The organism is Paracoccus sp. J55 (genome assembly GCF_000513975.1).
Taxonomy (GTDB): domain Bacteria; phylum Pseudomonadota; class Alphaproteobacteria; order Rhodobacterales; family Rhodobacteraceae; genus Paracoccus.
Genome location: NZ_AZVA01000022.1, coordinates 1 through 57,671, shown reverse-complemented (window position 1 = coordinate 57,671; position 57,671 = coordinate 1). Strand labels below are relative to the sequence as shown.

The following is a 57,671-nucleotide window of genomic DNA, read 5'->3' as shown; positions in this document are numbered from 1 at the left end:
TGATCAGGATGAACAGAGTCGCCCCGCTTTTCCTGAGCGCCAGCGTGATCGCCATGACGGCGCCCTGTGCCTTGGCGCAGGAGGAGGAAAAGGAAACCCGCCGCGACACCTTCGTCGGCGCGATCGTTCTGGACGCCGTGACGATCGAAGGCTTCCAGAATCCGAACGCGCCGCTGGAGGGCAGGGTGGCGCGGTCCTCGGCCACCACCAAGACCGGCCGGCCGCTGCTGGAGACGCAATCCTCCGTCTCGGTCGTGCCGCGCGCGCAGATCGAAGAGCAGGGCGCGACCAACCTGTCCGAGGCGCTGAGCTATTCGGCCGGGATCGTCACCGAGAACTATGGCGGCGATCCGCGCTTCGACAGCCTGTTCCTGCGTGGCTTCAACCTCGAGAACGACAAGTTCCTGGACGGGCTGCGGCTGATGCGCTCGACCCAGTTCCCGACCAGCGCGCCCGCCTTCGAGCTTTACGGGCTGGAGCGGGTCGAGGTGCTGCGCGGACCGGCCTCGGTGCTTTACGGCGCGGGGACGCCCGCGGGGCTGGTCAACATGATCCAGAAGCGGGCGCAGGCGGACGGCGATTTCACCGAGCTGGGCTTCAGCGCCGACAGCAAGGGCTCGGCCTCGGTCTATGGCGATGCGAACCGGGTCGTGGACGACCGCTTCGCCTATCGCGTCACCGCCAAGGGCGGCAACAGCCGGACCGATGTCGAGGAAATCGACAGCAAGCGCGGCTATCTGGGCCTGTCGGCCAGCTATGCGCTGAGCGACGCGACCGAGCTGGAATTCATGGCCAGCTATCACGGCGATGCGCCGATCTCGCCCACGGGGGTGCCGAGCGGGCTGATCGGGCAGGTCGATGCCAAGGATCTGCGCGAGTTCTATTTCGGCGACAAGTCGGTCAATGACAGCGACCGCAAGATGGGCACGCTGAGCTTCGGCCTGACGCATGATTTCGGCAATGGCTGGCGGCTGAACAACACGCTGCGCTATACCGATTTCGACTGGGATTATGACAGCGTGTATATCGGCGGGCTGACCGGCACCTCGGTCGGGCGGGGCGTCATCACCCAGCGGGAAAACTTCCGCGCCATCGCCACCGACCTGCGGCTGGCGGGCAGCGCCGAGACCGGGGCGGTGACGCATGCGCTGACTTTCGGCATCGACGCGCAGAAGCTGCGCGAGCGCGCCTATACCGGCTTTTCCACCATCGCCCCCATCGACTATGCCGCGCCCTCCTATGGCGGCATCACCGTGCCCGCCCCGTGGTATACGGCGGACAAGTCGGTCGATGCGACGCAGGTCGGCCTTTATGCGCTGGACGAGATCGAATTCGGCAATTGGCGCGCCACGGCGGGGCTGCGATACGAATGGACCCGGCAAGAGGGTCAGAGCGTGACGAATTTCGGCACCACCGATTACGCCCGCGAAGACCGGCAGCTGACCGGCCATCTGGGCTTGGGCTATCTGTGGGACAATGGGGTTTCGGTCTATGCCGCCTATTCGACCTCGTATCTGCCGCAGCCGGGTTTCGACATCGACAACAACCCGCTGGAGCCCACCCACGGCAAGCAGTGGGAGCTTGGGGCCAAATACGAGCCCACCGCCTTCGAGGGGCTGTTCACCGCCGCGCTCTATGACCTGCGCGAGACCGACCGCAATACGTCCGTCACCGAAGAGGTCGAAGGCGGCACCATCACCGGCGTCCGTCAGATCGGCGAGGCGCGCATCCGCGGGCTGGAACTGGAAGGCGTCGCGGAATTCGGGCAGGGCTGGTCGGTCAAGGGCGCCTATACCTATGCCTCGACCGACATCTCGGGCGAGAACGACGGCAACGAGCTGGCCAACACGCCGCGCCACGCCGCAAGCCTCTGGCTGTCGCATGAATTCCAGTCCGGCCCGATGCAGGGGCTGCAACTGGGCGGCGGCCTGCGCTATATCGGCTCTCGCTGGGCCTCGGATGCGAATACCGAGCGGCTGGAGGCGGTGACGCTGGTGGATCTGGGCGCCAGCTACGAATGGGAGAACGGCGTGATCGGCCGGCTGAACGTCAACAACCTGACGGACGAGGCCTATATCTCGGCCGTGGGGCTGAATTCCAGCTATTACGGCGACGGACGCACCGTGCAGGCCAGCCTGAGCCGTCGATGGTGACAGCCGCCTGCGGGTTCAGCCGACGCGCCTTTCTGGCCGCTGCCTGCGGGCTGGCCGGAGGGGCGCTGCCGGCTTTTGCGGCTGGCGGATTGCGGCTGGCGGCCGTGGACTGGGCGATGGCCGAGACCGCGATGGCGCTTGGCCACCCGCCCGCGGCGCTGGCCGAGCTGATCGGCTTTCGCGACGCCGCCGCGGCGCAGCCGCCGCAGAGCACCGTCGACCTCGGCCTGCGCGGGGCGCCCAATCTCGAGGCGCTCAGCCTCGTCGCGCCCGACCTGATCCTGTCCTCCAGCTATTACAGCGCGATCCAGCCGCGCCTGGAACGCATCGCGCCGGTCTTTACCCGCGCGCTTTATGTCGCCGGCGAGCCCGCCTTTCCCAAGGTGATGGCCGTGCTGGGGGAACTGGCGGAGCGGCTGGGCGATCCCGCCGCCGGGCCGCGCGCACAGGCCGCCGCGCAGGCCGAATTCGCCATGCTCGCGGGCCGCGCGGCGCCCTTTGCCGACCGTGCCTGCCTGATGTTCCAGCTGGGCGATTCCCGCCATATCCGCGTCTTCGGCACCGACAGCCTGTTCAGCGGCGCGCTCGAGGCCATCGGGCTGCGCAACGCCTGGGCGGCGCGCACCAGCTTCGCCTTCGCCGCCCCGGTGCCGCTGGAAAAGCTTGCCGAATACCCCGAGGCCCGGCTGGTCATCGTGGGCCGGATCCCGCCCCAGGCCGAACGCGGGCTGGGTTCGGCGGCCCTGTGGAACAGCCTGCCGCCGGTCAAGGCCGGGCGGGTCCACCGCCTGCCGGAACTGCGGCCCTTCGCCGGCATCCCCTCGGCGCTGCGCTTCGCGCACGAGCTTGTCGCCGCGCTGGAGGCCCGGGCGTGAATCGAGCCATCCTGGCCGCGGGGGGCGTCACGGCGCTGGCGCTGTGGAGCATTGCCGCGCTGTCGGCCCTGCCGCCGGCCGACTGGCCCGCCCTGCCTTGGCGGGCCTCCGACATGACGGTCCAGCAGATCCTGCTGGCCTATGGGCTGATGCCGCGCGGGGTCCTGGCCTTGCTGGCGGGCGCGGCGCTGGGACTGGCCGGGGCGCTGATGCAGGCGGTGCTGCGCAATCCGCTGGCCGATCCGACGACGCTGGGCACGGCCTCGGGCGCGCAGCTGGCGATCGTGGCGGCGACGATCTTCGCGCCGGATTGGCTGGTGGCGGGCAACCTGCCCATCGCGCTGGCGGGGGCAGGGGCGGCCACCGTTCTGGTCATGGCGCTGGGGGCGCGGCGAGGGTTCGCGCCGGTCACCGTGACCATCGCCGGCATGCTGGTCGGGCTGCTGGCCTCGGCCGTGGCGACCGCGCTGACACTGGCGCAGGGGCATTACCTGCTGTCGCTGGTGATGTGGAACGGCGGCTCCATGGCGCAGGTGGACTGGTCGGGCAGCCGGCACATGGCGCTGGCGCTGGTCCCGGCGCTGCTGCTGGCGGCGGGGCTGGCGCGGCCGCTGATGGTCATGTCTCTGGGCCCCGAGGGGGCGCATGGGCTTGGCCTGCGGCTGGCGCCCCTGCGCTTCGCGACCCTGCTGCTGGCGGTTGCCCTTTCGGCCCTGGTCTCGGCCGAGATCGGGCTGGTCGGCTTCGTCGGGCTTGCCGCACCGGCCATCGCCCGCAGCCTGGGCGCGCGGACGCTGCTTCAGCGCCTGATGCTGGCGCCGGTGGCGGGGGCGCTGGTGCTGTCGCTGGCCGACGGCCTGCTGCTGGCCGTGTCGGCCGCGGGCGGCCCGAGCCTGCCCACCGGCGCGCTGACCGGGCTGATCGGCGGGCCGCTGCTGATCTGGCTGCTGCCCCGGATGAAGGCGCAGGTGCCGCAGCGGGCCGAAGAGGGCGACCGCCGCAGCCATCGCGCCGCCCGTCCCGGGCGGCTGCTGGCGGGGCTGGCCGCCGCCTGCCTGATGCTGGCGGTGCTGACGTTGTTCGGCGGCCGCGGGCCGGAGGGCTGGGGCTTCATGCCCGCGGAACTGCGCGAGACCTTCCTGCCCCTGCGCGCCGCCGCGATCCTGGCGGCCGCCTCGGCGGGCGCGTTGCTGGCCGGGGCGGGGGCGATCCTGCAACGGCTGACCGCAAACCCCATGGCGGCGCCCGAGGTGCTGGGCGTGACCGGGGGCGCCTCGCTGGGCTATGCGATCACGGTCATGGCCTTCGGCGGCGCCGGTCCGATGATGCTGGCGCTGGGAACTTCGGCGGGGGGTGCCCTGGCGCTGGCGGGGCTGGCGGGCTATGCGATGCGCGCCGATCTGGCGCCCGCGCGGCTGCTGCTGGCGGGGCTGGCCATCGGCGCGCTGGCCTCGGCGGTGCTGGGCGCGATCATGGCTTCGGACGACCGCTCGGCCTGGGTGATCCTGGGCTGGCTGGCGGGCAGCGCCTCGCAGGTCTCGCCCCCGGGCGCCGCCGCCTTGGCCGGGCTGGCGCTGGCGCTGCTGGCCGCGCTGGTCGCTGCCGCCCGCTGGCTCGAGATCCTGCCGCTCGGCGGCGAGGTCGGCCGCGCGCTCGGCCTGCCGCTGGCGCAGGTGCGGCTGGGGCTGATCCTGCTGGCGGGGCTGGCCACCGGGGCGGCGACGATGCTGGTCGGCCCGGTCAGCTTCGTCGGCCTGATGGCGCCGCATCTGGCGCGCAGCATGGGCCTTGCCCGCGCCGCGCCCTTCTGCGCCGGAAGCTGGCTGCTGGGCGCGGTGCTGATGCTGCTCGCTGCCTTCGGGGCACGCACCGCCAGCTATCCCTATGACCTGCCGCTGGGGCTGTTCGCCACGCTGATCGGCGCGCCCTGGCTGTTCATCATGCTGATGAAAAGGACCTCCGCATGACGCTTTTCACCCTGTCGGGCGTCACCTATGACGTGCCGGGCCGCCGGCTGATCGAGGGGCTGGACCTGCAGATCCGCCCCGGCATGGTCACGGCCCTGATCGGGCGCAACGGTTCGGGAAAATCGACGCTGCTGAAGCTGATCTCGGGGCAGAACCGGCCCTCGGCCGGACGCATCGCCTATGCCGGCCGCGATCTGGCGGACTGGTCGCCGCGCGACCTGGCCCGCGACCTGGCCTATCTCCCGCAGGTCACGCCGCCGGCCGAAGGGATGCTGGTCGAGGAACTGGTGGCGCTTGGCCGCTTTCCCTGGCGCGGCGCGCTTGGCCGCTTCCGCGCGCAGGATCACGCCGCCGTCGATGCCGCCATCGCCCGCTGCCATGTCGGCCATCTGCGCGGCCGCCTGGTCGATACCCTGTCGGGGGGCGAACGCCAGCGCAGCTGGATCGCGATGATGCTGGCGCAGGGCGCGCGGACGCTGCTGCTGGACGAGCCGATCTCGGCGCTCGACGTCGCGCATCAGGTCGAGGTGCTGGACCTGGTGCATAGCATGTGTCGGGACGAGGGGTTGTCGGCCATCGTCGTGCTGCACGACCTGAACATGGCGGCGCGCTATTGCGACCATGTGGTCGCGCTTGGTTCCGGCAGGCTGCTGCTGGACGGCCCCATCGGCGCGCTGATGACGCCCGAGGCGCTGCTGGAGATCTATGGCCTGCCCATGCATGTCGCAACGCATAACGGCCATGCCTTCGCCTTGCCGCGCTAGGTCGCCGGTCCTTCCTTCGGATCCCCGCACCGCCCGGGGCTGTGATTCCGGCGCATGCCACCTCCAGCGAACCGCCTGGCGCCCGACGCAGGTCTCGCGGCTGCTGCAGGCCATGGAGGAGGGGCTAATGCCCTTCGTCGATCCGGGGCAGGAACCAGGCGAGCAGCCCGGCCAGCGGCAGGAAGGAGCATAGCCTATAGACCGCCTCGACGCCGTAGCTGTCGGCCAGACCGCCGAGGATCGCCGCCGCGATGCCGCCAAGGCCGAAGTTCAACCCATAGAACAGCCCGCCGATCAGCCCGATGCGGCCCGGCAGCAGCTCCATCGCATAGATCAGGATCGAGGCGAAGGCGCTGGCCATGATCAGGTTGATCGCCACCGTCAGCACCCCGGTCCAGAACAGGTCGGCATAGGGCAGCACCAGCGTCAGCGGCAACGGCCCCAGCACCGAGATCCAGATGATGCGATAGCGGCCGATGCGGTCGCCGACAATGCCGCCGATCAGCGCCCCCGCTGCCGAAGCCAGAAGGAAGACGAACAGCATCATCTGCGCCGAGGGGATCGACAGACCGAAGCGGTCCATCAGATAGAAGGTGTAGAATGAACGGAAGCTCTCGCCGTAAGCGTTCTTGGAGAACATCAGCAGCGTCAGCACCACCAGCCCGATGCCGATGGTCAGGGGCGCGTGCGAGACGTGGCCGCGCCCGTCCTTGCGGGCAGCCGAACGCATCGCCACGAATTCGGCGCTGATCTGCCGCTGGCGGCTGCCGATCCAGACCAGCAGCATCATGGCCATCAGCGCGGCGACGGCGAACCATGCCAGGCTGGGCTGGCCCCAGGGCACGATGATCAGCGCCGCGAAGACCGGTCCCAGCGCCCCGCCCGCCTGCCCGCCGACCTGGAAGATGCCCTGCGCAAGGCCCTGCCGGCCGCCCGCCGCATAGCGCGCCATCCGCGTCGCCTCGGGGTGGAAGATCGACGAGCCGATGCCGATCAGCGCCACCGAGACCAGGATGACCGCATAGCTGTGGGCAAAGGCCAGGCTGACCAGGCCCGAGAGGGTGAACATCATGCCCGCCACCGGAGAGTAGGGCGCCGGGTGGCGGTCCGTCACCATGCCGATCACCGGCTGCAGCAGCGACCCGGCGATCTGGAAGGTCAGGGTGATCATGCCGATCTGCACGAAATCCAGCGCATAGGCTTCCTTGAGGATCGGATAGGCGGCGGGGATCAGCGACTGCATCATGTCGTTCAGCAGATGCGTCAGGCCCAGCATGACCAGCACGGTCACATGGGTTCTGGCGCGGGCGGCGGTCATGGTGGCGGTGGTCATGTCGGCAAGCTTTCCGTGCAGTGGCCGGGAGGATGTCCGGCGCCTCGGGCCATATCTGTGGCCCGAAAGCGCGGCATGGGCAAGGGCGGCCGAGTTCTGTAACGCCACGCCGCTGTCCCGCGCCATCCGCCGGGTCGAAGACGGGGAACTGGACCGTGGGCAGATTCGGGCAGCCGGCCTACCGCGAAGATCCCTGCGGGGCAGGCCGCCGGCAGGCCGCTTGACAGGTCCGCCGCAGAATTATAAACGAACGGTCGTATTGAAATTCTGGAGCCGGCCATGGGACGCAAGCGCAGCATCGATCGCGACGAGCTGATGGCCGCCATCGAGCGGGTGGCGCGCCGTTCGGGCATTGCCGGGCTCAGCATCGATGCCGTCGCCAAGGAAGCGGGGATCAGCAAGTCCAGCGTGGTCTATGACTGCGACAGCAAGGCCGGGCTGCTCGCCGCCTTCATCCGTCACAAGATGGCCCAGCACCAGGCGCGTTTCGTCGATATCCGCGCCCGGCACGAGGGCCGGCCCAATGCCCGGCTGCGCGCGCTGATCGATGAGTGCCGGCGCGTGCCGACCGACGAAGAGCTGGACATGGCGATGCTGATCAGCACCAGCATGGGCGAGCACGCGGAATGCCGCGAGATCATGCGCGAGATGCTGGCCGGCGATGCCGAGACGGTCGCGGCCCAGGCCGGCGACCGGCGGCGGATGCTGATGGCGCTTCTGACCCTGCACGGTATGGAATTCCTCGAATATTTCGGCTTTCACCGTTTCGACCAGGAAACCCGCAATGACATCCTCGACGAATTGATGGCGGTCGTGGAAAGCGACCCCGGCGCAGCCGGAGACTGATCCCTCCCCCATATTCAGCTTCCCAGGAAAGACCGATCCATGACGATGAGATTTTCCCCCGGCGTTTCCGCCGGGCTTGTGCTTTGCTGCCTGATGGCGGCCTCGCCGCTGGCCGCGCAGCAGCTTCCGCCGCCGCAGGTCAGCGTGCAGGAGATGACGCCCGAGGCGCTGCCGGTGGTGAACGAATTGCCCGGCCGCGTGGCCGCGACCCGCGTCGCCGAGGTGCGGCCGCGCGTCGGCGGCATCGTGATCGAGCGCGTTTTCGAACAGGGCGGCAAGGTCGAGGCGGGCGACGTGCTGTATCGCATCGACCCCGCCCCCTATGACGTGCGCGTCGCCAGCGCCGAGGGTGCGCTGGCCCGGGCCGAGGCCACGGCGCTGAACGCCGCAGACCAGGAAAAGCGTGCCCGCGCCCTGCGCGAGCGCAAGGTGACGGCGGGGGTCGATCTGGACAATGCCGCCACCGCGCTGGCCCAGGCCCAGGCGGATGTGGCCATCGCCCGCGCCTCGCTGCAGGAGGCGCAGCTGAACCGCTCCTATACCGAGGTCACGGCGCCCATCGCCGGCGTGGTCGGCCGGGCGCTGGTGACCGAGGGCGCGCTGGTCAATGCCCAGACCGATATCATGGCGACCATCCAGCAACTCGATCCGGTCTATGTGGACTTCACCCAGTCCTCGTCCGAACTGTTCGCGCTGCGCCGCGCGCTGGCGGCGGGGCAGCTGGCCATGACCTCGGCCGATGCGGCCGAGGTGCGGCTGATCTTCGACGACGGCAGCGAATATGCCCATCCCGGCAAGCTGCTGTTTTCGGAAGCCAGCGTGGACAGCTCGACCGGGCAGATCACCCTGCGCGCCGAGTTCCCGAACCCCGAGGGCGAGTTGCTGCCCGGGCTTTACGTGCGGGTGCGGATCGAGCAGGCGGTGCGCGACAACGCCCTGACCGTGCCGCAGATGGCGGTGCAGCGCGACGAGTCGGGCCAGGCCTATATCTATGCGCTGAAGGACGACGAAACGGTCGAGCGCCGCGACGTGACCCTGGGCCAGACCACCGACAACCGCTGGCTGGTGGAAAGCGGGCTGAAACCGGGCGACCGGGTCGTGGTCATGGGGGCGCAGAAGCTTTACCCCGACGCCAAGGTGGTGCCGCAGCCCGTGGACGCGGCCCAGCCGCCGGTGCCGACCGGCGCCGCCGCGGCCGCCGAAGCGCCCGCCCCGGCCCCGGCGCAGGAGTAGGCCGATGGCACGGTTCTTCATTCACCGGCCGGTGCTGGCCTGGGTGATCTCGATCTTCATCGTCATCGCCGGGGTGATCGCGCTGCCGATGATGCCCATCGCGCAATATCCGCAGGTGGCCTGGCCGCAGATCACCATCTCGACCGCCTATACCGGCGCCGCGCCGGGCGAGATCAACCGCGCCGTCGCCCAGCCCATCGAGGACGAGCTGAACGGCGTCGAGGGCCTGGCCTATTACGAATCGGTCTCGGATTCCTCGGGGGCCATGTCGATCACCGCGACCTTCGAGCCGGGCACCGACATCGCCCGCGCCCAGGTCGACGTGCAGAATGCCGTGGCGCGGGTCGAGCCGCTTTTGCCGCAAAGCGTGGTCGATCAGGGCGTGCTGATCGAAGAGGCGGGCACCGGCTTCCTGATGATGGTGGCGCTGACCTCGGATGACGGGGCGATGGGCGACATCGCGCTCGGCGACTACCTGAACCGCAACGTGGTGGGCGAGATCCGCCGCATCGAGGGCGTGGGCCGGGCGCAGGTCTTTGCCCCGGAACGGGCGCTGCGCATCTGGGTCGATCCGGCCAAGATGACCGGGCTGAACCTCAGCTCGGCCGAGATCGTCGCGGCGGTGCGGGCGCAGAACGCGCAGGTCGCGGCCGGCAAGGTCGGGGCGGACCCGAACCCCATCGGCCAGCAGCTGACTGCGACCGTGCTGATCAAGGGGCAGCTGGACGATGTGGACGAATTCGGCAAGATCGTGCTGCGCGCCAATCCCGACGGCTCGACCGTGCTCTTGCGCGACGTGGCCCGGCTGGAGGTCGGTGCCGAGACCTATAGTTTCGCCTCGCGCATCGACGGCAAGCCGGCGGCGGCGCTGGGGATCCAGCTTTCGGCCACCGGCAACGCGCTGAACACCTCGGAAGCGGTGCATCAGAAGATGGAGGAGCTGTCGCGGTTCTTCCCCGACGGCGTCAGCTATACCATCCCCTATGACACCACCCCCTTCGTCGAGGCATCCATCGAGAAGGTGCTGCACACGCTGGTCGAGGCGATGGCGCTGGTCTTCGTGGTGATGTTCCTGTTCCTGCAGAATTTCCGTTATACCATCATCCCGACCATCGTCGTGCCCATCGCGCTGATGGGGACAGTGGCGGTCATGCTGGCGGCGGGATTCTCGATCAACGTGCTGACCATGTTCGCCATGGTGCTGGCCATCGGCATCCTGGTCGATGACGCCATCGTGGTGATCGAGAACGTCGAGCGCATCATGGCGACCGAAGGGCTGCCGCCGCGCGAGGCGACGAAAAAGGCCATGGGGCAGATCTCGGGCGCCATCATCGGCATCACGCTGGTTCTCGCGGCGGTCTTCGTGCCGATGGCGTTCTTTCCCGGCTCGTCGGGCATCATCTATCGGCAATTCGCGCTGACCATGGTGGTGTCGATCCTGTTCTCGGCCTTCTTGGCGCTGACGCTGACCCCGGCGCTTTGCGCGACCTTCCTGAAGCCGATCAGCGGCCATCACGAAAGGAAGGGCTTCTTCGGCTGGTTCAACCGCAATTTCGACCGGCTGACCGAGCGTTATACCCGCGCGGTCGGGCTGGTCACGCGGCGGCGGCTGGTAATGATGGGGTTCTATCTGGTGCTGGTCGCGGCCACCGGCATGGGCTTCCTGCGCCTGCCGACCAGCTTCCTGCCGAACGAGGACCAGGGCTTCATCATCGCCGACATCCAGACCCCGGCCACGGCCAGTTCGAACCGCACCGACGAGGTGCTGGCCCAGGCCACGCAGATGTTCCAGCAGAACGAGGCCGTCGAGAACACGGTGGCGATCCGCGGTTTCAGCTTTTCGGGGCAGGGGCCCAATGCCGGGCTGATGTTCGTCACCTTCAAGGACTGGGCCGAGCGCGAGCAATCGGCGCAGGACATCGCCAACGCCGCGAACATGCAGATGTTCGGCTATCAGGACGCGCAGGCCTTCGCGCTGTCGCCGCCGCCGATCCCCGGCTTCGGCGCCACCGGCGGCTTCAGCTTCCGGCTGCAGGACCGCGGCGGGCAGGGGCAGGAGGCGCTGCTGGCCGCCGCCCAGCAGATCATCGCCAAGGCGCAGGAAAACGGCATCGCCACCGGGCTGCGCATCGAGGGGCTGCCCTCGGCCGCGCAGGTCTTCGTCACCATCGACCGCGAAAAGGCCAATGCCTTCGGCGTGACCTTCGCCGACATCTCGGCGACGATCTCGCAATACCTGGGCTCGGCCTATATCAACGACTTCCCCAATGCCGGGAAGATGCAGCGCGTGGTCATGCAGGCCGAGGACGACTCGCGCATGCAGGCCGAAGACATCCTGAAGCTGACCGTGCGCAACGCGGGTGGCGGCATGGTGCCCTTCTCCTCCTTCGCCAGCGTGACATGGGAGCAGGGGCCGTCGCAGGTCGTCAGCTATAACGGCTATCCGGCGGTCCGCATCGCCGGCGCGGCCGGGCCGGGCTACAGTTCCGGCGCCGCCATGGCCGAGATGGAGCGGCTGGCGGCCGAACTGCCGCAGGGCTTCGGCTATGAATGGACCGGGCAGTCGCTGGAGGAGATTCAGGCCGGGTCGCAGGCGACGCTGCTTTACGCGATGAGCATCCTGTTCGTCTTCCTGCTGCTTTCGGGGCTTTACGAAAGCTGGTCGATCCCGCTTTCCGTGATGCTGGTGGTGCCGCTGGGCGTTCTGGGCTGCGTCGTCGCGGTCATGCTGCGCGACATGCCCAACGACATCTATTTCAAGGTCGGGCTGATCGCCATCATCGGGCTTTCGGCCAAGAACGCCATCCTGATCGTGGAATTCGCCAAGGACCTGCGCGCACAGGGGCAAAGCCTGATCGACGCGGCGGTGACGGCGGCGAAGCTGCGCTTCCGGCCGATCCTGATGACCTCGCTCGCGTTCACGCTGGGCGTGGTGCCCTTGGCCATCGCCACCGGCCCCTCGGCGGCAAGCCAGAACGCCATCGGAACCGGGGTGATCGGCGGCATGGTCGCGGCCACGGTGCTGGCGGTGTTCTTCGTGCCGGTGTTCTTCGTCTTCGTGCTGGGCGCGGTCAGCCGGCTGACCGGCGGCAGGACGGTGGCCGGGCCGCAGGCCGATACGGCGGGCTAGGCTCCGGCGCCGCCGCAGGCACGGGCGGGACCAAGCCCGCCCGTGCCGCCATTCCCCTTTCCGCGACCCCGTCCCGGGCCGCGTCAACCAGAGAGTTTCGGATGATCCAGACCATGCCACTTTCCCGCCGCGGCCTGCTGGGCGGGCTGGCCTCGACCCTTGCGCTCGCCGCCTGCAACCCGGTCAGCTATACCGCGCCCCGGGCCGAGGTGGCCGGCGCTTTCGCCGCCAATTCCCCGGCCCGCCGCGCCGGCTCCAATGCCTGGTGGGCGGCCTTTCGCGACAGGCAGCTGGACGCGCTGATCGCTGCCGGGCTCAAGCGCAATCTGGACGTGCAGACCGCCGTCGCCACCATCCGCGAGGCGCAGGCCAATGCCCGCCTGGTCGGCGCCAGCGACCTGCCGCAGGTCGATGCGCAGGGCTCGGCCGGGCGCAACCGCAACGAGACGGGCATCGTCGAAAGCAGCTCGGCCACGCTGGGCGTGTCCTGGCTGGTCGATCTGTTCGGCCAGAACCGCGCGGCGCGGCAGGGCGCCTCGGCCCGGCTGGACGCGGCCTATCTTTCGGCCGAGGTGGCGCGGTTGACCGTGGCCAGCGCCATCGCCTCGGCCTATGTCGATGCGCGCTATTACCAGGAGGCGCTGGCCCTGACCCGGCAGAGTCTGGAAAGCCGCCGCCGTACGCTGGAGATGACCCGCACCCAGGACGCCTTCGGCAGCGTCTCGCGGCTGGAGGTGTTGCAGGCCGAGCAGTTGGTGGCGCAGGCCGAGGCGGCCCTGCCCGGGCTGGAGGTCGGCTTCGACCAGTCGGTGAACCGGCTGGCCACGCTGACCGCCGGGCGCAGCGCCGATATCGCCGCGCAGCTGCGCAAGGGCGGCGGCCAGCCGCGCGCCCGCTACAGCGCCAGCGTCGGCGTGCCGGCCGACGTGGTCCGGGTGCGCCCGGACGTGCGCATGGCCGAGCGCAATCTCGCCGCCGCCGCCGCCGATGTGGGCGAGGCGCAGGCGGCCTTCTATCCCAAGCTCACGCTGTCCGGTTCGGTCACGCCGACGAATATCGCCGGCGGCGGCAGCAGCAAAAGCTGGGGCTTCGGCCCGCAGATCTCGGTGCCGCTCTTCTCGGGCGGCGCCAACCAGGCGCAGCTTTCTGCCGCGCAGGCGCGGGCGGAACAGGCGCGGCTGGCCTGGCAGGCTTCGGTGCTGGGCGCGGTCGAGGAGGTCGAGAACGCGCTGGCCGGCTACAACCGCGACGCCCGTGCCGTCGCCGCGCAGGCGCGGCTGGTCGAGAACGCGCGCGAGACGGTCGGGCTGACCCGCAGCTCTTACGAGCTGGGCGAGGCGGATTTCTTCCCGGTTCTGGATGCCGAGCGCAGCCTGCTGTCGGCCCGGCAGGAACTGGCCGCCGCCGTGCGCCAGCAGGCGTTGAATTTCGTCGCGCTCAGCGCGGCTTCGGCGGGCGGGGTGGGCCTGCCGGTTTCCTGACGGCGCCGGCCGGTCTGGCCGGCTTACGGCCCGCTTGAAAACGCGGGGGCCGAAGGGCCCCCTGCCGACTTATCGGCCGCGGCCGGTCAGGGGCCCGGAACCGGCCGCCCGTCGCACGGCACGGCGAGGGCGTGTCTACAGCGGATCGACCGCGAAGGCGGGCATTCTTTCGCCCGCGTCCAGCGCCGCCAGATAGCGCCGGCCGCAGTCCAGCGCCTCGCGGATGGTCACGTCCATATCCAGATAGCGATAGGTGCCCAGCCGCCCCACGAAGGTGACGTTCGGCTCGGCCTCGGCCCGCGCGACGTAATCGGCCAGAATCGCCTTTTCCGCCACCAGCCGGATCGGGTAATAGGGGATGTCCTCGGGCCCGCATTCGCGCGAGAATTCGCGATAGAGCACCGAGCCGTCATGCTCTTCCCAGGGCGCGAAATGCTTGTGTTCGGTGATGCGCGTCCAGGGCACGTCCACGTCGCCGTAATTCATCACCGCGCAGCCCTGCCAGTCGCCCTGGTAATCGAACCGTTCGAAATCCAGCGTGCGATAGCCCAGCCGGCCCAGTTCATAGCCGAACCAGCCGTCGATGGGGCCGGAATAGAAGACGTGATCGTAATCGCCGGCCTCGGCGCGGCTGACCGCGGTGTTCAGCCGCACCGTGATGCCGGGATGGTCCAGGATGCGTTCGACCAGGGCGGTGTAGCCGTTTTCCGGCATGCCCTGGAACCTGTGGAAGAAATAATTGTCGTCATAGTTGAAGCGCACCGGCAGCCGCTTCAGGATCGAGGCCGGCAGCTCGGTCGGTGAACAGCCCCATTGCTTCAGCGTGTAGCCCTTGAAGAAGGCCTCGTAGAGCTCGGGGCCGACGAAGCGCAGCGCCTGTTCCTCGAAGGTCTGCGGATCGCTGATCGAGCGGTCGGCCTTGCCCTCGATGAAGGCGCGGGCCTCGTCCGGGCGCAGGGTCTTGCCGAAGAACTGGTTGATGGTGTGCAGGTTCACCGGCAATGAATAGACCGCGCCCTGCGAGGTGGTCTTGACCCGGTTCTTGTAGGGCAGGAAGGTCTCGAACCCATTGACATAGTCCCAGACCTCGGCGTCGTCGGTGTGGAAGATATGCGGCCCGTAGACATGCACCATGACGCCAGTCGCCGCGTCGCGGGTGGTGTGGCAATTGCCGGCGACATGCGGCCGCGCGTCCGCCACGGTGACCTGGTGCCCGGCCTCGGCCAGCACGCGCCCGATCACCGCGCCGGACAGGCCCGCGCCCACCATCAGACAATGTTTCGCCATGGGACTCTCCGAAACGGTTGGAAATGGGGCCGGCTTATTGCGCAGCCATGTGGGTGGTGCCGGGCGCGGCGGGCGGGGCCTCGATCCCCAGCCGGGCGGTCCAGAACCCGGTGTTGGCGAGTTCCGCATAGCCCTCGCGCCATTCCGCCTTGAGGCGGGGATAGTCCCGCATCAGCCGCAAGCCGTTCCTCAGCATCCGCCAGCCTTCGCGCAGCGCGGCGCGCTTGGAATGGCGCACGGTAAAGCTTTGGCTGCCGTCGGCGCTGAGATAGGTGATCCGGGCCGCCCCCCAGGTCTGGCGGATCTGGCCGCGCTGGCTCGACCGCAGCACCAGCTGGTTGCCGTAGAGCCGGAAGAAGGGCAGCAGATGCCCGTTCAACGTGGCCTTCATCAACAGCCGCGGCAGAAGCCGGTGCGGGTTGAAGCGGATGCGCGACCGCGGCGGCCTGCCCCGAAGCGGCGCCCAGGCCTCGTCCTTGCGCAGGGCGGCGAGGGTCGCGCGCCGTTCCGCCATGTCGGCATTGGCGGCAAAGAAGGCCGGCCCGCGCATCACGTCCTCGACCGCGAGGTTCAGCGCCGCGAGGGTTTCGTAATGGCATTGGAACAGGCTGCGCAGGAAGAACCAGGCGGGCATGGTCAAGGTCTTGAACAGGCCGATATCCATTTGCGGCAGGGCGAGGTGATGCACGATATGGCTGCGCAGGTCCAGATAGAGCGTCTGCAGCGATTCCTTGTCCGAGAAATCGGCGTCCTGGAAACAGACCACCCCCGGCAGGGTCACGATGTCGAAATCGTTGGCGATCGAGAAGCTGACATCGTCGCCGCGCACGAAGAACGGGAAGGGCCGGTATTTCGTCAGGGCGACGGGAAAGGCGAAATACCACCAGCCGCCATAGAAGTTCTGCGGCTTGTCCGCGGTGGACTCCATTTCCATGCGCGAGACCTGGTCGAAATTGCGCAGGTCGGTGCCCAGCCATTGCGGCTGGCAGTGCCGTTCGAAAAGGGCGCCGCTTTCCCACAGCGCCCAGCGGTGGTTGGCCATGGTCATGCCGCCCGCCACGGCGGTCCTGGGATCGGTCGCATGGGCGAGGAAGGTCCAGGTCCGCTCGACCGCGCCCATATGGACCGAGGCGTCGTCGTCCATGAACAGGCAATGCGTGGCGCCGCGGGCCTCGGCCTCGATCAGGCCGCGGGCGAAGCCGCCCGAACCGCCGAGATTTTCGTTGTCGATGGGCGTGACATGGTCCGAGGGGCGAATCCCCGCGCTACGCCCGTTATCGACCACGATCAGGTGCAGATGCGGTGCCAGCGGCGTCTCGGCCATGAAGGACTCGAACCGGGCGACGCTGGCGCGGACCGCCTCCTCGCGCCGGAAGGTGGTGATGGACAGCGCCAGTTGCGGCTGCCGCCTGGGCGCCTGCCGGCTTTCCCAGGCGGCGCCGGCCAGCCTGCCCTCGCCAAGCGCGCGCAGCGAGAAGCAGACCAGCCCCACGGGTTCGGGCAAGAGCAGCGGGGTCAGGTCCAGCCGGGAGGGCTGGTCTGGCGTAAGCTCGACGATCTCGTTCACCGGCCGCTCCCACGAGCGTTCCGCGAGGATCTGGAACACCACGAGTTCGAACCGCCCTTCGCCCTCGAGCCGCAGGCCGAGGTCGGAAAGCCCGCAATGCCGGCGCCATTTCCCCAGGTTGAACAGGTTGGCGGCGGTGTTGAACTCCGCCAGTCCGCCAGCGGAAAAGCAGATGCTGCGCGTCGCGCCGGAATAGGCCGCCGCGCCGCCGAGTCGCATATAGAGCAGATGCTCGGTCGAGATCCCGACCTCGGGCCAGAGCAGGGATTGCAGGGTGTGAAAGGGGACAGACTCGGGCTGGATCATAACAACAGATGTCCGGTGAACTGAGCGAATTCGGAGATGGTGATTTGCCCGAGGTTGCTGGTCGGGTCTTCCCTGCGTCGTGGGGGGAAAAGGGGTGCCGGCTTGTCCGGGAAATACGTTGTCCTGACCCATTCGTTGGCGCTGGAAAAATGGGCCATGATGCGCTCGGACTGTTCACGCGAAAGACGTGCGCGCGGCTCGACCGGCAGGGTTTCGATCCGTCCTTGCAGCCTTTGCCGCAGCGGGTTGGGCTTTCCGTTCCAATGATAAGAAATAAAGGGGTGCATCTGGCGCAGGAATTCGAGCGCGGGCGCAGACAGTCCGGTATTGTCATTGGCGCTACGCCGAAGCTGCGACATGTCGGGCGGGTTTCCGGAAAACACGACATCGAAGAAATCGGTCAGGATGTCTTGGCCTACCAACTCGTCGCGGTCGAAGATGCGCACCGTTACCCGATCCCGACCGAAGGATTCATTCCAGAATTCGAGAATCCTGCGGTGGAAAATGTAGGGGACCATCACGGTATTGCCGAGCGCCTCATCGACGAAGCTGTCGAAGGTCATGCCTCCAAAACCGCGCCTCATGTACTCCCCATACATGCTGAGCAAGGCATCGTCCTGCCGCCGCAGATAGACCAGGATCCGGACTTCGTCGAAAATCTCGGAGAGAAAGGCTGCGAGATTCTGGACACCCTGCGGGCCGCTGATATTGGCTGTCAGGTTCTCGGAGGAAAGCAGGACGGTATGGATTTCTCCGTTCGCCTCGTCGATTTGCCGTCGCAGATGCGCGCTCAGCTTCGTGCCAAACTCTCTTGCCTCCTCTAGCGATTCAATACCGTAGTCGCGCGCAAAGACCGAGATATAGTTCGCACATGCATATAGCAGGCTGATGTGATTGACGTCAGGCACCAGCATGTCCGGATAGAGTATGCCATGGCCGCGCAGCCATCCCGCATTCTGGGCGCAAGTATTTTGCAAGAATGTCGAGGCGGTCTTGGGGTGGCCGATATGGCAGATCACTTTCATGGTTCAGATGGCACGCTGATGGCTGACAGGATACTTTTTGGTCCAGACGAAATCCGGTCCTTGCATCTGACGATTCGAAGAACCGCCCTGCAAGCCGGAGCCGAACTTTTCATGATCGGGGAGAGAGGGGATGCGAAGGGCTTGGGTCACAGGGTCTGGTCTCGAGCAGGGGGTTCGGGATGCGGCAGCGCCATCTCGGCCCCGCAGTCCGGGGATTTAGCCCATTATGGCAGCGGAGGAAAGCACCAATGGCTTGCTGCTTGGCCCCGGAAAGCCGTCCGCGCCGGCTTTGATGCGTTTTGCCTGCCTTCTCGTCCCATGGCCTCGAAGGCCCCGCGCGGCGGATGCCTCTGTCGGCGGTTTCCCAGGCGGGTCGGCCAGGCCGCGGCGCCCGACTGCGCTTTCCGTCCTGACCACCGGCATCACGCAATCCGGCCCGTCATGCCTCCGCGCGGGAGTGATCGCGCAGGCGATCATCGCCTATCTGGGGCGAGGGGCCGGGACGGGCCCATGGGCCGGCTTTTGCGATACGGCTTCACCCCTGGCGGCTCTGGCCGCTTGCCCCGGCGACGGTCCGCCTGCGAAGCGAACCCGTTCCCGCCCTGCGACGAACCTGCGGGTCCCCGCAAGACGCCTGTCTCCGCTGACCGCCGGCACTCGCCCCAGTTGGAGGCAGCCGACCAAAAGCAGGGCGGGCGGCCCCGGGGGAGGCGCCTGCCCGGGGCCGAAGCTTTTCATTGCATATATTCGCAATATCGAATAGACAATCTGCGAACCGGCGTGAATGCCCATCGACACATGCAGCAGAAGCGAGGCGATTCCATGGCCAATGCCCCTGAAGTGACCGGCTTTTACGAGTCCCGCACCGGTTCGGTGCAATATGTCGTGGCCGATCCGGAAACCGGGAAATGCGCGATCGTCGATCCGGTGCTGGACTATGACGAGAAATCCGGCGCCACCGCGACCATCGAGGCGGACCGCATCCTCGGTTTCATCGCCGAGAAGGGCTATGAGGTGCAGTGGATCCTGGACACCCATCCCCATGCCGACCATTTCTCGGCCGCCGACTATCTCAGGCGCAAGACCGGCGCGCCCACCGCCATCGGCGAGAAGGTGGTGGAGGTGCAGAAACTGTGGAAAGGCTATTACAACTGGCCCGACTTCCCGACGGACGGTTCGCAATGGGACAGGCTTTTCGCCGAGGGCGAAAGCTTCGAGCTCGGCAATATCCCGGCGCGCGTGATGTTCTCGCCCGGCCATACGCTGGCCTCGATCACCTATGTGATCGGCGACGCGGCCTTCGTGCATGACACGCTGTTCATGCCCGACAGCGGCACCGCCCGCGCCGATTTCCCCGGCGGCGACGCGCATGGGCTGTGGCGCTCGATCCAGGCCATCCTGGCCCTGCCGGACGACACGCGGCTCTTCACCGGCCACGACTATTGCGAGGGCGGGCGCGAGCCGCGCTGGGAATCGACGGTGGCCGAGCAGAAGACCGCAAACATCCACATGGCGCGACATCGCAGCGAGGCGGAATTCGTCGCCGCGCGCGAGGCCCGCGACCGGACCCTGCCGATGCCCAAGCTGATCCTGCATGCCCTGCAGGTCAACATCAATGCCGGGCGCCTGCCCGAGCCCGAATCCAATGGAAGGCGCTATCTTAAGATCCCGCTCGGCCTGCTGCAGGCCCCCTGGGAGTGAGAAAGGAACAAGAGATGCAGATCAATATCGGAACCCCCGAACGCGTCCTGCGGCTGATCCTCGGCGTCCTGCTGGTGGTCCTGCCGTTCCTCGTCGGGCTGTCCAGCCTGTGGACCTGGGTATCGGTGGTCGCCGGCCTGGTGCTGCTGGTCACCGGCGCGATACGCTTTTGCCCGGTCTGGTCGCTGCTGGGCATCCGCCGGGGGGGCAAGGAATGACCGAGTTCACGCCCTGGCAATCCGCCCTGGGCGGGGCGCTGATCGGGCTGGCGGCGGTGCTGCTGATGGCGCTGCACGGGCGCATCGCCGGCATGACCGGGATCGTCTCGGGTCTGCTGGGACCGGCATCCGGCCCCGAGGCAGGCGGGCGCGGCTGGCGGCTGGCCTTTCTGGCGGGGGCGGCGGTCGCGCCGCTGCTGCTGGCGGCGGTGGCGGGCATGGCGATCCCCTTCGCCAGCCCGTCGCCGCCGATCTGGACGGCGATCGGCGGCTTCGCCGTCGGGCTGGGGGCGGGCATCGGCGGCGGCTGCACCTCGGGGCACGGCGTCTGCGGCATGGCGCGGCTTTCCCGGCGTTCGGTCGTGGCCACCCTGACCTTCATGCTGGCCACCGGCGTCACCGTCCATGTCATTCGCCATGTGATCGGGGGGTTCTGAGATGCCTGTGCTTTCCGCCCTGCTGATCGGCCTGATCTTCGGCGCCGGGATCGCCGTATCGGGCATGATAAACCCGGCCAAGGTGCTGAACTTCTTCGACCTCGCCGGCAGCTGGGACCCTTCGCTGGCCTTTGTCATGGGGGGCGCCCTGGCGGTGACCTTCATCGGCTACCGCATGGTGCTGAAACGGTCCGCGCCGCTCTGCGGCGACCGCTTCCACCTGCCGGCCCGTCGCGACATCGATGCGGCTCTGGTCGGGGGTTCGGCGCTGTTCGGGATCGGCTGGGGCATCGCCGGCTTTTGCCCGGGCGGCGCGATCCCGGCGCTTGGCCTGCTGCGCCCCGAGCCGGTGGTCTTCGTCGCGGCGATGCTGGCCGGCATCGCCTTGGCGCGGCTGCTGCGCGGGCGCGGTGCAGGCCGGTCCGCCACCGGCCCGGGCCAGGGGGCGCGGGTCAGCTGCGGGGCAGGGCGCGGCGCTAATCGGCCGGCCCCGGGGGCAACGCCTCGCGCACCAGCGCGCCGCGATAACGGATGACCCTGCGGCTCAGATCGTGGGCGGCGCGGATCGCGGCGGGGATGTCGGCGCCCCGAATCCGGGCCGCCAGATAGCCCGCGTTGAAGCTGTCCCCGGCCGAGGTCGTGTCCACCGGCACCTCGCGCGGCAGGTCCTCGACCAGCCCCGCGCCCTCGTTCCCGCCATAGAGCACCGGATCGCCGCCGGCCTTGACCACGACCTGCCCGGCCCCGCAAGCGAGGTAGCGTGCCACCGTCGCCTGCGGATCGGCATCGCCGAAGAAGCCGCGCTCGTCGTCGAAGCTGGGCAGGACCAGGTCGGCGATGGCGGCGGCCGCCTCGATCTCGCGGCGCATGGTGGGGATGTCCGGCCACAGCTTGGGCCGCAGGTTGGGGTCGAAGACCACCTGCGTGCCCGCCGCACGGGCGGCCTTCAGCGCCGCGATCAGTGCGGTCCGGCCGGCCTCGGGCAGGATGCCCAGGGTGATGCCCGAGACATAGGCGATGGCCACGCCTTGCAGCGCCGCGGCCAGCGCGGCCGGATCGTCGGCCAGCCCCTTGGCCGCCGAGGTGTCGCGCCAATAGCTGAAGCTGCGCTCGCCATCCTTCAGCGAGATGGCATAGAGCGCGATCTCGCGGCTTGGGTCGCGCCCGACATGGGCGGCGTCGATTCCCTCGGCGGTCAGGAAATCGACCATCTGCTGCGAGAACTCGCCGGTGCCGACGCGGCTGCAATAGGCGACGCGCCAATCCGCCGGCAGCAGGCGGCGCAGATACCAGGCCGTGTTCAGCGTGTCGCCGGCGATGCCCAGCCGCCACAGCCCGTCCCGGCCCGAGGGCGACAGCTCGACCATCGCCTCGCCGATGGAAAGGATCGCCTGGCCGGTCACGATGCCAGTTCCTTCGCCATGGCCGCGCGCAGCCCGTCGCGGCGGATATGGGTGACGGTCCGGCGCACCGCCTGTATGAAGCCGGCATCCCCGACCAGCGCAGGCGGCGCCAGTCCCGGCAGCGCCAGGACCGAACGGGTCAGGGTCTCGTCGTCCTCGCCCGCCTTGCGGGCCAAGTCCAGCAGCACCGGGCCGCGCGGATCGTCCGGGGCCTGCTGCTGCGCCGCCAGCCAGGCCAGCCAGATCGCGGTGGCGAAGGCGAAGGGGCGGGCGTCGCCGCCGGCCTGCAGCGCCCCGGCCGCGGGGGCGAACCAGCGTTGCGGCAGCTTTTCGGTGCCGTCCATGGCGATCTGGCGGGTCTGGTGGGCGATGGCCGGGTTGGCGAAGCGCGCCAGCAGCGCCGCGGCATAGGCTTCGGGGTCGAGCCCGGCGCCCTGCGGCAGGGTCGCGCCCGCCGCCCGCATGTGGCGACGGACCAGCGCCGTCAGCGCCGGATCGGCCATGACGTCGCGGACATGGGGCAGGTCCAGCAGCTGCCCGGCATAGGCGATCAGCGAATGGCTGCCGTTCAGCATGCGCAGCTTCATCGCCTCATGGGGGCGGACGTCCTGGACGAACAGCGCGCCGCCGGCCTCCCATGCCGGGCGGCCTTGCGGGAAATGGTCCTCGATCACCCATTGGCTGAAGGGCTCGGTCTCGACGCAGGCCAGGTCGCGATGGCCGGTCAGCGCCTCGACATCGGCCAGGGTGCGCTCGGTCGTGGCCGGGGTGATGCGGTCCACCATGGTCGCCGGAAAGGCGACATGATCGGCGATCCAGCCCGCCAGGCCGGGATCGCGGCGGCGGGCAAAGCCCAGCACGCCGGCGCGCAGCAAGGCGCCGTTGTCCGGCAGGTTGTCACAGCTGAGCACCGCGAAGGGCGCGGCCCCGGCCTCGCGCCGCGCCGCCAGGGCCGCGGTGATGATGCCCAGCACGCCCTGCGGCTCCTGCGGCTGCGCCAGGTCGGCGGCCACCGCCGGATGGGCCGGATCGGCATCCATGGCGGCGCGGTCGATCCCGTAAGCCTTTTCCGAGACGGTCAGCGACAGGATGCGGATCGCCGGATCGCAGGCGGCGCGCAGGATCGCCGATGCGTCGCCGCCGATGGCCGGGCCATGCGCGCCGATCACCCGCGCCCGGTCGCTTTCGGACCGCTCCAGCACGGTGAAAAGCCCGTCCTGCGCGTTCAGCGCATCCGGGACGTCGCGGCTGCGCAGGTTGGCGCCGAGGATGCGCCAGTCGCCGCCCCCGGCCGCCAGCGCGTCGTCGGTATGAACCGCCTGATGCGCGCGGTGAAAGGCGCCCAGTCCCAGATGCAGGATGCCCATGCCATGCGCCGCGCGGTCATAGCGCGGCCGCGCGACGCCGGGCGGCAGGTCGGCCAGTCCGGTCAGGCGCGGGCTCATGGCCGCGCCCCGTGGCTCAGCGCCAGTTCGACCCCGCGCAGTTCCGCCAGGCCCTTGAGCCGGCCGATGGCGGGATAGCCGGGCTGCCCGCCGCGGCCGATATCGTCCAGGATGTCCTGCCCGTGGTCGGGGCGCATCGGGATCACGGCATCGGCGCGGCCGGCGGCGCGGCGCTTGGCCTCCTCCCGCAGGACGGCGGCGACCAGCGCCACCATGTCGGTCTGGCCGCCCAGATGCTCGTCCTCGAAGAACGAGCCCCGGATCGCGTCCGTGTCGCGGCGCACGTTGCGCAGGTGCAGGAAATGCACCCGGTCGCCCAGCCGCTCCATCATGCCCGGCAGGTCGTTGTCCGGCCGCGCCCCCAGCGAGCCCGAGCAGAGCGTGATGCCGTTCGCCGGCATATCCACGGCGGCCATGCGCTCGGCGTAATCCGCCTCGGTGGACATGACGCGCGGCAGGCCCAGCAGACCGAAGGGCGGGTCGTCGGGATGGCAGCACAGCCGCACCCCGATTTCTTGCGCGACGGGGACGACCTGTTCCAGGAAGTCGTGGAAATGCCGGCGCAGCACCGCGTCGGTGACGGGGGCATAGCTGTCCAGCAGCGTCCGCACATCGTTCAGGGTGAAATGCTCGGCCGCGCCGGGCAGGCCGAAGACCACGTTGCCGGCCAGCTCTTCGCGCCGGGCCTCGTCCATCTGGGCGAAGCGGCGGGCGGCTTCCTCGCGGACCTCCTCGGGGAAATCCTCGGCCGCGCCCTTGCGCTGCAGGATATGAATGTCGAAGGCGGCGAAATCGGTGAAGTCGAAGCGCATGCAGCGCGCGCCGTTCGGGCGCCGCCAGGCCAGATCGGTGCGGGTCCAGTCCAGCACCGGCATGAAATTGTAGCAGATCACCTCGATCCCCGCCTCCTTCAGGTGCCGCATCGAGGTGATCCAGTTGGCGACATGCGTCCGCCAGTCGCCGGTCTGGGTCTTGATCGCCTCGCTGACCGGCAGGCTTTCGACCACCTCCCATTTCAGGCCCGAGGGCGCGCCGTCGGTCATCACCGCCAGCTCGGCCTGCCGGCGGGCGATTTCCTCGGGGGACCAGACGGTCCCGGTCGGGACGTGGTGCAGGGCGGTCACAACGCCCTGCACCCCCGCCTGCAGCATGTCGTCGATCGAGACCCGATCCTTGGGACCGAACCAGCGCCAGGTATGTCGCATTCACGTTTTCCTTGTTCTTCAGGCGGCATTGCCGCGGTCGTCGGGCCACAGGCAGCCGGGACCGAAATCCTTGATGTCGTTGACGCCGCAAAGCGCCATGGTGATGTCCATTTCGCGGCGCAGGATGGCCAGTGCCGCCTCGACGCCCCTTTGCCCCATGGCACCCAGCCCATAGGTGAAGGCGCGGCCGACAAAGACGCCGTTCGCACCGCTGGCGATGGCCTTCAGCGCCTCCTGTCCCGACTGGATGCCGCCGTCGAGATAAAGCGGAAAGTCCGTGCCGACCGCCCGGCGGATCGCGGGCAGCGTGCGGATGGTCGAGGGGGCGCCGTCCAGCTGCCGCCCGCCATGGTTCGAGACCAGGATCGCGTCGCAGCCGGTATCCAGCGCGCGCCGCGCGTCCTCGGGGTCGTTGATGCCCTTGAGGATCACCGGCCCGCCCCATTTGCGGATGATCTGCTCGACCCGATTCCAGTCCAGCCGCTGGTCGAACTGGCGCGCGGTCCAGTCCATCAGGTCGCCCAGGCTTTCGACGCCCCGGGCATGGCCGACGATATTGCCGAAGCTGCGCCGGCGCGTGCCCAGCATCCCCAACGCCCAGCGGGGATGCAGGGCGATGTCGATCAGGTTCGGCAGCGTCAGCCGGGGCGGCGCGGTCATGCGGTTCTTCAGATCCTTGTGGCGCTGGCCCTGGATGGTCAGGTCCAGCGTCAGCACCAGCGCCGTGACCCCGGCCCGGCGGGCGCGGTCGAGGATGTTGTCCAGGAACTCCTCGTCCCGCAGGGTGTAGAGCTGGAACCAGAACGGCGCCCCCGTCGCCTGCGCGATATCCTCCAGCGAGCACATCGACATGGTCGATAGCGTGAAGGGCACGCCGGCGGAATGCGCGGCGCGGGCGGCGTGGATCTCTCCGTCCGGGTGCTGCATGCCCAAAAGGCCCACCGGAGCCAGCGCCAGGGGCATCGAGACCGGCTGGCCCAGCATGGTGGTGGCAAGGCTGCGGGATTCGATGTTCCGGGCCACGCGCTGGCGCAGCAGGATGCGTTCGAAATCGGCGCGGTTGGCGCGATAGGTGCCGCCGGTCCAGGCGCCGACATCCACGTAATCGTAGAACATGCGCGGGACGCGCCGCCGGTGCAGGCGGCGCAGATCCTCGATCTCGGTGATGACCGGCATGAGTTCAGGCCTCGAAATCCAGCTGCACCTTGACAGCCTGCGCCCGGTCGCCGGCAAGATCGAAGGCGCGCTGCGCTTCGGCAGCGGGCAGGACTTGCGTGACCATGGGCGACAGGTCGATCTCGCCCGCGCCGATCATGCGCACGGCCTGCGCGAACTCGCGGTCGAAGCGGTGGGTGCCGACCAGGCGCAGCTCCTTGGCGACGATCAGGTTCAGCGGCAGGGGCAGGGTGCCGCCGACGCCGATCTGCACCACGGTGCCCTGCGGCCGCGTCACGCCGATGGCCTGCGCGATGGCATGGGGATTGGCCGAGCATTCCAGCACCACGTCGATGCGGCCCTTGCCCTCGGCCAGATCGGCCAGCGCGTCGGGCTGTTCGGCCACGTTCACCGCCCGGTCGGCGCCCATGCGGCGGGCGATGTCCAGCGTGAAGTCCTGCACATCCGTCACCACGATCTCGGCCGCGCCGCGCAGGCGGGCCAGCGCGGTGCAGATCGCGCCGATGGGCCCGGCGCCGGTGACCAGCACCCGCTGGCCGGCCAGGTCGGGCGCCATGGTCAGGGCGTGCAGGCAGACGGCCAGCGGCTCGGCCCCCGCCGCGGCTGCGGCGTCTGCCCCGTCGGGCAGCGGCAGGCACTGCCCGACGGGATGATAGAGCCGGCTGCGAAAGAAGCCGTTCTCATGCGGGAAGCGCATGGCCGAGCCGTTGAAGCGCATGGCCAGGCAATGCCGCTCGGCGCCCGCGCGGCAATATTCGCATTCGCCGCAGGGGCGCGAGGGCGACAGCGCGACCAGTTGACCGGCCCCGAGGCCCGAGCCTTCGGGCGCGGCCTCGACCACGCCCGCGGCTTCGTGGCCCAGCACGATGGGCTCGCGCACCCGGACCGGGCCGAAGCCGCCGTCATGGTAGTAATGCAGGTCCGAGCCGCAGATGCCGCCGCGCAGCACGCGGATCAGGGCAGCGCCCTCGGCGGGTTGCGGATCGGGCAGGGGCTCGATCCGCAGGTCGTGGGCCGCATGCAGGCGGCAGGCGATGTCCCGTGTCATGTCAGTTCCCCATCAGCGTCGTCGGCAGCCAGGTGGCGAAGGGCGGGTAATAGGAGACCAGCAGCAGCACGATGATGTTCGAGATCAGGAAGGGAATGACCGCGCTGATCACCTTGGCCAGCGGCTCGCGCGCGATGTTGCAGGCGACGAACAGGCAGACGCCCACCGGCGGCGTGGTCAGGCCGATCATCAGGTTCAGGACCGCGAAGGTCGCGAAATGCAGCGGCTCGATGCCGACGCTGGTCGCCAGCCCCAGCAGCGGCACGAACAGGATGATCAGCGCGGCGATGGTCTCCATGAACATGCCGATCGCCAGCAGCAGCACGTTGATCAGCAGGATGACCAGGATCGGGTTGTCGGTGATCGCCAGCACGGTGCTGACCAGCATCTGCGGGATGCGCTCGGATGCCAGGATCGAGCCGAAGACATTGGCGAAACCCACCAGCGCCAGGATGCCGGCCGAGGAGACGGCGCTGTTGACGACGATGCGCGGCACCGCACGGATCGGCAGCTCGCGATAGACGAAGGCGCCGACGACAAAGGCGTAGAGGCAGGCGACGATGGCGGTCTCGGTCGGGGTGGCGATGCCGGTCAGCAACCCGCCGATGATCAGCCCGGTCATGGCCAGCGCCCAGAAGGCGGCGAGGAAGGCCGCGACCAGCTCGCCGAAGCCCTGCCATTGCTGGCGCGGATAGTTGCGGCGCACGGCCAGGATATAGCAGGTGATCGCCATGCCGATGCCCATCAGCACGCCCGGCACCGCGCCGGCAAGGAACAGCTGGCCGACCGAGATGCCCGACAGGGCGCCGACGATGATCATCGGCACGCTGGGCGGCAGCATCGGGCCAACCGTGGCCGAGGCGGCGGTGATCGCGGCAGCGAAATCGCCGGGATAGCCGGATTTCTTCATGCCGGGGATCATCACGCCGCCGGTCGCCGCGACATCGGCGACCGCCGTGCCCGAGACGCCGCCGAACATCATCGAATCCGCGACGTTCGCCATGGCCAGCCCGCCGCGCATCCAGCCCACCATGGCATTGGCCAGGCGGATGATGCGTTCGGTGATGCCGCCGAAATTCATCAGGTTGCCGGCCAGGATGAAGCCGGGAATGCACAGCAGCACGAAGACGTCCATGCCGGCATACATGCGCTGCGGGATGATGACGACCGGCAGGCCCGCCGACAGGATATAGGCCAGCGAGGCCAGCCCCAGACAGACCGCGACTGGCACGCCAAGCGCCAGCGTCACGATGAAGGTGGTCAGAAGCAGGAAAAGGTCCATGGATCAGGCTTCCTCGGCAAGGTGGGGCCGCCCGTCATCGGTGCCGGCGATCATGCCGATCACGCGCAGCAGGGCGAACAGGCAAAGCAGGACGGACAGCACCAGCACCGAGGCGTGGATGATGTCCATCGGCCAGCGCAGGCTGGGCGCGCGCTGGAAGGCCCCGATCTGGGTGAATTTCCAGGCCGGCCAGACCATAACCGCGCCAAGCGCCGCCGTGCAGACCGCCGCGATCAGGCGCATCCACCAGGCCTTGCTTTCCGAGACCGTCTCTTGCAGCAGGTCCACGTTCACCAGCTCGCCCGTCATCAGCGACAGGCCGATGCCGAAGGCGGTCATGTAGAGCAGCAGGTAGCGCGACAGTTCCTCGGTCCAGACCGGCGAGGGCAGGCCGAAGGTCCGGGTGGTGATCTGCAGCGTGACCACCGCGATCAGCACGAAGAAGGCGATGCCCACCGCAAACCGGCAGACCGCCGCGAGAATGCGTTGCATTAGAGCCAGATTTTTCATCTGCTTCAAACCCTTGTCGGCAAGTCGCGGCATGCGCGGTGCGCGCCGCGACCGGGCCGGTTAATTGTTGAACAGGTCCTGGACGATGGGCCGGATGCTTTCGTCGACGCTGTTGATGACAGCCTCGCGCGAGCCCTCGGCAAAGGCCGCCTGATCGGTTTCGACGAAGGTCATGCCCTTGGCCTCCAGATCGGCGCGGATGGCGTCCTCGTCCTGCAGGAACTGCTGGCGCTCGAACTCCTGGGCGCGGCGGGCGGCTTCCAGCATGTGGCCCTGATCCTCTTCGGACAGGCGCTGCCAGACCTGCTCGGCCACGGTCAGATAGATCCAGCCCCGCACATGCTCGGTCAGGTTCACATGGCTCTGCACCTCGTTCAGCGAGGCGGCCTGGATCAGCGCCAGCGGGTTTTCCTGCCCGTCGATGGTGCCGTTCTGCAGCGAGGTGAACACCTCCGAGAAGGCCATCGGCGTCGGCTGCGCGCCGAGCGCGGTCCAGGTGTCGACAAACAGCGGCACGTTCGGCACCCGCATGCGCATGCGATTCAGCTCGGCCGGGCTGGTGATGGCGCGGTTGGCGGTCAGGTTGCGCGCGCCGCGGGCGAAATAGGCGATGGGGCGGACCTGGGCGCGTTCGATGATCTGCGCCTCGATCTCTTTGCCGATCTCGCCGCCGGCGACCTCGTCCATGTGTTCAAGCGACTGGTAGGCATAGGGAATGGCCAGCAGCGCCGCCATGGGCGCCCAGTTCTGCAGGCTTTCGCCGGTGATGGTCATCTCGACCGTGCCCAGCTGCATGCCGTTGATGAGATCCATCTCGCGGCCCAGCGAGTCGTTGGGAAAGACCTCGACGGCGATGCGGCCCTCGGTCAGTGTCGCCAGTTCCTCGGCGAATTTCAGCGAGGCCTTGTGCCAGGAGTTCTGTTCGTTGGCGAGGTGGCCGAGCTTCAGCGTCAGTTCGGCGGCAGAGGCGCCCATGGCGGAAGCGGCGGTCAGGCATGCCACGGCCAGCGCCGCAAAGCGGCGGCGGTTCAGGGTGATCATCGTTCTCCTCCGGGATGATGCGGGTCAGGGTATGAAAAGTTCGGGACGGCTGCGCGAGATCTCGGGCAGGTCGTTCAGCAACTCGCGCAGATGGCGGCGCATGGCCTGCTCGGCCAGGGCCGGGTCGTGATTGCGCAGGCCCTCGACGATCTCGGCATGCTGGCCGATCAGCTTCTGGATGTCGAAGGTGCGCGCGGTGATGTAGCGCAGACGGTTCATCTGCGACTTAAGCCCCTCCAGCACGACCCAGACCGCCTCTTGCCCGGCCGCCACCGCAAGCAGGCGGTGGAAGCGGTCGTCGAGCCGGACGAAGGTTTCGGCATCGTCGCGCGCCACGGCCTCGCGCTGCTCGTCGATCTCGGCATCCAGGCGGGTCAGCAGCCGCTCGTCGGCCTGTTCGGCCAGCATGCGGACCAGATCGCTTTCCACGGCCTCGCGGATCAGCCGCGCCGAAAGCACCGCCGAAAGCGAGATGCGGCTGATATAGGTGCCGCGCTGGGGCCGCACCTCGGCCAGCCCGTCCGAGGTCAGGCGGATGAAGGCCTCGCGCACCGGCTGGCGGCTGACGCCGATCTGGTTGGCGATCTCGGTCTCGCTCAGGCGAGTGCCGGGGGGCAGGGCGCCGCGCAGGATCGCATCGCGCAGCCATTCATGGACCTGCGGCGCGGTCGAAAGCGTGAAGTCGATATTCGGCTGCATGGACATGAATCACCTCCCGGGCAGCAAAGTATCGCATACTTGCATACTAGTAAATCAAAAATGCATCCCCCATCGGAACGCCGCCGGAAAAACCGGCAGGGCGACTTTCCATCCGCACGGATCTGTGGCACGAAAGCCGGCCATGACCGTCAGCCAGCCCTATGATTTCCTGGTCTATCGCGCCACGCCCGCCGGCATCGTCGCGGCGATCACCGCCGCGCGGCTGAAGCTGCGCACCCTGCTGGTCGAGCCCTCGGGGCGGGTGGGCGGCATGATGACCTCGGGGCTGAATGCCGCCGACACGCTCAACAGCGGCTTGATCACCGGGGTGCCGCTGGAGTTCTTCCGGGCGGTGCGCGACGAATATGCCATGCCGCACCTGCCGGTCCGCATCGAAAGCAGCATGGCGCTGAAGGTCTTTCGCGCCATGCTGGCGCGCAGCGGCGTCGAACTGGCGCTGCATTGCGACATCGGCGGCATCCGCCGCGAGGGACCGCGCCTGGCGGAATGCCGGCTGAGCGACGGCCGGCAGGTGTCGTCACGCTGGTGGGTCGATGCCTCTTACGAGGGCGACCTGATGCACCTTGCCGGCATCCGTCACCGGCTGGGCCGCGAATCCGCCAGCGAGTTCGGCGAAAGCCTGGCCGGACGGCAGCCGTTCGGCCCGCTTCTGCCCTGGCAGCCCAAGGCGGCGATCGACCCGCGGCAGGATGGCCGGCCGCTGCCCTATGTCCTGCCCTGGTCGCCCCCTGCCGAACCGGGAACGGGCGACGACCGGCTGCAAAGCTATTGCATCCGCCCCACGCTGACCAACCGGCCCGAAAACCGCCTGCCGGTCATCGCGCCCGAGGATTTCGATTTCCGCAACTTCGCGTTGTTCCGCCGCCTTGGGCTGCTGATCCGGGCCGGGCGGATCACCTCGAAGGCCATCCCGATGCAGGGCACGACCTTCCAATCGGCCTATTTCAAGCTGAACGAGCTGCCGAACGGCAAGTTCGACATGAATTCCGGCCCGGCCGCGCCGCTGAACAATCCGGCGCTGACGCAGGAATGGGTGAAAGCTTCGATGGAGCGCCGCAAGGCGCTGACCCAGGATTTCGCGCGTTATACCCAGGCGCTGCTGCACTTCATCCAGAACGACGACTCGGTGCCCGTCCGCCTGCGGCGGTTCTTCGGCCAGTTCGGCCTGCCCGCGGACGAATATGCCGATTCGGGCCATCTGCCTCCCGAGGTCTATGTGCGCGAGGGCCGCAGGCTTGTCGGCGCGCATGTCTTTCGCCAGCAGGACATCGAAGGCGGCGGCGTCGATCCGGCCGACGCCATCTGCATCGGCAAATACCATCTGGACTGCAAGCCAGTGCGCTGGCAGGTGAACCGCACCGGGACCAATGTCCTGCGCGAGGGGATGTTCTTTTCGCACAGCGCCCACCGCTATGCCCTGCCGGGCTGGATCATCCTGGCACATCACGATGATTGCCGGAACTTCTTCTCGGTCTGCGGCGTCTCGGCCAGCCATGTCGCCTTCAGCTCGATCCGCATGGAGCCGACCTGGATGGAACTGGGGGCCGCGGCCGCCATGATGGCCCATCTTGCCGACCGGCACGGTGTCCCCGCGCACCAGATCCGGGGCCGGTCGGTGGTGGAACTGCGTCAGGCGCGGTTCCGGCAATGGCCCTCGGCCACCTTCATCCGGGCACGGCTCCGCCGCAAGATCGCCGGATATCGTCGCAAGCTGCCGGGGCAGGGGAAGTCGGCCGGGTGATCCGCCGCCCGGGCAGTCAGCGGGATTCGACCTGCGACAGGATCTCGCGCTCGGTCGCGCGGATCATGCCGCTGTAGCGCTGGTTCTTGAAGCCGAAGATGGTGGAATGCACGTCCTCGCGATGGCCGGCGATGAAGGGCACGGCCGAGACCACCCGCAGCCCCGGCATGCTGTTGAGCCATTCGTCGATGGTATTCGTGCTCGCATCCCCGGCATCTGGGGACCAGTCTGCCATCCATTCCAGCGCGATGCGGTTATAGACGTTGAACACCATGCCCATCATGTGCGGCGTGTGGATGATGTGATTGTCGCCCAGCCGCCTGCGCAGGCTGATCTTGGGCTTGCCCTCGATCCGGGTCATCACGCCGTTGAAGACGTCCCAGTCGGCGCGGTCCAGATAACGGTGGATCGCCGCGCAATATTGCGGGAAATCCGGGCTGAAGAAGGCGTCGTCCTCGCAGATGGTCAGGCGCTCCGCCCCGGATTGCAGCGCCTTGGCGGCGACGGTCTTGTAGCTCCAGGCACAGCCCTTCCAGGCGGGCAGCAGGCGGATGCCGTCGAAGAAGCGGAAGCCGGCCGGATTGCCCTGCCGGAAACTGTCGCGCCTTTGCAGATATTCCGGCAGGCTGATGCAGATATGCGCGCGGTCGCCGATCGGCGGTGCAAAGGCCAGCACCTCCTCCAGATAGCGGGCGGGATCAAGGGCGCCGGCATAGGCGAGCCAGCGCCCGATGGCCAGCCTGGTCTGGTGTCCCGGAGCCCGGTCGGGGACCAGGGTGATGTCGGGCAGCGCCGCCCCCAGCGCCAGCGCGCGGCGCAGGCCTTCCTCCGAACCGACGATCATCGCGCAGCCCGATGCCAGCAGCGCCTGGATCGCGCCGTCCTGCGGTCCGGCCGCCGCAAGATAGTCGTCGTCCAGCACGGCCGCGGCCAGATCCCCCGCGCCAAGCTCGGCAGCGCCGGGGTTGAAGACGATCGAGCGGCAGCCGGCCGAGGCGGCGGCCAGAAGCCCGTGGCGCGCAAGCTCGGCCTGAAACCGCGCCTTCAGCGGCCCGTGGCCGACAAGCGCCATGGGCTGGTCGGAAGGGGCACTGATCTCGCGCATCAGCCGGTCGTCGCGACGGTATCGGACCCGGTTGATGGCACCGGTGACGCCTTCCTGTGCCACGACCCGGCAGAGCCTTCTGACTGCATCCAGCATCCTGAATTCCTGTCGGAACTGTTCCTGCGGATAACCTTCATGCTGGTGAACGACACAGTTCGATTACGCTTGCGACAATAACCAAGTTTCAGCCGCAATCAGAATGATATTTTAGAGAGGACCAAAAAGCGTCGAAACGCAGACAAATGGATCATATACATATTAATCAAAAGCGGCGCTTGCGGCGCTGGGAAATATCCATGCGACAGAGCAAGACGCCCGTTCGGGCTTTACCGAAGGCGATCCCGATAGGAGCTGCGCGCGTGATGGTCCGCGAGGGAAAGAATGCGGCCGTAAATCTGGACCCGGACCGTGCCAATTCCTTGCGGCGAAACCTGCGCGTAAAGATACGGCGCCTCCTGCCATTCTCCCAGCCGGATCGGGAAATCCTGGATGGCATTCTTTTCGGCCAGCCTGCCCAGATCCGCATTTTCCACCAGCAGCAGGCCGCCGCCTCTTTTCTGGTCGAGCGTTCGAAGGGTCAACAGCGCGTCGCCCGGCTCAATGCGCGCAGGGGCCCAGATGGTGATATTGTCGATGATATATTTTCCCTGTGCCTGCAGTTCGATGGCCTGCTCCTGGCCGCTGGCGATATCCACATCGCCGATTCCGAAGGGGAAATTCGGGCTTTCGACGATGAAATGCGCCGCACCGGAACGGCCATCCGGCGAAACGATCGTCAAGCCCGGGCCTCCAGTCGTGAAGGCTTGCGTTTCCCTGCGGCCCGCCTTTTTGACGTTATCCATGTTTCTTGCCATCCTGTTCTTGAACATCAGAAGCATCAGAAGCGAGTAATCGTCAGGCCGGCCTTCTTGAGGCGATTCTGAACCGGCGCGTAAGACAGTTTCGCCGGCGAAACCTCCATTTCCAGACTGGTCAGCGCGACATGGCCGCAGGCTTCGCCCACTGCGGACAGAAAAGGCTCCAGCCTGATGGCGGTAAAGGCAACCTCGCTGGCCGATATGCCCCAACTGACGATAAGGTTGTCGCATTCCCCGACCGGAGGAACCACCGCCCGCAGCGGAACGGTGATGTAGTTTGCATTTCCCGCATGCACCTCGGCCCCATTGGCGTCTTGAAAGGTCTTTACTGCCAAATGTCCTTCAAATTTCGTACCTCCGAATGGGCGCGCTGTCTGTGTTTTAGCCTTTGAATCAAGGATGTACTGTCCTACAGCAATACTATCCTCCCAATTCACCTCGTACACTGCGTGCCAAAAATTGATCGTTACCTGTCCAACAAGACGACGACCTTCCCGTTGATAAAGTTCGGAAGGCCAGCCAGGGGTGAGGATATAGTCGTCCTGCCACTCGTCAGCACAGAGCCCCCACATGGAAAAATTTCGTCTTACTACTTGTGGAACCTCGAATCGCTGCTGAAAGATATGCAGCCTTCCCAGTTCTCGATAGGCTAAAAACTCGCGAATCTCATGTCGGCGCTTATCAGTTGCTTCAGAGTATTCCGATGAGACTTCTCCGCGAATATCGCTGCCATTGGCCGAAAATTTGTCGCGATATTCCGTCATCTCTTTGATGCTGGAAAGTCTCAACCAAGTATTCTGCCGTTCTTGCTCACCGAGTTGCAAGAAGTTTGGAATGGCGAGCTTTGCCTTTTCAGCATCATAGGTTGCCCTGTATATAGGACGATAAGCATGCTCGCGAGTATTTATTCTGATGCTTCCTGCTTTCTGCGCTAATCTGACTTCGTCAGAGAAATCTCTTATATCAAACCCTGGAGGAGCAGGAAATCTCAGGTTGGAATCGCCGGGAATGTTGGTGATGCAATTCCTGAAGCCCATCGCCATGCTTCTGCGATCGGCGCTGCCCTTGGGTTCGAATGCGCGCCAGCCGCCGTATTTGGTGAGATTGCCTTTCTCATCGACGACATCGTAAGTGCGCTCGGTGACGCAGCCGGGATTGGCGCCCGCATAGTCTTCGCCAAATTGCGAGGCCGCCTCGCGGCCAATTCTCCAGGGCACGTTTGCGGCAGCCATGAGGCCGCCATTATAGCTGGCATCGATATAGACCTTTGCGGCATAGAGCCCGCCTTTTCCCGGCTTTCGCAGCCAGGAACATCCTTCCGTGGCTATCGCGGCGATGCGGGTTCCGCGTTCCGCAACGGCGCTGTCCGGTTGGCCGTCCTGGTCCACGATCTCATTGCGGATGACCTGCGTGATGGTTTCACCCAACGCCAGAACGATATTCGGTTCTGCACGGATCATCCGGGACAATACCCGGTGCGCCACGGAAGGCGGAAAGTTCCACTGCAGGAAGCTTGAAGCGTTATAGCCGGTGATCGAGGAAACCGCGTCGGTAAATTCCTCGACGACCCCGCCGGCCCAGTTCTTGAATCGATGCGGAGCATCCGTGATGCCGAGGCCGCCGGTGATCATGCCGCCGATTGACGATTCCGGTGCCTGAATCACGACGGATTTTCCCGCCCGCGCGCATACGATGGCGGAGAAAATCCCCGACGGAGTGGCGCCGTGGACAAAGACGTCGAATTTTCTCATCATGTCGCTCCTGAACTGCGCGCTCCGGGTCGTGCAGCGGTAAGTCGGATTTGGGGTCAGCCGCGCTTAAGAGTAAGGAAGACCTTCCGACATCTTGCCTGTCTTATAAGCAGATGACGTCAGCCTGGCTTCAAGGCTAGCCGGGTCGCTCACCAGGCCGAAAAGCTCTTCTGTCGGGTTTCCAGGATCTGAGATTCAAGATCGAAGGTCTGCCTTCCCACCATTTCTGGGCGATACGTTGTCCGTTGCTGTATCGCAATACGAGCCGGCCTCTAGCAGCGGCTCGGACAAGACTGTCGCATATTTCCCGCTCTTCCTTGGTCAAGGTGGGCAGTTCGGCGACTGTGTTATCTTTTCCCGAGGGACTGCAAGAAAGGAATTCCGAGGTCGCGAATCCGCGGTAGCGTACTGCAAGCCACTGATTGGTTTCCAGCGAGTCCTGATAGATTTTCCGCCGCAGTTCCGGCTTCATGAAGGTGAAATCATTGACCTCTCCGGGGTAGTGTCGAAAGAGATCTGAGATCATCACGATGTATCTGACAGGAAGTGCCATCTCTCCGGTTTCACGGGTGTATTTTTCCGAGCAATATCGGATAGCACTTAATGCTTTCAGACCAAACCTCTTGTTTACGATGTCGGAATCCGGCATCTCGACATCCAGCTTGAGAGCATATTTCAGCATGTGGCTGACGATGCCAATCGTCTTGGCTTCCTTGTCGAAAGGCAGGCAGATGATGTTTTCGTGACCTATCGCCTTTCCCCAAGCGGTGACGATGCCCTTGTATTCCGTAATCTTCGCCCCCTGCTCCTTGTAGAACTCATCTATGGTTCCGCTATGTCGGCCAAACCTGAGCAGCTGATTGTATCCGGATTCTATATAGTCCCATTGAGGACGAAGATAGAGGATCACCTTGCAATCATAATCGGCGAAATGCTTTCTGAACTTCGCAGCAACAGTATTGGCCAGAAATCTTCTAAAGGCTTCACTGGACAGCAATATGTTGTCTGCGCCCGTGGACCTGACCTCTTCCTCCAGATCCGCCCAGCTTCCACGAGCCGGTAGAAACGATTTCGGCGCATATAGTTCATAGGCCAGATTGTGATGTGCGACCAGCTTCCTGACATACCGGCCTTTACGAGGATAGTACACAGTGCGGTTTTCCGCGGAATCACTATGCTCTGCAAAAGCCCGCTGTATTGCGGTCGTCCCGCACTTCGGCTGGCCGATATGTAAAAAGATACGCTTCACAATCCTACCTTCCGGCTTTTATTTTTCTATCACTCGCAAGCTCTGGTTGCGTTTTTCCGACGCGCACCCGCCTATCCCTTGATCAGCACTCCGAACCGCCGATTCACGATGCAGACGAAATCATGGTGCTCCATGCGCATCATGCAGCGAAAGGCCTCGCGCGAGGATTCGGAATAGGACAGATCGTCCACGATGATCATGGATCGCCGCGCCATCCAACCGATCAGGGAACGAAAGCTGCGCAGCATGGCATCCTTTTCATGCACCGCATCGATGAAGGCCAGATCCACCTCGGCCGCACCGGCCAGATAGGAGGGAAAACAGGCGAAATCGCCTTGCACCACCCGCGAGCCGGGATCGATCAGGTTGACCGAGGCCTGGGCGATCGCCGCATAATCCGAGATCTCGAAGGAGAGCAGCGTGCCGCCTTCGGCCCGGCGGGCGGCCGCGGCCAGATACATCGACGAAATGCCGAAACCCGCGCCTGCCTCGAGGATCAGCCCTGCCTCGATGCTGCGCGCCAGATTGTAGAGCACGGCGCCATAGGCGGGCGAGATCGCCAGAATGTCCGAGGTGACCAGGCCCGGCCCCTCGCGCCCGGCATGGGACTTGCCGCCGTAAGAACGGTGCAGGGGGCTGGGCGCATAGTTGCGCAGCGCCGTCCGCCGCCGGCCGATCTCGGCCTGGGTCTCGGGCTCGATCTCGCCTCCCAGCACCGCCCGGAACCGTGCGCGGTCCCAGGTCGGCGAGTTCTCGCGCAGATAGGTGACGGCGAACCGGCTTTCCCCGGCCCCGGCGGGGGCGGCGACAGGGGTGGGGGCCGGTTCGCCCTCTTTGTGGGATTGATCCATGTATCGGGTTCTTTCAGGTCCTGGCCGGGACGGGTCCGGCCTGCCAGCTTGCCATCCATTCCCCGGCGGCGCGGGTCACCTCGGGCAGGGCCTCGAAGGGCGCCGCCGCCAGCAGGGCCGCGATGTCGATGGGCTTGCGGGCCAGCAGGAAACGCTCGGCCGGGATGGTGTCCGGGTCGAGGCCGGAGAATTGCGACAGGTCCACCGCCTCGGGCGCGCGCTCATGGCCGATCGACTGGTAATAGTCGTCGAACTTGATGCCGTCGCCGTGGATCTGGGTGCTGGACGAGGTAACCGTCGCCAGGCAGGCGGGAATGCCGTAGGCCTGCGCGATGATCACGCCGTGCAGCGAGGAGGAGACGATGCGCTCGCAATCGTGCATCTCGTCCAGGAAGGCCTCGATCTCGTCATAGCCGAGACGGCGGATGTCGATGCGCTTGACGGCCGGATCGACCGGGGTCGCCATCTCTTCATGGGTGAAATGCAGGATCAGCCCGGTCTTGTGGCGCGGCTTGGCCGTGCGCGGATAGAGGATCGGCAGCAGCCAGGCCGGATCGCCATAGACCTCGGGGCAGGTGCCGCCGTTGGCGATGACCAGGTCGCGGGTCAGCGGGCCGCGCACCGCGTGGTAATGCGCCCCTGCCGCCAGGGTGTCGCGGGAATTCGGCGTGCCGCTGCCCCAGACCCGGCTGCCCTCGCGGGCGTATTTGATGACCGACCCGATGGCGCAGAGCCCGATGCCGCGGCCCGCCCATTCCGGGGGAATGCCGGTGACCTTCTCGACGATATAGGGGTTCACGATGTCGCCCAGGTTGCCGGGATAAGGCTGTTCCCACCAGAACAGCTTGACCCGCCGCGAGGGCTCAATGCCGCGCTGTTCCGCCCGCCGGTCGAGCGAGGCGCGGAACAGCCGGCTGCGCGAGAAGCTGATGACCGCCTCGTTCCCGGTCAGCAGGATCTCGGAGAACAGCTCGTCCGCGCGGGCCCATGCCTTCTGGTCGATCGCCTGCAAGAGCTGGAAGCGCAGCGCATAGGGGTGAAGATGCTCGTTGTCGCGATAGCGCGCCAGATTGGCCTTCAGCACCGAAGGGTCCTTGAACTTGGCCGAGATCTCGAGCAGCCGGTGATAGCTGGCGTAATCCTCGGGATCGCGCGACAGCAGGGCGTGGAAATAGTCGCAGACCAGCGTCCGCCGCCCCGCCCGCGCCGCGTCGGAGATCAGGTCCAGAATGACCGCCTTCTGGCTTTCGGGACGCATGATGTCGGGGGTGTGCTGAAGCACCTTGCCCTTGAATTCCTTGACGTTTCCGCTGTCGCCATGCAGGAAGTAGGCGCCGGGATTTTCAGAATCCTGCGGGCGGACGACGTCATTGGGCGACAGCACAAGCAGCCGCGGCCGGGCGCTGGTGCGCCGGAAGGCCTCTTCGAGGATGTAGTCGTCGGTGAAATCGCCCTCGGTTTCGCGTTCGACCCGCTTGCATTCGTAAAGCAGTTCCAGCGTCTCGCGGGTGTAGTTCAGGATCAGATAGCCCGGATGGAAGCGGCGGGCGTAAAGCGAGAAATTTTCCTGCGGTAGGAAGCGGAATCCGCGCATGAAGGCCGCGATGTCATAGGCGCGGCTTGCCAGGTTATCGACATTGCGCAGCAGCTTGGTGTCCACGTCGACCCACATGATCGTGCTGCGATGCTTGAGCAGCATCTTGCGATAGAAGCGGACCTTGGCGCGGCAGATCTCGCTCCAGCTCGTGCCTTCGGGAAAGGTGATGGGCTGGATGTCGTGCAGCATGCCCAGCTCGTCGCAGCGGGCGCGCAGCTCGTTGGCCTTTTCTTCGTAATAGCCGCCCTCGGTATAGAAGCTGACGATGGTGATGCGCTGGCTGGCCACCTCGCCGCGGCGGCGGACATAGCGTAGCAGGGCTTCGGGCAACAGCTTCTTGGCCAGGCGCACCGAGACGGGGGTTGGGGAGGGCTGGAAGAGGTTGGTGTTGGCGCTTGTTTCGGTCATGGGAGCAGCTTTTCCTTGAGAGGTTTCACCTGCCGCAGACGCGACGGCAATAGGGAGGGGAGGAGGATTATGTATAAACAAAAAAATCAGTATCTTACCTTTCCGGATCAATCCGGAAACCAAGCCCGGCGGTCCCGCTTTCGCTGCGGGGGTGACGGGCTGGCCAAGACCCTGGCACGGCACGGGGATGCCGTCGCTGGGGCGGGTATTTCGGTCCGGCGCAAGGGCCGGCTTCCGGGCTTGGCCATGGCACCGCCATGGCCGGGTATTTCATCGCTGCGCCAGATCGCGGTGCCATTTGGTCAGCAGCGCCAGGCCGGCGGCGAACAGCACCGCGGCGATGGTGATGACATAGAGGGGCTCGACATATTCGGCGCGATAGGTCGAATAGAACCCCGAGCGGCTGGTGCCGACGATATGGATCAGCGGGTTGAACCAGACATAATCGCGATAGGGCATCGGAATGCTGTCGAAGGACATGAAGATGCACGACAGCAGGAACAGCGGCCGGGTGATGATCCCCCAGATGTTGGCCCAGACGGGAAAGCGCCGCATCAGGAAGCAGTTCATGCAGCCCACGCCGAGCGCCAGCCCGGCGGCCATCAGGAAGGCCAGCATGATCCGGGGCAGGTTCACGATCAGCTCGATATCGTCGTAATAGATGATGCCGGTCAGCACGATCACGAAGACCAGCGCCTGGATCATGCAGGCCAGCACGAAGCGCGCGATGATCGCATCGACGAAGGTCACGCCGGGATAGAACAGCAGCTGCTTCGAGAAGGACAGCGATTGCGCGATCTTGCGGCTGATGTCGAGGAACATGATGAAGGGCAGCAGCCCCGAGGCATAGAACAGCGCAAAGCTGGACCCCATCGGCGGCACCCGCACGCCCAGCGAAAAGATGATGGTCAGCAGCGCGATGCCGCCCACCGGCTCCAGCACCGTCCAGATGAACCCGCCCGGCGACTTGCCGTAAGAGGTGGACATCTCGCGGAAGATCAGCGCGAAGATGGTGCGCAGCGCCGGCATCCGGGTCAGGGGGTGATGTTGGGGCATCAGGGCTTGCATCGCGTCAGTCCTCGTCGTCCACGCCGCTGGCGCCGATATTGGCTTGGTGCACCTCGATGGCCTGCTCGACATCCTCGAAATAGGTCAGCTGCCCCTTGTGCAGCACCGCGGCAGAATCGCAGACCGCGCGGATCATGCGCATGGAATGTGTCACCATGATGGCACCGCTGTTCTTCAGCCGGTTGCGGAAATAGCTCTGGCTCTTGTCGCGGAAATTGCCGTCCCCGACCGAGGTCACCTCGTCCACCAGATAGGTGTCGAAATGGATGCCCATCGACACGCCGAAGGCCAGCCGCGAGCGCATCCCCGACGAGTAATGCCCGAAGGGCAGGTAGAGGTGATGCCCCAGATCCGAGAAATGCGCGACGAAGGCCAGCAGCTTGTCGGCATCGACATTATAGACCCGGGCGATGAAGCGGGTGTTCTGCGCGCCGGTCAGGTCGGGATGGAAGCTGCCGGCAAAGCCCACCGGCCAGGATACGGTGCCGGTGGTCACCACCCGCCCGCGATCGGGCCGGATAACGCCGGCGATGATCCGCAGCAGCGTCGATTTGCCGGCGCCGTTATGGCCCAGCAGGCCGACGCTGGTCCCCGTCGGGAAGGTCACGTTCACGTCGCGCGCCACGACCGTGGTGCGCCCGTTGACCGTGAAGCTTTTCGACAGGTTCTCCAGCCGGATCATCAGTGTCGGTCGCGGTTGCTATAGCCGATCAGCACGAGGCTGAGCCAGCCGATGAAGATGAAGGTGACGGCAAGAAGCGTGATCATCAGCCGCCGCGGGCGGGTGGCCGTCTCGGCCAGGGTGGGCTCGACGAAGGTCGCGAGGTAGCGGCTGTCCTGTTCGGACTTGGCGCGGGCGCCCTCGACCCCCGACAGCGCGAGCGCATAGCTTTTCTCGGCCAGTTCCAGGTCCAGCTGCAGCTTGGTGTATTCGTCCACCACCGAGCTGAAGCTGACATCGCTGGGCGCGCTGGTGGCGTAGCTCTGCTGTTCCTGCTCGATCCGGCGCTTGAGCACATCGACGCGCAGCTGGGCCTGGGTCAGGCGGACATCGGCGGTGCCCTGGTTACGCAGGGTCTCGACCTGGACCATGGCCTCGGTCAGTTCCTGCGACAGGCTGGTGACCACCGAGGCGTTGATGTTCACCACCGATTGCGGGTCGATCAGCTTGTACTTGTCGCGGAAGCGCGCCAGCGCCACGCGGGCCTTGGCCAGGTCGTCCTCGGTCTTGGCGAGGTCGCGTTGGGCGTAGCGCAGCGAATTGTCGCGCGCCTCGTCCGAGACGGCGTTGACCAGGCGGCCGGCGGCCTTGTGGATGCCCTGCGCGATGCGGTGGGCGTCCTCGGAGGTAAAGGCGCGCACCTCGATCTCGATCATGCCGGTCGCCGAATCGACGCTGATGGTGACCATCCGTCGCCAGTAATCCACCAGCTGCTCCTGGCTCGATCCCTCACGCAGCGTGAAGACCGGGTCGCCCTTGGGCTTGGTGAACATCGCCCGCAGGTCCAGTTCGCGGTCGAGCTGGGCGACGAAGTTCGGGCTGCGCAGGTATTTGTAGAGGATCTGCGCATCCGTGGTCGTGTTGCCCACCGAGGACAGGCCGAATCCGGCCAGCAGCCCCAGGTTCGGCGTCTCTTCGTCGCGGACCACGAAAGAGACCTCGGAGACATACTGGTCCTTGGCGATCAGGAACATGTAGGTCGCGACAAGCAGCGAAGGCAGCGCAAAGACCAGCAGGAAGCTGGCCAGCACCAGCGTATGAACCCGCTTCCAGCCCGAGCGGCCGACCGGAGGCAGGACACGCGGGTTGGCGGGCTGTGTGCGCTGCGGAGTTTCCAGATCTTTCACGAGCCGTTCCGATCGTTATTGCATCAGGGGACGGGCGGCGCGGTCATAGGCCGCGACGGCCTCTGTCAGGGCGGATTCGATGTCATCCATCGCCGCCTCGGAAATGCGGTCATGCTCGACCAGGTCGGTCAGCGCGCGATGACGCAGGTCCAGGCCCACCGTCTGCGGCAGGCGTTCGGGCAGCCCGACGCCGGCGGCGTAGTCGCGATACTTGATCCGGTCGCCGGCGACGGCGTCCTCGAAGCCCTCGAAGGTGATCAGCCCGACCGGAATGCCATAGGCATGGCAGGTGATGTAGACATGCATCGCGCTGGTCAGCACCGCATCATATTGCAGCAGGGTGCCGATCAGCGACTCGATATCGGCGCGGCGCGACAGCAGCACCGAAAGCTCGTCCACCTGCTCGGGCAGCCGCAGCGACAGCTTGCGATGCGCGAAATGGCGCACCAGCGCCAGGCGCCCGTTCGTCGCCTGCGGCCGTTCCAGCGGGATCAACCGGGGCAGGATCGCCGCCGGATCGCCGAAGCGTTCGACGCGCGGCCCGCCCGCCTCGGCGACCAGCTGCGCCGAATGCGGACCCCGCAACGAGATATAGGTCGCATCGGGCGCGATCTCGGTATCGGCGCGGCTGAAGCCGGTGCCGACGAGGATCGAGCTTTTCTGCGCGAAGCGCCCGATCGAGCCGACGGCCATCAGATGCGGCCCGGCGCCGATCTCGTCATGGCGCTGGAAGCGCACCGGCCTGCCGGCATGGGCCTGCAGGATCAGCGGCGACAGCCAGTCGCCGTAATTGCCCGGATAAGGCTTGTCCCACCACAGCAGCGGCAGCGGCGCGCCGGTTCCGTTCGTTACATGATCCAGGAAGGCCATCGCCGCCCCGATCACCACCCGGTCGGTATTGCCCAGCAGCCGGCGGGACGAGATATCGGCGATGCGGGCCTCGACCGCCTCGCGATTGCCGCTGCGGGCCTCATGGACCAGATTGTAGATGCTGCGCTGCGACAGCTCGCGCGAGGCCGGCATGGTGGGCGACAGGTATTCCGTCAGCCCAATGCTGTCCGACAGCCGCCGCAGTGGCACCGCGACCCGGCGGGGCAGGGCGCCCTGCAGACGGCGCGCGGCCTGCAGCGCGACCGATTTCGGCTTTGCCCCGCCGGACAGGGCGCGCGCCGCCGCCGTCGAGCGGCTGTGCTGGGCGGCCAGCCCCTTGAAGGTGGCGACATTGCCGCTGGAACCGAAATAGAAGAACGGCCGGCGGCCGCTGTCGGGCAGGTCGGCGCGCCCCAGCAGCATGGACGAGGGAATCATCTGGAAGGTCAGCTGATCGGCGTTCTTGCGCCAGGCTTCCTCGAAGAAGAAATCGTCCGTGGCGCGCATCGTCATGGTTTCGCAGGCGGCGCGGGCGTCGCGGATGTAGTTGCGTGCGGCGGCCGTGGTGTTGATGCCCCAGAAGCACGGCTCCCAGAAGCGCGCGCTGTTGGCATAGCCGATCCGCATGGGATGGCCGAAACCGCGCTGGAAGCCGATGATGTCGGCCGAGAAGCCCGAGACGAAATCCGGCAGGTAGTCGATGTCGCAATCCACGTCGATCCAGAAGATCTTGCGCTTCGGGTTGCTCTCGCAGACCGAGTGCAGGAACGGGATCTTCTTGCGGCAGATCTCCAGCCATTCCTCGCCGGGCGCCTTGGGAACCTCGGCAATCTCATGGGCGATGCCCAGCCGGTCCAGCGAACGACGCAGGTTCTGCGCTGACTGTGCGTAATAGTCGTCAGGTGTGTGGAACGAGCAGAACAGGACGTCTGCTGGAAGCGGTCCGCCGAAAGGCATGTCTGTGTCTCGTTTCAGGCGTTCGTCAGGTTGGCCAAAAGGGACCGAAACAAGTCGGTCGATACGAGGCGTTGTTAAACTGAATCGTTCAGTTCCTGCAACCGAGACTGCGAAAAAAGGCAGGGCTTTGCCGGGTTCACAAATGCTTCAGCATCAAAAGAATGCAGAATGCCCTGAATGCAGAAGGATTTCCAACGCGCTGTCGATAAAGCCGAATTTGTCCGCGCGGCACGCTGTGGCAGGCCGCCCACGGTGACCGTCAAACCACCTGTCCGGCAGGGTCAAATCTGGGCGGAAATCCGCCCAATGCGCCTTCCTTCCGGATTCTTATGCCGGACCATGGCCCGGCAGGCGGCCCGCAAGCCGGGGAAAGCGCCGGATCGCCGCGACGGAGTCGCGGGCCTGCCGCGCCGGTTTGCTGGTGCGCGGCAGCCGAAACCCCGCGGAGATTCCCGGTCGAAGCTTGCGGGCCACCCCGGCGGGCCGGTTTCCGGAAATCGCTCCGGATGGAGGAGCAGGCGGGCGATTTGCCGCCCGCCCGCCTTGCATGGTGCGGCCGTCAGCTCATTTCGCGCAGGACATATTGCACGATGCGCTCGGCGGCGTCCTCCGGGGTCAGGTCGACGGTGTTGACGGTAATTTCGGCCTGCTGGGGCTGTTCATAGGGGCTGTCGATGCCGGTGAAGTTCTTCAGCTGGCCCGCGCGCGCCTTCTTGTAGAGGCCCTTGACGTCGCGCGCCTCGGCCACTTCCAGCGGCGTGTCGACGAAGACCTCGACGAATTCGCCCGGCGCCATCAGGTCGCGCACCATCTGCCGTTCCGAGCGGAAGGGCGAGATGAAGGCGGTCAGCACGATCAGCCCCGCATCGGTCATCAGCTTCGCCACCTCGCCGACGCGGCGGATGTTCTCCACCCGGTCGGCATCGGTAAAGCCCAGGTCGCGGTTCAGCCCGTGGCGGATGTTATCCCCATCCAGCAGGAAGGTGTGCTTGCCAAGCGCATGCAGCTTTTTCTCGACGATATTGGCGATGGTCGACTTGCCCGAGCCGGACAGGCCGGTGAACCAGACCACGGCGGGCTTCTGGTTCTTCAGCGCCGCATGGGCCTCGCGGTTCACGTCCAGCGCCTGCCAGTGGATGTTCTGCGACCGGCGCAGCGCGAAATGGATCATCCCCGCCGCCACCGTGGCATTGGTCATGCGGTCGATCAGGATGAAGCCGCCAAGGTCGGGGTTCTGGGCATAGGCCTCGAACGGGATCGGCCGGTCGGTCGAGATGTTGACCACCCCGATGGCGTTCAGCCCCAGGGTCTTGCTGGCCAGATGCTCCAGCGTGTTGACGTTGACCTCGTATTTCGGCTCGGTGACGGTGGCGGTGACGGTCTGGGTGCCGACCTTCAGCAGGTAGGGGCGGCCCGGCAGCATCTCCTGCTCGGCCATCCAGACCAGCGTCGCCTCGAACTGGTCGGCGACCTCGCAGGGCTGATCCGATTGCACGATCACGTCGCCGCGCGAGCAGTCGATCTCGTCGGCGAAGGTCAGCGTCACCGACTGGCCGGCGACCGCCTGGTCCAGATCGCCGTCATAGGTGACGATCGACTTGACCGTGGTGGTCTTGCCCGAGGGCAGCACCCGGATCGCGTCGCCCGGCCGCACCGCGCCGGCGCCGATCTGGCCGGCGAAGCCGCGGAAATCCAGGTTCGGCCGGTTCACCCATTGCACCGCCATGCGGAATGGCTGGTCCAGCATGCGCGTGTCGCTGACCGGTGCCTCTTCCAGATGGCCCAGCAGCGTCGGGCCCTGATACCAGTGCATGTTGTCGCTGTGGCTGACGATATTGTCGCCCTTGAGCCCCGAGATCGGGATCGGCAGGAAGCTGTCCATGCCGATCTGCTTGGCGAAATGCGAATAATCCGCGACGATCTCGTAGAACCGCTCGGCCGAGTAATCGACCAGGTCCATCTTGTTCACCGCCAGCACCACGTTCTTGATGCCGAGCAGGTTCACCAGATAGCTGTGTCGCCGGGTCTGGGTCAGCACGCCTTGCCGGGCGTCGATCAGGATCACCGCCAGGTCGGCGGTCGAGGCGCCGGTGACCATGTTGCGGGTGTATTGTTCATGGCCAGGGGTGTCGGCGACGATGAACTTGCGCTTGTCGGTGGCAAAGAAGCGATAGGCCACGTCGATGGTGATGCCCTGTTCGCGCTCGGCCGCCAGGCCGTCGACCAGCAGGGCGAAGTCGATCTCGCCGCCCTGGGTGCCCACGACCTTCGAATCGTTTTCCAGGCTGGCCAGCTGGTCCTCGAAGATCATCTTGCTGTCATAGAGCAGCCTGCCGATCAGCGTCGACTTGCCGTCGTCGACCGAACCGCAGGTGATGAAGCGCAGCATGGTCTTGTGCTGGTGCTTCAGCAGATAGGCGTCGATATCCTCGGCGATCAGCGCCTCGGTGACGTAGACGGGGTCTTTGTCTTGAAGGTTCATTTCAGAAATACCCCTCTTGCTTCTTCTTCTCCATCGACGCGGACTGGTCGTGGTCGATGGCGCGGCCCTGGCGCTCGGACGTGGTGGTCAGCAGCATTTCCTGGATGACCTCGGGCAGGGTGCGGGCGTCGGATTCCACAGCACCGGTCAGCGGATAGCAGCCCAGCGTGCGGAAGCGCACCGATTTCATCACCGGCTGCTCGCCGTCGCGCAGCGGGAAGCGGTCGTCATCGACCATGATAAGCAGGCCGTCGCGTTCCACGACCGGGCGCGGCTCGCTGAAATACAGCGGCACGATGTCGATGCCTTCCAGGTGGATGTATTGCCAGATGTCCAGCTCGGTCCAGTTCGACAGCGGGAAGACCCGGATCGATTCGCCCTTGCCCTTGCGGGTGTTGTAAAGCTTCCACAGCTCGGGGCGCTGGTTCTTGGGGTCCCAGCGGTGGTTGGCCGAGCGGAACGAGAACACCCGCTCCTTGGCGCGCGACTTCTCCTCGTCGCGGCGGGCGCCGCCGAAGGCCACGTCGAAATTGAACTTGCTCAGCGCCTGTTTCAGCCCGTCGGTCTTCCACATGTCGGTATGCAGGCTGCCGTGGTCGAAGGGGTTGATGCCCTTTTCCATCGCCTCGGGGTTGTGGTGGACAATCAATTCCATGCCGGCCTCGGCCGCGGCGCGGTCGCGCAGCTCGTACATGGCGCGGAACTTCCAGGTGGTGTCGACATGCAGAAGCGGGAAGGGCGGCGGGGCCGGATAGAACGCCTTCTTCGCCAGATGCAGCATGCAGGCAGAATCCTTGCCCACGGAATACAGCATCACCGGGTTGTCGGCCGTGGCGACCACCTCGCGCATGATCTGGATGCTTTCGGCCTCCAGGCGCTGGAGATGGGTCAGCGTGGCCGCCTGACCCCCGGTATGTATGACGGATTGGCTGTTCATCTGGGTGGCCCTTGTTCTTGGATGCGCGTCCTTTGCCAGATTTTCGCAGCAAGACCAAGACCAACGGAGCCTGAAACGGCGCTGCGACCACGGAAAGGACCACCGTTCCGCTGCATCGCGGAATCCGCGGACGGGCCGGGCCTGCCGACCGGTTTCGCCAGACCGTGGTTCCACCCGCGGCTTTCTTTTCGGTAATGTTCGTTTGGGTTCGTATCTGACCGCCCTTGCGATGCCTGCGCCGAGGCAGCCCCACGGAAACGCGCGGCATTTTGCCGTTCTTGCGCCTCTGACGCTGCACTTTCCAACAAGATTCGCCGCAATGCCGCGCCCGAACATTCGATTTCCGCAAAAACGATCATAAACGAAAATTTTCGCTTGACGGGAATCACGCAGCCGTTACACCTTTTCGCTATCGACAGGCGCGAAACGACGGGGGGAGGGATCGGCGTGTCAGCACCAGCGCGGCCCGAGGCCGACCTTTTCATCATCGGCGGCGGAATCAACGGCTGCGGCATCGCGCGCGACGCGGCCGGGCGCGGGCTTTCGGTCACCCTGGCCGAGATGGGCGATCTGGCGCAGGCGACCTCTTCGGCCTCGACCAAGCTGTTCCACGGCGGGCTGCGCTATCTGGAGTTCTTCGAGTTCCGGCTGGTGCGCGAGGCGCTGGAGGAACGCGAGACGCTGCTGGTCGCCATGCCGCATATCTCATGGCCGATGCGCTTCGTGCTGCCCTATTCGCCGCAGATGCGGTTCGAAAGCGACACGCCCACCTCGCGGCTCTTGTCCTTCGCCATGCCCTGGCTGCGGGGCCGCCGGCCGGCCTGGCTGATCCGGCTGGGGTTGTTCCTTTACGACAATCTGGGCGGGCGCAGGATTCTGCCGGGCACCAGGCGGCTGGACCTGTCCCGCGACCCGCTGGCCGCGCCGCTGAAGCCGGGCTTCCGGCTCGGCTGGGAATATTCCGACTGCTGGGTGCAGGATTCCCGGCTGGTGGTGCTGAATGCCCGCGATGCGCAGGCGCGCGGCGCCGCGATCCTGACCCGCACCCGCGTCACCCATGCCGAGCGGGCGGGCGGGCTGTGGCGCATCACCACCGAGGGGCCGGAGGGCGTGCGCATCCACCACGCCCGCGCGCTGGTCAATGCCGGCGGGCCTTGGGTCGAGGCGGTGATCCGCAACGTCGCGCATATCCAGTCCTCGGAAGGGGTGCGGCTGGTGCGTGGCAGCCATATCGTCGTGCCGCGGCTTTACGATCACGACCGCTGCTATTTCTTCCAGGGCGAGGACGGGCGGATCATCTTCTCCATCCCCTTCGAGGAGGATTTCACCCTGATCGGCACCACCGACATGGACCATCAGGGCCCGCCGGGCGAGGCGCGCTGCTCGGATGCCGAGCGCGATTATCTCTGCGCCTTCGCCAGCCAGTATTTCGCCAAGGCCGTGACGCCCGACCAGGTGGTCTGGACCTATTCCGGGGTGCGGCCGCTTTATAATGACGGAGCCAAATCGGCCACGGCGGCGACGCGGGACTATGTGCTCAGCCTCGACGAGGGCGGTGCGCCGCTGCTCAACGTGTTCGGCGGCAAGATCACCACCTATCGGCGGCTGGCGGAAAGCGCGCTGGCCAAGCTCGCGCCCTTCTTTCCGCAGGCTGGCGGCGACTGGACGGCGCGGGTGCCGCTGCCGGGCGGCGATTTTCCGGTGGACGGGGCCGAGGATCTGGTCGCGCAACTGCAGGCCAGCTATCCGTTCCTGTCGCCGCGGCTTGCCCGCCGGCTGATGCGCACCTACGGCACCGAGGCCTTCCTGCTGCTGAACGGCGCCGAAAGCATGGCCGCGTTGGGTCGCAACTTCGGCGCCGGGCTGACCGAGACCGAGGTGAACTGGCTGATCCGCAACGAATTCGCCCAGAGCGCCGAGGACATCCTGTGGCGGCGCACCAAGCTGGGCCTGCACATGAACGAGGAACAGCGCCGCGAACTGGAGGCGTTCGTGGACAAGCGGCATGCCGCCCATCCGGCGGCGGAATAGGGGAGGAAGGCTTTGCTGGAATTGCAGGGCGTATCGCGGTCGGTCGGGGGCAGGGCGCATATCCATCCCACCAGCCTGACCTTGCAAAGGGGTAGCATGAACGTGCTGCTGGGGCCGACGCTGTCGGGCAAGACCAGCCTGATGCGGCTGATGGCCGGGCTGGACCAGCCTTCGACCGGCCGCATCCTCTGGAACGGGCAGGACGTGACCGGGCAACGGGTGCAGGACCGCGGCGTCGCCATGGTCTACCAGCAGTTCATCAACTATCCCGGCCTTTCGGTCTATGAGAACATCGCCTCGCCGCTGCGCATCCTGGGCCGGCCGCGGAACGAGATCGACCGCAAGGTGCGCGAGACCGCCGAGATGCTGCGCCTGACGCCCATGCTGGCCCGCAAGCCGCTGGAACTGTCCGGCGGCCAGCAGCAGCGTTGCGCGCTGGCGCGCGCGCTGGTCAAGGGCGCCGGGCTGGTGCTGCTGGACGAGCCGCTGGCGAATCTCGACTACAAGCTGCGCGAGGAGTTGCGGGTCGAGATCCCGCGCATCTTCGAGGCCTCCGGCGCGATCTTCGTCTATGCCACCACCGAGCCTGAGGAGGCGCTGCTGCTGGGCGGCCAGACCGCGACGCTGTGGCAGGGCCGGGTGACACAGTTCGGCCCGACGCCCGCCGTCTATCGCCAGCCGGTCGATGCGACCACCGCGCGGGTCTTCAGCGATCCGCCGATGAATTTCGTCGGCGCCCGCAAGCAGGGCGATGCCGTCAGCTTCGGCGAAAGCGCGCTGGCCTCGGGCAGTTTCGCCGACCTGGCCGACGGCGCCTATCTGGCCGGGTTTCGCGCCAACCATCTGTCGCTGATCCGGCACGGCCCGGCGGCGGTCGAGTTCGCCTGCACGCTCGTCGGGACCGAGATCACCGGCTCGGAAACCTTCGTCCATGTCGAACACGGCGCCGACCGCTGGGTCGGGCTGGTCGAGGGCGTGCATCTGCTGACCGCCGGCCAGCCGCTTTCGGTCTGGCTGGACCCGGCGCATGTCTACCTGTTCGATGCGTCCGAGCGGCTTGCCGCGCCGGCCGCCTATGCGAGGGCAGCCTGACATGGCGCAGATCACGCTCAAGAACCTCGCCCACAGCTACAACCCGCATCCGAAGTCGGAAGCGGATTATGCGCTGAAGGAGATGGACCATGTCTGGCAGGACGGCGGCGCCTATGCGCTGCTGGGCTCGTCGGGCTGCGGCAAGACGACGCTCCTGAACATCATCTCGGGGCTGCTGACCCCCAGCCACGGCCGGGTGCTGTTTAACGACCGCGACGTGACCGACGCGCCGACGGCCGAGCGCAACATCGCCCAAGTGTTCCAGTTCCCGGTGGTCTATGACACGATGACCGTGCGCGACAACCTGGCCTTCCCGCTGAAGAACCGCGGCAAGGACGCCGCCTATATCAAGGCGCGCGTGGACCAGATCGCCCGCATGATCGGCATGGAGGCGCGGCTGGACCGCAAGGCGCAGGGCCTGACCGCCGACGCCAAGCAGAAGATTTCCCTTGGCCGCGGCATGGTGCGCGAGGACGTGAACGCGATCCTGTTCGACGAGCCGCTGACCGTCATCGACCCGCAGATGAAATGGGAGCTGCGCACCCAGCTCAAGCAGCTGCACCGGCAGTTCGGCCATACCATGATCTATGTCACCCACGACCAGACCGAGGCGCTGACCTTCGCCCAGAAGGTGGTGGTCATGTATGAGGGCCGCGTGGTGCAGATGGGCACGCCCGAGGAGCTGTTCGAGAAGCCTGCCCACACCTTCGTCGGCTATTTCATTGGCTCGCCCGGGATGAACTTCCTCGATGCCGAGGTGCGGGGCGACCGCGCCCTGCTGCCCGGCGGCGAGGTGGTGGCGCTGGGTGGGCACTACGCCCCCGCCGCCGGCCGGGTGCAGATCGGCATCCGGCCCGAACATGCCACGCTGGTGCCCAGCGGCGGGCTGCCGCTGACCATCCGCCGCGTCGAGGATGTGGGGCGCCACCGGCTGGTGCGCGGCGAGGTGGCGGGCCGGCCGCTGAATGTGGTCATGCCCGAGGGCATGCCGGTCGAGGGCCTGCCGCAGGTCGCCTTCGCGCCGGGCAAGATCAACGTCTATGCCGACGACTGGCGCGTGGCGCCGCAGGAAGAAGGGACGGCCTGATGGAAAAGACCCAGAACAATAAGGCCTGGTTCCTGGTCCTGCCGGTGCTGGCCGTCGTCGCCTTCTCGGCGGTGATCCCGCTGATGACGGTGGTGAACTACGCTTTCAACGACACGTTCGGAAACAACGAGTTCTTCTGGGCCGGCCTGGAATGGTTCGACGAGATGATCCACTCCTCGCGCCTGCACGGGGCGCTGGGACGGCAGGCGCTGTTTTCCGCCATCATCCTGGCGATCGAGGTGCCGCTGGGCATCTTCGTGGCGCTGAACATGCCCAAGAAGGGCTTCTGGTCCAGCCTGGTGCTGGTGCTGATGGCGCTGCCCTTGCTGATCCCCTTCAACGTGGTGGGCACGATCTGGCAGATCTTCGGCCGCACAGATATCGGCCTGCTGGGCCGGGGGCTGGCGGCGCTGGGGTTCGACTATAACTACACCAACGATCCGCTGGACGCCTGGATCACCGTGATCGTCATGGATGTCTGGCACTGGACCAGCCTTGTGGCGCTGCTCTGCTATGCCGGGCTGCAATCCATCCCGCAGGCCTATTACCAGGCCGCCAAGATCGACCAGGCCAGCCGCTGGGCGGTGTTCCGCTATATCGAGCTGCCCAAGATGAAGGGCGTGCTGCTGATCGCCGTGCTGCTGCGCTTCATGGACAGCTTCATGATCTATACCGAGCCCTTCGTCGTCACCGGCGGCGGCCCCGGCAACTCGACCACCTTCCTGTCCATCGACCTGGTGAAGATGGCGGTGGGACAGTTCGACCTGGGCCCGGCGGCAGCCTTCAGCCTGATGTATTTCCTGGTCATCCTGCTGGTGTCCTGGGTGTTCTACACCGTGATGACCAGCATGGACCGCAGCCAGTCCGACATCCCGGAGGCCATGTGATGCGCGTCAAACCCTCGGCCATCGTCATGGTGCTTTACCTGCTGTTCCTGCTGATCCCGATCTACTGGCTGGTCAACATGAGCCTGAAGACCAATGCCGAGATCACCGGCACCTTCAGCCTTTATCCGCACAACCTGACGCTGCGGAACTACCGGGTGATCCTGACCGATCCCAGCTGGTATATGGGCTACGTGAACTCCATCATCTATGTGGTTATGAACACGGTGATTTCCATCGCCGTGGCGCTGCCGGCCGCCTATGCCTTCAGCCGTTACAGCTTCATGGGCGACAAGCACCTGTTCTTCTGGCTCTTGACCAACCGCATGTCGCCGCCGGCGGTCTTCGCGCTGCCCTTCTTCCAGCTTTATTCCTCGGTCGGGCTGTTCGACACCCATATCGCGGTGGCGCTGGCGCATTGCCTGTTCAACGTGCCGCTGGCGGTCTGGATCCTCGAGGGCTTCATGCGCGGCGTCCCGAAGGAGATCGACGAGACCGCCTATATCGACGGCTACAGCTTCCCGCGCTTCTTCGTGAAGATCTTCATGCCGCTGATCGCCAGCGGGATCGGGGTCGCCGCCTTCTTCTGCTTCATGTTCAGCTGGGTCGAGCTGCTGCTTTCGCGCACCCTGACCTCGGTGAACGCCAAGCCCATCGCGGCGACGATGACGCGCACGGTTTCCGCCAGCGGCATGGACTGGGGCGTGCTGGCGGCGGCGGGGGTGCTGACCATCATCCCCGGTGCGCTGGTGATCTGGTTTGTCCGCAACTACATCGCCAAGGGCTTCGCCCTGGGGAGGGTCTGATGTCCGACGCCGCCATCCCGACGCACAAGCGCAAGGCCTGGCCCGCCATCTATGCCGGGGCCGCCCTTGTGATGGCCGCCATCCTGGCCCTGCTGGTCTTGGCCACGCCGGCCGAGGACGGCGCCAGGGACTGGACCGCGCCGATGGTCTCCGGCGGCTGGATGGCCTGGACCTTTCCGGTGGCGCTGTTCTTCTGGGTGATCGCCAGCCTGCTGGTTCTGTTCACCATCCTCGCCATCCGGTTTCCCGAAACCCCGCGCCGCGGCATCCTGCGCATCGAGACGACGCGCGGCGACCGGCTGTTCATCTCGCTTCTCGGCTCGGCCTTCATCTGCCTGGGCTGGCTGTTCTTCGCAGGCCCGCCGCTGTGGTGGGGGCTTGCGCTCTGCCTCGTCTATGCCGCGGCGGTGTTCCGCTGGGTCTGACCGGGTTCGAACCGGCCCCAGGGGCAGCGGCGATTGCCCGGGGCGCAAGGATCAACGTCTCATTCCAAGGGAGGAAAACATGAGACCGATGCAAAGGACCACGGCCATGGCGCTTGCGCTGATGGTCATGGGGGCGCCCGCCTGGGCGGATATGGAGGCGGCGAAGAGGTTTCTCGACGCCGAGATCGGCGACCTCTCCTCGCTCTCGCGCGAGGACCAGGAGAAGGAGATGCAGTGGTTCATCGACGCCGCGCAGCCGCTGGCGGGGATGGAGATCAAGGTAGTCTCGGAAACCATCACCACGCATGAATACGAGGCCAAGGTGCTGGCCCCGGCCTTCACCGCCATCACCGGCATCAAGGTCACCCACGACCTGATCGGCGAGGGCGACGTGGTCGAGAAGCTGCAGACCCAGATGCAGACCGGCGAGAACATCTATGACGCCTATGTCAACGACAGCGACCTGATCGGCACGCATTGGCGCTATCAGCAGGCCCGCAGCCTGACCAAGTGGATGGAGGAGGAGGGCAAGGACTTCACCAGCCCGACGCTGGACCTCGACGATTTCATCGGGCTGGAGTTCACCACCGCGCCGGACGGCGATCTTTACCAGTTGCCCGACCAGCAGTTCGCCAACCTCTACTGGTTCCGCTACGACTGGTTCAGCGACGCCAAGACGCAAGAGGATTTCAAGGCCGAATACGGCTACGACCTCGGCGTGCCGGTCAACTGGTCGGCCTATGAGGATATCGCCGCATTCTTCACCGGCCGCGACATGTCCTATATCGAGGGCGGCCCCGCGAAGGCCTGGGGCAACATGGACTACGGCAAGAAGGACCCGTCCCTGGGCTGGCGCTATACCGATGCCTGGATGTCCATGGCCGGCATGGGCGACAAGGGCGAGCCGAACGGGCTGCCGGTCGACGAATGGGGCATTCGCGTCGACGAGAACTCGCGCCCCGTCGGCTCCTGCGTGGCGCGCGGCGGTGCGACCAACGACGCGGCGGCGGTCTATGCGGTGACCAAGGCCATCGACTGGCTCAAGAACTATACCCCGCCCGAGGCCATGGGCATGACCTTCGGCGAGGCCGGCCCGGTCCCGGCGCGCGGCGACATCGCCCAGCAGATGTTCTGGTACACCGCCTTCACCGCCGATATGGTCAAGCCCGGCACGCCGGTGATGAACGAGGACGGCACGCCGAAATGGCGCATGGCGCCCAGCCCGCACGGCGCCTATTGGTCCGAGGGCACCAAGATCGGCTATCAGGACGTGGGCTCCTGGACGCTGATGAAATCGACACCGGTGGATCGCGCGCAGGCCGCATGGCTCTATGCGCAATTCGTGACCTCGAAAACCGTGGATGTGAAGAAATCCCATGTCGGGCTGACCTTCATCCGCGAATCCACGATCCAGGACCAGTCCTTTACCGAGCGCGCGCCGCAGCTTGGCGGGCTTGTCGAGTTCTACCGCTCCCCCGCCCGCGTGCAATGGTCGCCGACCGGGACCAACATCCCGGACTATCCCAAGCTCGCGCAGCTCTGGTGGCAGAACATCGGCGACGCGCTTTCCGGCGCCAAGACCCCGCAGGAGGCGCTGGATTCACTCTGCGCCGAGCAGGAGCGGGTTCTGGCCCGGCTGGAGCGGTCCGGCGTGCAGGGCGACCTGGGCCCCCAGCTGAACGAGGAAAAGGACCCGCAGGAATGGCTGGACGCCGAGGGCTCTCCCGTCGGACCGCTGGAGAACGAAAAGCCGCAAGGCGAGACGATCTCCTATGACGAGCTGATCAAGTCCTGGCAGTGACGCCTGGCGGGGGCGGGGCCGGGCCTCGCCCCCATCCTTCGTTCCCCGGCCGTCTCTATGCGCCGGATCGACGACATTCCGGAAATCGCCATGACCCATATCCTTGCCATCGACCAGGGCACGACCTCGTCGCGCGCCGTCATCTTCGACACCGGGCTGAACCCCGTCGCCGCGGCGCAAAGGGAATTCCCGCAGCATTTCCCGTCTTCCGGCTGGGTCGAGCACGATGCTTCGGATCTTTGGGTCAGCGTTGCGGGGGTGGCGCGTGCGGCGGTGGAGAAGGCCGGGCTGCATGCCGGCGACATCGCCGCCATCGGCATCACCAACCAGCGCGAGACCACGCTCCTCTGGGACCGCAAGACCGGCCGGCCGCTGCACCGCGCCATCGTCTGGCAGGACCGCCGCACCGCCGCCCTTTGCGACCGGCTCAGGGCCGAGGGGCACGAGCCGATGATCGCCGCCCGCACCGGGCTGCTGCTCGACCCGTATTTCTCGGGCTCGAAGCTGAAATGGCTGCTCGACAATATCGACGGCGCCCGCGATCGCGCCCGGCGCGGCGAGCTCGCCTTCGGCACCGTGGACAGCTGGCTGATCTGGAACCTGACCGGGGGCCGCACCCATGCCACCGACGCCACCAATGCCGCCCGCACCCTGCTTTTCAACATCGCCGAGAACCGCTGGGACGCCGAGATCTGCGCGCTTTTCGACATCCCCATGGCCTTGCTGCCCGAGGTGCGCGACTGCGCCGCCGATTTCGGCATGGCGCGGGCCGACCTGTTCGGGCGCGAGATCCCGATCCTGGGCGTCGCCGGCGACCAGCAGGCGGCGACGGTGGGCCAGGCCTGTTTCGCGCCCGGGATGATGAAAGCGACCTATGGCACCGGCTGCTTCGCGCTGCTGAACACCGGGGAGGAGATGGTGGCCTCGAAGAACCGGCTGCTGACCACCATCGCCTACCGGCTGGGGGGCCGGACGAGCTATGCGCTGGAGGGCTCGATCTTCGTGGCCGGGGCGGTGGTGCAATGGCTGCGCGACGGGCTGGGGATCATCCGTTCGGCGGCCGAGACGCAGGGTCTGGCCGAGGCGGCGGATCCGGGGCAGGAGCTGGTCCTGGTGCCGGCCTTCACCGGGCTGGGGGCGCCCTATTGGCGGCCGGACTGCCGGGGCGCGGTGTTCGGGCTGACGCGGAACTCGGGTCCGGCGGAGCTGGCGCGGGCGGCGCTGGAGAGCGTGGGCTTCCAGACCCGCGACCTGTGGGAGGCGATGCGGGCGGACTGGCCGGGCGCCGCTGCGGGGGTGCTGCGGGTGGATGGCGGCATGGCGGCGAGCGACTGGACGATGCGGTTCCTGGCCGACATCCTGGGCGCGCCGGTGGACCGTCCGCGGGTGACCGAGACGACGGCGCTTGGCGCGGGCTATCTGGCGGGGCTGCAGGCGGGCCTGTGCCCGCCGCCCGAGGATTTCGCCCGCGCCTGGGCCTTGGAGCGCCGCTTCGAGCCCGCCATGGCCGAGGGCGAGCGCGAGGCCCGATACGCAAGGTGGAAAAGCGCCGTGGAAGCGACGATGGGGGCGGCATGAGCGGGGACGGCATGAGCGGGTTTTCCTTTGCCCTGCCGGGCCGGGTGATCTTCGGCCGCGGCCAGGCGCAGAACGCCCCGGCGATGATCCGGG

General features: G+C 66.6%; 45 protein-coding genes and 1 pseudogene (1 of these 46 running past the window's edge). 21 read left to right on the top strand and 25 right to left on the bottom strand.

The features are described 5' to 3' along the window. The 4 genes in view from PARJ55_RS0115800 to PARJ55_RS0115785 are tightly spaced (each overlapping or abutting the next) and all read left to right on the top strand, a layout consistent with a single transcriptional unit that may run on beyond the window. Positions 1–2,153 carry the 3' portion of a TonB-dependent siderophore receptor gene (locus tag PARJ55_RS0115800; protein WP_232215725.1) on the top strand. The gene continues 1 nt to the left of window position 1, outside the view, so only the last 2,153 of its 2,154 coding nucleotides appear in the window; the start codon is cut by the window's left edge — 2 of its three bases fall inside, at positions 1–2; the stop codon is at positions 2,151–2,153. Continuing rightward, complete coding sequence (locus PARJ55_RS0115795; protein WP_028713921.1) at positions 2,147–3,028, top strand: ABC transporter substrate-binding protein; 882 nt, start codon at positions 2,147–2,149, stop codon at positions 3,026–3,028. Before PARJ55_RS0115800 ends, PARJ55_RS0115795 begins: the two co-directional genes overlap by 7 nt. Then, complete coding sequence (gene fhuB / locus PARJ55_RS0115790) at positions 3,025–4,995, top strand: Fe(3+)-hydroxamate ABC transporter permease FhuB (RefSeq protein ID WP_036698824.1); 1,971 nt, start codon at positions 3,025–3,027, stop codon at positions 4,993–4,995. Before PARJ55_RS0115795 ends, fhuB begins: the two co-directional genes overlap by 4 nt. Further along, positions 4,992–5,759, top strand: coding sequence for an ABC transporter ATP-binding protein (locus PARJ55_RS0115785; RefSeq protein WP_028713919.1), 768 nt, complete (start codon positions 4,992–4,994; stop codon positions 5,757–5,759). Before fhuB ends, PARJ55_RS0115785 begins: the two co-directional genes overlap by 4 nt. 124 nt (positions 5,760–5,883) lie before the next feature. On the opposite strand, the gene PARJ55_RS0115780 is transcribed toward PARJ55_RS0115785, so the two are convergent. Beyond that, the gene (locus tag PARJ55_RS0115780; RefSeq protein WP_028713918.1) at positions 5,884–7,092 is read right to left on the bottom strand and encodes an MFS transporter; all 1,209 of its coding nucleotides are present in this window, start codon (positions 7,090–7,092) and stop codon (positions 5,884–5,886) included. A gap of 279 nt (positions 7,093–7,371) precedes the next feature. On the opposite strand from PARJ55_RS0115780, the gene PARJ55_RS0115775 reads away from it, so the two are divergent. From PARJ55_RS0115775 to PARJ55_RS0115760, 4 genes are all read left to right on the top strand, one after another. Next, the gene (locus tag PARJ55_RS0115775) at positions 7,372–7,938 is read left to right on the top strand and encodes a TetR/AcrR family transcriptional regulator (protein ID WP_028713917.1); all 567 of its coding nucleotides are present in this window, start codon (positions 7,372–7,374) and stop codon (positions 7,936–7,938) included. Positions 7,939–7,977: 39 nt separating this feature from the next. Then, positions 7,978–9,171 carry an efflux RND transporter periplasmic adaptor subunit gene (locus PARJ55_RS0115770; protein WP_028713916.1) on the top strand — a complete coding sequence of 398 codons (1,194 nt, stop codon included), beginning with the start codon at positions 7,978–7,980 and terminating at the stop codon, positions 9,169–9,171. A 4-nt stretch (positions 9,172–9,175) separates the two neighbouring features. After that, positions 9,176–12,301 (top strand): efflux RND transporter permease subunit, encoded by a 3,126-nt coding sequence (locus PARJ55_RS0115765; protein ID WP_028713915.1) that lies wholly within the window; start codon positions 9,176–9,178, stop codon positions 12,299–12,301. A 113-nt stretch (positions 12,302–12,414) separates the two neighbouring features. Beyond that, positions 12,415–13,782: an efflux transporter outer membrane subunit gene (locus PARJ55_RS0115760; protein ID WP_232215724.1), complete on the top strand. Its 1,368-nt coding sequence runs from the start codon at positions 12,415–12,417 to the stop codon at positions 13,780–13,782. Positions 13,783–13,917: 135 nt separating this feature from the next. Here the strand turns inward: PARJ55_RS0115760 and PARJ55_RS0115755 are convergent, their stop codons facing one another. Genes PARJ55_RS0115755 through PARJ55_RS24335 form a run of 3 tightly spaced genes read right to left on the bottom strand, consistent with a single transcriptional unit; the run spans position 13,918 to position 17,967 of the window. Beyond that, entirely contained in the window at positions 13,918–15,069 is a 1,152-nt protein-coding gene (locus tag PARJ55_RS0115755) for a UDP-galactopyranose mutase (RefSeq protein WP_028713913.1), read from the bottom strand. 34 nt (positions 15,070–15,103) lie between these two features. Continuing rightward, on the bottom strand, positions 15,104–16,942 hold the full coding sequence (locus PARJ55_RS22305) for a glycosyltransferase (protein ID WP_051416306.1): 1,839 nt from the start codon (positions 16,940–16,942) through the stop codon (positions 15,104–15,106). Continuing rightward, positions 16,939–17,967 (bottom strand): hypothetical protein, encoded by a 1,029-nt coding sequence (locus PARJ55_RS24335; RefSeq protein WP_028717316.1) that lies wholly within the window; start codon positions 17,965–17,967, stop codon positions 16,939–16,941. The genes PARJ55_RS22305 and PARJ55_RS24335 overlap by 4 nt, the downstream gene beginning before the upstream one ends. Positions 17,968–18,789: 822 nt before the next feature. Between PARJ55_RS24335 and PARJ55_RS0115740 the strand changes: the two genes are divergently transcribed. From PARJ55_RS0115740 to PARJ55_RS22300, 4 genes and pseudogenes are all read left to right on the top strand, one after another. Continuing rightward, a complete protein-coding gene (locus tag PARJ55_RS0115740; protein WP_028713911.1) occupies positions 18,790–19,668 on the top strand; it encodes an MBL fold metallo-hydrolase in 879 nt (292 codons plus the stop codon). Between the two features lie 14 nt (positions 19,669–19,682). After that, on the top strand, positions 19,683–19,886 hold the full coding sequence (locus PARJ55_RS0115735) for a DUF2892 domain-containing protein (RefSeq protein WP_028713910.1): 204 nt from the start codon (positions 19,683–19,685) through the stop codon (positions 19,884–19,886). Further along, positions 19,883–20,323, top strand: a complete 441-nt coding sequence (locus PARJ55_RS0115730) for a YeeE/YedE family protein (RefSeq protein WP_028713909.1) — start codon at positions 19,883–19,885, stop codon at positions 20,321–20,323. The genes PARJ55_RS0115735 and PARJ55_RS0115730 overlap by 4 nt, the downstream gene beginning before the upstream one ends. 1 nt (position 20,324) lies before the next feature. Continuing rightward, positions 20,325–20,738, top strand: a pseudogene (locus tag PARJ55_RS22300) (DUF6691 family protein); the annotation flags it as partial. 61 nt (positions 20,739–20,799) lie between these two features. Here PARJ55_RS22300 and PARJ55_RS0115720 read toward each other — a convergent pair. The 9 genes from PARJ55_RS0115720 to PARJ55_RS0115680 form a co-directional block, all read right to left on the bottom strand. Further along, complete coding sequence (locus PARJ55_RS0115720) at positions 20,800–21,726, bottom strand: sugar kinase (RefSeq protein WP_028713908.1); 927 nt, start codon at positions 21,724–21,726, stop codon at positions 20,800–20,802. After that, positions 21,723–23,171 carry a mannitol dehydrogenase family protein gene (locus PARJ55_RS0115715; RefSeq protein WP_028713907.1) on the bottom strand — a complete coding sequence of 483 codons (1,449 nt, stop codon included), beginning with the start codon at positions 23,169–23,171 and terminating at the stop codon, positions 21,723–21,725. Before PARJ55_RS0115715 ends, PARJ55_RS0115720 begins: the two co-directional genes overlap by 4 nt. Further along, positions 23,168–24,376: a mannonate dehydratase gene (uxuA, locus tag PARJ55_RS0115710; protein WP_028713906.1), complete on the bottom strand. Its 1,209-nt coding sequence runs from the start codon at positions 24,374–24,376 to the stop codon at positions 23,168–23,170. The genes PARJ55_RS0115715 and uxuA overlap by 4 nt, the downstream gene beginning before the upstream one ends. 18 nt (positions 24,377–24,394) lie before the next feature. Then, positions 24,395–25,552 (bottom strand): alpha-hydroxy acid oxidase, encoded by a 1,158-nt coding sequence (locus PARJ55_RS0115705; RefSeq protein ID WP_028713905.1) that lies wholly within the window; start codon positions 25,550–25,552, stop codon positions 24,395–24,397. Between the two features lie 4 nt (positions 25,553–25,556). After that, positions 25,557–26,600 carry an L-idonate 5-dehydrogenase gene (locus PARJ55_RS0115700; protein ID WP_028713904.1) on the bottom strand — a complete coding sequence of 348 codons (1,044 nt, stop codon included), beginning with the start codon at positions 26,598–26,600 and terminating at the stop codon, positions 25,557–25,559. A gap of 1 nt (position 26,601) precedes the next feature. After that, positions 26,602–27,882 carry a TRAP transporter large permease gene (locus PARJ55_RS0115695; protein WP_028713903.1) on the bottom strand — a complete coding sequence of 427 codons (1,281 nt, stop codon included), beginning with the start codon at positions 27,880–27,882 and terminating at the stop codon, positions 26,602–26,604. 3 nt (positions 27,883–27,885) lie between these two features. Next, positions 27,886–28,374: a TRAP transporter small permease gene (locus tag PARJ55_RS0115690; RefSeq protein ID WP_036698818.1), complete on the bottom strand. Its 489-nt coding sequence runs from the start codon at positions 28,372–28,374 to the stop codon at positions 27,886–27,888. 78 nt (positions 28,375–28,452) lie between these two features. Beyond that, positions 28,453–29,433: a TRAP transporter substrate-binding protein gene (locus PARJ55_RS0115685; protein WP_028713901.1), complete on the bottom strand. Its 981-nt coding sequence runs from the start codon at positions 29,431–29,433 to the stop codon at positions 28,453–28,455. A gap of 24 nt (positions 29,434–29,457) precedes the next feature. Continuing rightward, complete coding sequence (locus PARJ55_RS0115680) at positions 29,458–30,138, bottom strand: GntR family transcriptional regulator (RefSeq protein WP_028713900.1); 681 nt, start codon at positions 30,136–30,138, stop codon at positions 29,458–29,460. 136 nt (positions 30,139–30,274) lie between these two features. Here PARJ55_RS0115680 and PARJ55_RS0115675 point away from each other — a divergent pair, with 136 nt between their 5' ends. Beyond that, entirely contained in the window at positions 30,275–31,894 is a 1,620-nt protein-coding gene (locus tag PARJ55_RS0115675) for an FAD-dependent oxidoreductase (RefSeq protein ID WP_028713899.1), read from the top strand. Between the two features lie 16 nt (positions 31,895–31,910). Here the strand turns inward: PARJ55_RS0115675 and PARJ55_RS23045 are convergent, their stop codons facing one another. The 12 genes from PARJ55_RS23045 to cysD form a co-directional block, all read right to left on the bottom strand. Then, positions 31,911–33,095 (bottom strand): hypothetical protein, encoded by a 1,185-nt coding sequence (locus PARJ55_RS23045; protein ID WP_028713898.1) that lies wholly within the window; start codon positions 33,093–33,095, stop codon positions 31,911–31,913. A gap of 230 nt (positions 33,096–33,325) precedes the next feature. Continuing rightward, positions 33,326–33,841 (bottom strand): hypothetical protein, encoded by a 516-nt coding sequence (locus PARJ55_RS0115665; RefSeq protein WP_156929509.1) that lies wholly within the window; start codon positions 33,839–33,841, stop codon positions 33,326–33,328. Positions 33,842–33,876: 35 nt separating this feature from the next. Continuing rightward, the gene (locus PARJ55_RS23410) at positions 33,877–35,607 is read right to left on the bottom strand and encodes an FAD-dependent oxidoreductase (protein WP_198019372.1); all 1,731 of its coding nucleotides are present in this window, start codon (positions 35,605–35,607) and stop codon (positions 33,877–33,879) included. Positions 35,608–35,743: 136 nt separating this feature from the next. Continuing rightward, positions 35,744–36,856 (bottom strand): sulfotransferase domain-containing protein, encoded by a 1,113-nt coding sequence (locus tag PARJ55_RS24050; protein ID WP_198019371.1) that lies wholly within the window; start codon positions 36,854–36,856, stop codon positions 35,744–35,746. Positions 36,857–36,927: 71 nt separating this feature from the next. Continuing rightward, positions 36,928–37,707 carry a class I SAM-dependent methyltransferase gene (locus tag PARJ55_RS23040; protein WP_051416305.1) on the bottom strand — a complete coding sequence of 260 codons (780 nt, stop codon included), beginning with the start codon at positions 37,705–37,707 and terminating at the stop codon, positions 36,928–36,930. Between the two features lie 13 nt (positions 37,708–37,720). Continuing rightward, positions 37,721–39,712, bottom strand: a complete 1,992-nt coding sequence (locus PARJ55_RS23035; protein ID WP_051416304.1) for a polysaccharide pyruvyl transferase family protein — start codon at positions 39,710–39,712, stop codon at positions 37,721–37,723. Between the two features lie 270 nt (positions 39,713–39,982). Continuing rightward, positions 39,983–40,768 carry an ABC transporter permease gene (locus tag PARJ55_RS0115635; protein WP_230375418.1) on the bottom strand — a complete coding sequence of 262 codons (786 nt, stop codon included), beginning with the start codon at positions 40,766–40,768 and terminating at the stop codon, positions 39,983–39,985. A 16-nt stretch (positions 40,769–40,784) separates the two neighbouring features. After that, positions 40,785–41,462, bottom strand: coding sequence for an ABC transporter ATP-binding protein (locus tag PARJ55_RS0115630; protein WP_028713894.1), 678 nt, complete (start codon positions 41,460–41,462; stop codon positions 40,785–40,787). Then, positions 41,462–42,628, bottom strand: coding sequence for a hypothetical protein (locus tag PARJ55_RS0115625; protein ID WP_028713893.1), 1,167 nt, complete (start codon positions 42,626–42,628; stop codon positions 41,462–41,464). Before PARJ55_RS0115625 ends, PARJ55_RS0115630 begins: the two co-directional genes overlap by 1 nt. 15 nt (positions 42,629–42,643) lie before the next feature. Beyond that, on the bottom strand, positions 42,644–44,455 hold the full coding sequence (locus PARJ55_RS0115620) for a polysaccharide pyruvyl transferase family protein (protein WP_028713892.1): 1,812 nt from the start codon (positions 44,453–44,455) through the stop codon (positions 42,644–42,646). A 559-nt stretch (positions 44,456–45,014) separates the two neighbouring features. Beyond that, a complete protein-coding gene (gene cysN / locus PARJ55_RS0115615; protein ID WP_036714313.1) occupies positions 45,015–46,937 on the bottom strand; it encodes a sulfate adenylyltransferase subunit CysN in 1,923 nt (640 codons plus the stop codon). Between the two features lies 1 nt (position 46,938). After that, a complete protein-coding gene (cysD, locus tag PARJ55_RS0115610; protein WP_051416303.1) occupies positions 46,939–47,874 on the bottom strand; it encodes a sulfate adenylyltransferase subunit CysD in 936 nt (311 codons plus the stop codon). A gap of 447 nt (positions 47,875–48,321) precedes the next feature. On the opposite strand from cysD, the gene glpD reads away from it, so the two are divergent. The 8 genes from glpD to glpK all read left to right on the top strand — a co-directional run bounded on the left by glpD (position 48,322) and on the right by glpK (position 57,578). After that, positions 48,322–49,905, top strand: a complete 1,584-nt coding sequence (glpD, locus tag PARJ55_RS0115605) for a glycerol-3-phosphate dehydrogenase (RefSeq protein WP_028713889.1) — start codon at positions 48,322–48,324, stop codon at positions 49,903–49,905. A gap of 12 nt (positions 49,906–49,917) precedes the next feature. After that, positions 49,918–50,997 (top strand): ABC transporter ATP-binding protein, encoded by a 1,080-nt coding sequence (locus tag PARJ55_RS0115600; protein WP_028713888.1) that lies wholly within the window; start codon positions 49,918–49,920, stop codon positions 50,995–50,997. 1 nt (position 50,998) lies between these two features. Continuing rightward, on the top strand, positions 50,999–52,084 hold the full coding sequence (locus tag PARJ55_RS0115595; RefSeq protein ID WP_028713887.1) for an ABC transporter ATP-binding protein: 1,086 nt from the start codon (positions 50,999–51,001) through the stop codon (positions 52,082–52,084). Further along, positions 52,084–52,971 carry a carbohydrate ABC transporter permease gene (locus PARJ55_RS0115590; protein ID WP_028713886.1) on the top strand — a complete coding sequence of 296 codons (888 nt, stop codon included), beginning with the start codon at positions 52,084–52,086 and terminating at the stop codon, positions 52,969–52,971. Before PARJ55_RS0115595 ends, PARJ55_RS0115590 begins: the two co-directional genes overlap by 1 nt. Beyond that, entirely contained in the window at positions 52,971–53,774 is an 804-nt protein-coding gene (locus PARJ55_RS0115585; protein ID WP_028713885.1) for a carbohydrate ABC transporter permease, read from the top strand. Before PARJ55_RS0115590 ends, PARJ55_RS0115585 begins: the two co-directional genes overlap by 1 nt. Next, complete coding sequence (locus PARJ55_RS0115580; protein WP_232215723.1) at positions 53,774–54,199, top strand: DUF2160 domain-containing protein; 426 nt, start codon at positions 53,774–53,776, stop codon at positions 54,197–54,199. Before PARJ55_RS0115585 ends, PARJ55_RS0115580 begins: the two co-directional genes overlap by 1 nt. A gap of 79 nt (positions 54,200–54,278) precedes the next feature. After that, positions 54,279–56,000 (top strand): ABC transporter substrate-binding protein, encoded by a 1,722-nt coding sequence (locus PARJ55_RS0115575; RefSeq protein ID WP_028713883.1) that lies wholly within the window; start codon positions 54,279–54,281, stop codon positions 55,998–56,000. 90 nt (positions 56,001–56,090) lie between these two features. After that, positions 56,091–57,578, top strand: coding sequence for a glycerol kinase GlpK (glpK, locus tag PARJ55_RS0115570; protein WP_028713882.1), 1,488 nt, complete (start codon positions 56,091–56,093; stop codon positions 57,576–57,578). The last annotated feature ends 93 nt before the right edge of the window (positions 57,579–57,671 follow it).

Excerpts from the sequence above, each read along its gene's own strand:
- PARJ55_RS0115795 (WP_028713921.1), top strand. The coding sequence starts at position 2,147 with ATGGTGACAGCCGCCTGCGGGTTCAGCCGACGCGCCTTTCTGGCCGCT.
- PARJ55_RS0115785 (WP_028713919.1), top strand. The coding sequence starts at position 4,992 with ATGACGCTTTTCACCCTGTCGGGCGTCACCTATGACGTGCCGGGCCGC.
- PARJ55_RS0115780 (WP_028713918.1), bottom strand. The coding sequence starts at position 7,092 with ATGACCACCGCCACCATGACCGCCGCCCGCGCCAGAACCCATGTGACC.
- PARJ55_RS0115775 (WP_028713917.1), top strand. The coding sequence starts at position 7,372 with ATGGGACGCAAGCGCAGCATCGATCGCGACGAGCTGATGGCCGCCATC.
- PARJ55_RS0115770 (WP_028713916.1), top strand. The coding sequence starts at position 7,978 with ATGACGATGAGATTTTCCCCCGGCGTTTCCGCCGGGCTTGTGCTTTGC.
- PARJ55_RS0115765 (WP_028713915.1), top strand. The coding sequence starts at position 9,176 with ATGGCACGGTTCTTCATTCACCGGCCGGTGCTGGCCTGGGTGATCTCG.
- PARJ55_RS0115760 (WP_232215724.1), top strand. The coding sequence starts at position 12,415 with ATGCCACTTTCCCGCCGCGGCCTGCTGGGCGGGCTGGCCTCGACCCTT.
- PARJ55_RS0115755 (WP_028713913.1), bottom strand. The coding sequence starts at position 15,069 with ATGGCGAAACATTGTCTGATGGTGGGCGCGGGCCTGTCCGGCGCGGTG.
- PARJ55_RS22305 (WP_051416306.1), bottom strand. The coding sequence starts at position 16,942 with ATGATCCAGCCCGAGTCTGTCCCCTTTCACACCCTGCAATCCCTGCTC.
- PARJ55_RS24335 (WP_028717316.1), bottom strand. The coding sequence starts at position 17,967 with ATGAAAGTGATCTGCCATATCGGCCACCCCAAGACCGCCTCGACATTC.
- PARJ55_RS0115740 (WP_028713911.1), top strand. The coding sequence starts at position 18,790 with ATGGCCAATGCCCCTGAAGTGACCGGCTTTTACGAGTCCCGCACCGGT.
- PARJ55_RS0115735 (WP_028713910.1), top strand. The coding sequence starts at position 19,683 with ATGCAGATCAATATCGGAACCCCCGAACGCGTCCTGCGGCTGATCCTC.
- PARJ55_RS0115730 (WP_028713909.1), top strand. The coding sequence starts at position 19,883 with ATGACCGAGTTCACGCCCTGGCAATCCGCCCTGGGCGGGGCGCTGATC.
- PARJ55_RS0115715 (WP_028713907.1), bottom strand. The coding sequence starts at position 23,171 with ATGAGCCCGCGCCTGACCGGACTGGCCGACCTGCCGCCCGGCGTCGCG.
- uxuA (WP_028713906.1), bottom strand. The coding sequence starts at position 24,376 with ATGCGACATACCTGGCGCTGGTTCGGTCCCAAGGATCGGGTCTCGATC.
- PARJ55_RS0115705 (WP_028713905.1), bottom strand. The coding sequence starts at position 25,552 with ATGCCGGTCATCACCGAGATCGAGGATCTGCGCCGCCTGCACCGGCGG.
- PARJ55_RS0115700 (WP_028713904.1), bottom strand. The coding sequence starts at position 26,600 with ATGACACGGGACATCGCCTGCCGCCTGCATGCGGCCCACGACCTGCGG.
- PARJ55_RS0115695 (WP_028713903.1), bottom strand. The coding sequence starts at position 27,882 with ATGGACCTTTTCCTGCTTCTGACCACCTTCATCGTGACGCTGGCGCTT.
- PARJ55_RS0115690 (WP_036698818.1), bottom strand. The coding sequence starts at position 28,374 with ATGCAACGCATTCTCGCGGCGGTCTGCCGGTTTGCGGTGGGCATCGCC.
- PARJ55_RS0115685 (WP_028713901.1), bottom strand. The coding sequence starts at position 29,433 with ATGATCACCCTGAACCGCCGCCGCTTTGCGGCGCTGGCCGTGGCATGC.
- PARJ55_RS0115680 (WP_028713900.1), bottom strand. The coding sequence starts at position 30,138 with ATGTCCATGCAGCCGAATATCGACTTCACGCTTTCGACCGCGCCGCAG.
- PARJ55_RS0115675 (WP_028713899.1), top strand. The coding sequence starts at position 30,275 with ATGACCGTCAGCCAGCCCTATGATTTCCTGGTCTATCGCGCCACGCCC.
- PARJ55_RS23045 (WP_028713898.1), bottom strand. The coding sequence starts at position 33,095 with ATGCTGGATGCAGTCAGAAGGCTCTGCCGGGTCGTGGCACAGGAAGGC.
- PARJ55_RS0115665 (WP_156929509.1), bottom strand. The coding sequence starts at position 33,841 with ATGGATAACGTCAAAAAGGCGGGCCGCAGGGAAACGCAAGCCTTCACG.
- PARJ55_RS23410 (WP_198019372.1), bottom strand. The coding sequence starts at position 35,607 with ATGAGAAAATTCGACGTCTTTGTCCACGGCGCCACTCCGTCGGGGATT.
- PARJ55_RS23040 (WP_051416305.1), bottom strand. The coding sequence starts at position 37,707 with ATGGATCAATCCCACAAAGAGGGCGAACCGGCCCCCACCCCTGTCGCC.
- PARJ55_RS23035 (WP_051416304.1), bottom strand. The coding sequence starts at position 39,712 with ATGACCGAAACAAGCGCCAACACCAACCTCTTCCAGCCCTCCCCAACC.
- PARJ55_RS0115635 (WP_230375418.1), bottom strand. The coding sequence starts at position 40,768 with ATGCCCCAACATCACCCCCTGACCCGGATGCCGGCGCTGCGCACCATC.
- PARJ55_RS0115630 (WP_028713894.1), bottom strand. The coding sequence starts at position 41,462 with ATGATCCGGCTGGAGAACCTGTCGAAAAGCTTCACGGTCAACGGGCGC.
- PARJ55_RS0115620 (WP_028713892.1), bottom strand. The coding sequence starts at position 44,455 with ATGCCTTTCGGCGGACCGCTTCCAGCAGACGTCCTGTTCTGCTCGTTC.
- cysN (WP_036714313.1), bottom strand. The coding sequence starts at position 46,937 with ATGAACCTTCAAGACAAAGACCCCGTCTACGTCACCGAGGCGCTGATC.
- cysD (WP_051416303.1), bottom strand. The coding sequence starts at position 47,874 with ATGAACAGCCAATCCGTCATACATACCGGGGGTCAGGCGGCCACGCTG.
- PARJ55_RS0115595 (WP_028713887.1), top strand. The coding sequence starts at position 50,999 with ATGGCGCAGATCACGCTCAAGAACCTCGCCCACAGCTACAACCCGCAT.
- PARJ55_RS0115590 (WP_028713886.1), top strand. The coding sequence starts at position 52,084 with ATGGAAAAGACCCAGAACAATAAGGCCTGGTTCCTGGTCCTGCCGGTG.
- PARJ55_RS0115585 (WP_028713885.1), top strand. The coding sequence starts at position 52,971 with ATGCGCGTCAAACCCTCGGCCATCGTCATGGTGCTTTACCTGCTGTTC.
- PARJ55_RS0115580 (WP_232215723.1), top strand. The coding sequence starts at position 53,774 with ATGTCCGACGCCGCCATCCCGACGCACAAGCGCAAGGCCTGGCCCGCC.
- PARJ55_RS0115575 (WP_028713883.1), top strand. The coding sequence starts at position 54,279 with ATGAGACCGATGCAAAGGACCACGGCCATGGCGCTTGCGCTGATGGTC.
- glpK (WP_028713882.1), top strand. The coding sequence starts at position 56,091 with ATGACCCATATCCTTGCCATCGACCAGGGCACGACCTCGTCGCGCGCC.